Origin of the sequence: Mesorhizobium sp. BAC0120 (genome assembly GCF_033542235.1) — a bacterium.
Taxonomy (GTDB): Bacteria; Pseudomonadota; Alphaproteobacteria; order Rhizobiales; family Rhizobiaceae; genus JAWRCU01.
Genome location: NZ_JAWRCU010000014.1, coordinates 1 through 57,671, shown reverse-complemented (window position 1 = coordinate 57,671; position 57,671 = coordinate 1). Strand labels below are relative to the sequence as shown.

Sequence of the window (57,671 nt, the reverse complement as noted above, 5' to 3'; positions counted from 1 at the left end):
CGGCGGGTGATCACCGTCGCGGTGGCGATGGCGACCGCAATCAGCAGTGCTAGGCCGTCGCCGATCGGCGACACGTCGCCTTGGAAGGATTCCGACACCATGATCGCGACGCCGCAGATGACGGCCGCTATCGCCGCCCAGGTCGCCGGCCCGACGGACTCGCGAAACACCACCCAGGCGATCAGCGCTGCAATCAGCGGCACACCGGCCTGCATCAAAAGGATGTTGGCGACCGTCGTATAGGCCAGTGCGACGATGAATGACGTCGACGCAGTGGCGAAGCCCAGCGAAACCAGGATCCCTGGAATGCCCATGCCGGTGAAGAGCCCCACCATCCCGCGCCAGCCATTGCGCCACGCCATGAAGGCGATGAGGAAGGCCGCCGCCCAGACGGAGCGCCAGAACACGACAGTCCAGCTGTCGGGCGCCTCGATGAAGCGCGCGATGGTCCCGCCGAAGCTCCAGATTATCGCGGAAAGGCAGACGAGCACGATGCCGATCTTATCGGAGCGCTCGGAAGATGCAGCGGCCGCTGGCGACACTTCCTGTCTGGCGGTCGTCTCACTCATAATCCGGTGGCCGTCACGTCCCGATCGCCGCCGGGTGCCGGCGACTCTTTCAGTCTCGACTAATCAATGCCGCCTTTCCTGGCGTGATCCAGCCCCGCAATCCCGTTATGGCACATGGAAGCAAATAGCGAGTAGCGAGTAGGGGGCCCTATTCGCTATTCGCTACTCACTGTTCGCTCTCCTGCTCGGTTTCAGCGATACCGCCTCATGCCCGGCCAGAGCCAGGCACCCTCCCCGCCATAGAAGCCGCCGCGGTAAAATTCGTCGTCGCAAGCCGGCAGTTTGGGCCTGCGTCGCGCGATTTCGCTGTGCACAAGCGCCCAAACCATCAGGTGGTCCATCATGGCAGCACCTCCCGTGTTTTCGATTTCGCAAAGATAGCAAGCAACTTTCAGCCCTTGAACCGATCAAAAACGCGCCATATCGTTCAAAAATGAAAAACGCGGACTGGGAGGACTTGAAGCTCTTCATCCATGTGGCCCGGGGCGGAGGCCTATCTGCCGCGGCCGCGGAGCTCGGGCTCAGCCCGGCCACGATCGGGAGGCGCATGGTCGCGCTCGAGCGCGCGGTTGCCCGGCCTCTCTTCGTCAGGCGCCAGAGCGGCTACGATCTCACCGACGACGGCCGCACACTGCTTGGCAAGGTACTTGTCATGGAGGCCGGCGCGCGCCCGATCGAGGACTGGCTGGCGACAGGCGGACAGCGTTCGGCGGTTCGCATTTCGGCCGGCACATGGACGGCAAATTTCTTCGCAGAAAACTTCTCGCGCCTGTGGACGCCTGACGATCCCTTCCGGATCGCGTTCAAGACGACCGAGGCTCGGCTCGACATCGGCCACCGCGAGGTCGAGATCGGCATCCGCAACGGGCCGGCCGAAGGTGCCAACCTCGCCTCGCGCCGTACCGTGCCGGTCGCCTACGCGCCATTTCGGGCGCGCAACCAGGCCATGGCAGGACGGGACGACTGGGTGGCCATCGCGCCGCAGGACGCTATAACCAGATCGGCGCGATGGGTGAATTCGCGTTCGGACGTGACGATCAGCGCCTGGGCGAACACGCCGCGCACGCTTTACGACCTGATCCGCTCGGGAGTCGGAAAGAGCGTGCTGCCCTGCTTTGCCGGCGACCGGGATCCGCTGCTGGAGCGCGCCGGCGACGAGATCCCCGAGCTTCGCGAAGACCAGTGGCTGGTCATGCATAATGACGATCGCCATCGCCCCGACGTGCGGGCCGTGATCGACCGGATCGTCGCGCTCGTCACCGCGCATGCCGCGCTTTTTGCCGGCGAGAGGCCGATCGGCGAAGCGTGACACGAAGTTGGTATCCGACCGTCAACCACCCGTTAACTTGGAATACTTGCGATCGATAAACTTATTTAGGATTCAATAGCTTCGGAAGCGGCACCAGACCGGCGGGCAGCGCCGGCTCCGTTCCGCCGCTGCATAAAAAAGAAGATCGAGGAGGCTCGACTATGAAGGCAGCCTGGTATGAACGCAACGGCAAGGCGCGCGCGGTGCTGATGGTAGGCGAGATGGACGCGCCCGAGCCCGGCCCGGGAGAAGTGCGGGTCAAGGTGACGACATCCGGCGTGAATCCCTCGGATGTGAAGAGCCGACGCGGGCGCCCGCTGAACTGGCCGCGGATCATTCCGCACAGCGACGGCGCGGGCATAATCGAGTCCGTCGGCCAGGGCGTCGAGCACGGGCGGATCGGCGAGCGGGTCTGGCTCTGGAACGCGCAGTGGAAGCGGCCTTTCGGAACGGCCGCGGAATTCATCTGCCTGGCGGCAGACCAGGCGGTGACGCTGCCGGGTCGCGTGGATTCCCCCTCCGGGGCATGCCTCGGCATCCCGGCGCTGACCGCGCTGCAAGCGGTGCGTCTGCACGGTCCTATCGCCGGCAAGACGCTGCTTGTCACGGGCGCCGGCTCGGCAGTCGGCCACTATGTGACACAGATCGCCAAGCTGCGCGGCGCCCGCGTGATCGGCACGGCGTCGGCCGAGAAGGCCGACCATGCACGCAACGGCGGCGCCGACTTCGTCATCGATTACAAGAAGAAGGATGTCGCCAAGGTCGTAAAAGAGCTGACGCGCGACGAAGGGGTGGACGGCATCGTCGATATGGACTTCTCGACATCCGCGCATCTGATAGCCGAGAACGTCGTCAGGGCGCATGGCACCATCGTGTGCTACGGGTCGAACGTCGCCGGCGACATCCCGCTCTCGTTCCAGGCTATGCTGTGGAACAGCTATGCGCTCAAGCTGTTCCTGATCTACGAACTCAAGCCGGAGGATCGCCGCGCCGCGATCGAAGAGCTCACCGTCATGCTCAGGGACGGCAGCTTGAAGCACAGCATCGGCGCGCGCTTCCCGTTGCGCGACATCGCCGCCGCGCATGAAGCTGTCGAGGCCGGCAAGGTCGTCGGCAACGTCGTTCTGGATGTGGGTTAGAGCAACGGCTTCAGCAGCTCTGCCAGCCTGCCGGCATCGCCCTTGCCAAGCTTCGAGGCGAAGTTTTCGGCGACCGTCCTGCGATAGACACGCCACATACGCCTGATCAGCACCCTGCCGGCCTCCGTGATCTGCAGCACCTGTCCCCGACCATCCTCCGGATGCGGGATGCGCACGGCATAGCCCGCCCCTTCCAGGCGGTCGATCAGGCGCGAAACATTGTACTGCGGCAGGAGCATCTCCTTCTGAAGGTCGGCCGGACGCAGGCCCGCCTCCCCGGCCCGATGCAATTCGAGCAGTGCGTCATACCAGGCAAGCTGCGGCAGGCCGGCCGCCTTCAGTTCGCGCTCGACCACATCGAGGAGCCTGGTCGAGACTTTCAGGAGCCGCGCCCACGCGATGATCTCGAGTTCTTCGAGTTTTCTGTCTTCCGTCATGCTTTTGCCTCTACCATTTTCATGCAAGTGCATCAATCTTGACAATGCATGCAAGTGCATCTAATTTTTATGCGAATGCATTGATAGGAGATTCCCATGCGACATCGGCTTTGTGCGGAAAGCGACGTGCCGGAGAGCGGCAGCATCGTGCTGCCCTTCTTCGGGCGCGAGGTTCACGTCTACAGAAGCGGTGGCCGCATTCGGGTGGCGGCAAATGTCTGCGTACATTTCGGCGGGCCGCTGGAATGCAAGGACGGCTCGTTCGTCTGCCCCTGGCACGGCGCGAGCTACGATATGGACAGCGGCAGGGCGACAGGCGGCCCGGCGCGCAAGGATGCGCAGCTGATGTTCCTGTCGAGCCGGGTCGAGAACGGCGACGTCAACTATGTCTGGGGAGAGTGACATGCAGCCTTCGCTCACGCTTATCAGCCATCATCTCTGCCCCTATGTGCAGCGGGCCGCGATCGCGCTTGCCGAGAAGCAGGTCCCGTTCGAGCGGGTATGGATCGATCTCTCGGACAAGCCGAGCTGGTTCGGGAAAATATCACCGCTCGGCAAGGTGCCGGTGCTGGTCGTCAGGGATGCCAAGGGCCACGAGACCAGCATCTTCGAATCCGCCGTCATCCTGGAATATCTGGAGGAGACCACGGATTGTTCGCTGCATCCCGCCGAACCGCTCGAACGCGCCCGCCACCGCGGTTGGATCGAGTGCGGCTCGCAGGTGCTCAACGCGATCGGTCGCCTCTATTCGGCGACGGACGAGGCCGTATTCGAGAAGGAGCGCGTGGGAATCGACGCAATGTTTGCCAGGATCGAGGAGGAACTGACGGACGGCCCGTTCTTCTCCGGCAAGCGCTTCAGCCTCGTCGACGTCATCTTTGCGCCGGTGTTCCGATATTTTGACGCGTTCGACAGGCTAGGCCAGGTCGGAATGTTAGTCGGCAAACCGAAACTGACGGCATGGCGCAAGGCCCTTGCCGCGCGCCCCTCGGTGCGTTCGGCTGTCGTGGAGGATTTTCAAGAACGGCTGATGCGATTCCTGCAGGCGAAGGACGGCGTGCTGGTGAGAAGGCGGAAGGCAGCTTGAACTACTGAAAGTCGAAGGCGCTCAGCCCCGTCGCCATCTCGTCGAGGCCGAGCGGTCGGGTGAGAGGCGGCTCGGCGCGGGCAAGACAGCCGACGCGCTCGCAGACCCGGCAGGCCGGACCGACGGGCGTGGAGCCCGACGGGCCGCCCCCCGCCGATTGCCCCGAAGCGCTCATTCCGGCCGGCAAGGCAGCGCGATAGACGACCTCGTCCATGAAAGAGATGTCGCAGGCAAGCAGCATTGCCGTGCGCCGCGGCCGTTCGGCGAAGGCGCCTTGCGGGCCCTCGAGCGTCCGTGCAACACACAGGAATTCCGCGCCGTCCGGCATCTCGATGGCCTCCACAAGGATCTGCCCGGGCTGGGAGAAGGCGGCATGCAGCGGCAGCTTCGGGCAGCCGCCGCCGAAGCGGGCCTGTGGGAAGCCTTGCGCGCCGGCGCGGCGGAAGCGGTTGCCGGCGTTGTCGACCTCCAGCATGAAAAAAGGAATGCCGCTGCTGCCCGGCCGGCTGAGCATGGTGAGCCGGTTGGCCGCCTGCTCGAAAGAAACGCCGAAGCGCGAGCGCAGCACATCGATGTCGTAGCGCGAGCGAACCGCGGCCGCGAGGAACGGCTGGTAGGGCATCATCAGCGCATGCGCGGCGTAGCGGGCGAGCTCGAAACGGGCGAGCCGGCGAGCCTCGTCCGACGACAGCTTCAGCGCCTCGATCTCGGCGGCGATCGCGACCCGCATCCTGATCAGGCACGCCTCCATGGCGACCTCGCGCAGCTGGTCGAAAGGCGACAGGCGCTCGGAGACGAAGAGGCGCTGCGAGTGACGATCGTAGCGGCGGCGCCAGTTGGGCATGGTGGCGGCAGGGAGCACGCGAACCGTGATGCCGAACTCCCGCCTCAGCCAGGCCTTCAGCGCGCCGGACAGGTCGTCGCCGGGATCGAGCAGCGAGATGAAAGACTCCGCCTCATCCTCGAGCGAAGCGAAATGGTTCGGCCTTCGCTCGAAGGTCTCGCGCACCTCGTCGACCGGCAGTCGCGCGCCGGAGAGCGCGGTTGCGCGCCCCTCGCGGACGAGCAGGTCGGAGAGATCGGAAAGCCGGCCAGCCTGCTCGCGATAGGCCCGGTAGAGCTTGATGACTGCTGCTGCCGCGTTAGGCGCGGCTTCCGCGACTTCGATCAGTTCCTGGTCGCCCGGCAGTTCACCCAGGAGCAAAGGATCGGAGAAGACCTCCTTCAGCGCGGCGACGGAGCTTTGCGCCTCGCCCTGCAGCTCTTTTGGATCGATTTCGTATACGGCGGCCAGCTTCAGAATGAGTTGCACGGTCAGCGGCCGCTGATTGCGCTCGATCAGGTTGAGGTAGGACGGCGAGATGCCGAGCCCTTCGGCCATCGCCGTTTGGGTGAGGCCCTTGCCGTTGCGAATGCGGCGAATGCGAGGACCGGCGAAGATCTTCTGTTCGGGCATCCCAGCTCTTGTCCAAAGATTTACAAATCCCGCCGCTCGCGTGCCGCGGACAGATTTTGACAATTTTTACAGCTTTACCGGAGCGGAGCGTCAATCACAAGACAGAATTACCCTTATTTCCCAATAACTGGAGCGATTCCTCTGGCGGACACCGAGGTCCAATGTAAATGAAGTCATGAGCTTGCGGTTGTTCAAGCTCGGTCAGGAATATCACAGCCCAGTCGATCGCACGATCCAGAGGAGCAAATGACTGATTTTTACAACCTTGTCCCCTCCGCGCCCGAAGGCCGCTTCGACGGCATTGAGCGGCCCTATTCGCCGGAAGACGCAAAGCGGCTGCGCGGCTCGCTGCAGATCCGGCATACGCTTGCCGAGACCGGCGCCAATCGGCTGTGGAAGCTGATCCATGACGAGGAGTTCGTGAACGCGCTTGGCGCGATGACCGGTAACCAGGCCATGCAGATGGTGCGCGCGGGATTGAAGGCCATCTACCTCTCCGGCTGGCAGGTGGCTGCGGACTCCAACACGGCATCGGCCATGTACCCTGACCAGTCGCTCTATCCGGCCAATGCCGCGCCGGAGCTTTGCCGGCGCATCAACCGCACGCTCCAGCGCGCCGACCAGATCGAAGTTTCGGAAGGAAACGGGCTTTCGGTCGAAACCTGGTTCGCACCAATCGTGGCCGATGCGGAGGCCGGCTTCGGCGGGCCGCTCAACGCCTTCGAGATCATGAAGGCCTTCATCGAGGCGGGCGTGGCCGGCGTCCACTACGAGGACCAGCTCGCGTCTGAAAAAAAGTGCGGCCATCTGGGCGGCAAGGTGCTGATCCCGACCGCAGCGCATATCAGGAACCTGACCGCAGCACGGCTTGCCGCCGACGTGATGGGGGTGCCCACCCTTGTGGTCGCCCGCACGGACGCGGAAGCGGCGAAGCTGCTCACCTCAGACATAGACGAGCGCGACCGGCCCTTTGTCGATTACGAGGCGGACCGCACCCTCGAAGGCTTCTATCAGGTGCGCAACGGTCTCGAGCCTTGCATCGCGCGCGCAGTCGCTTACGCGCCTTATGCTGACCTGATCTGGTGCGAGACCTCCAGGCCCGACCTGCAACAAGCCAAGAAGTTCGCCGAGGGCGTGCGACGGCACCATCCGGACAAGCCGCTCGCCTACAACTGCTCGCCGTCCTTCAATTGGAAGAAAAACCTCGACGACGAGACGATCGCACGTTTCCAGCGCGAGCTCGGCGCGATGGGCTACAAGTTCCAGTTCATCACGTTGGCCGGCTTCCACCAGCTGAACCACGGCATGTTCGAGCTCGCCCGCGGCTATCGCGAGCGCCAAATGGCGGCCTATTCCGAGCTGCAAGCGGCGGAATTCGCATCGGAGGCGAACGGCTACACGGCGACCAAGCACCAGCGCGAGGTCGGCACCGGCTATTTCGATGCCGTGTCGATCGCGATCACCGGCGGCAAGTCATCGACAACGGCCATGCATGAATCGACCGAGCATGCCCAATTCCGGCCGGCGGCCGAGTGAGGAGTTGGCTCCGTGACCCAGACGCCAAGTAAGGAGAATGCCATGCCCCCCAGGACTCACGTCAAGGAACGAGCCGAGGAACAGGCCTCGGCGATGAGCCCGGAACAGCAAGCGGTGATCCGGATGGTCGCCAACGACCTGCACCGCCTCAACCAATCGGTCATGAAGGCCGTGGAAGCCGGCGTCTCGGTGGAACTCGTCCGCTCGGCGCGTCATCATGGCGGCCGCGGCAACTGGGGCGACCTGCTGATCCCGGTCGTGGTGGCGCAGACCGCGGCGGGTTAGAAGGGCGTGCGTTCAGTTGGATCTACATGCCGTTCCATTTCTTTCTTTGCTCATCCGACTATCCGAAAACAGTCGCTGACTTTCCGCTGGCGCGGTCCTTCGGTCCGATCCGATGCGCCAGCCTGCTGCAACCTGCGCGTACATGCATACATTCACAAAAACTTATAAACCACCTTGCGACGGGCCGCACCAAGCGGCCCGTTTCGGCTTGACATCGGCCGCAAACAGGCGACTATCCCTGCCCATCATAGGCAATTTCGTTCTTCAGGAACGGTTTCTCGAGCAATGTCGAAATGGAAACTCGAACCGGTTTCCGTCAGCACTCGATTTATGGTTGCTGACAAAGGGGAAGATGCGGCGACCGAAAATCTCTCTGCCGTGCTAGTCGTCGGCACGTCACAGATCACGCGGGTCGTCGTCTCCAAGATCGTCGAGCGGTGCGGGTTGAGGCCCGTCGCGGAATCACCTGAAACCGCCGGTCGCGTCCTCTCGGCACTTAAACCGGGAACCGTCATCCTGGACGGCGGCGCCGACAATTGCGATTGCGACCACCTCTTTGACAGCCTGTCGGTCCAGCGGCGAATATCCGGTCGCAATGTGCCGCGCGTGATCCTGTTGTCGATCCGAACCGTTGGCTCGGACGACCTTCGACATGCCAGCGTCATCGATGCCGTAGTCGCCAAGCCGATCACGCCGGAGACGCTGCAGCCGGTCGTCAGTCGACTGGTCGAAGCCGTCCGTGCCTGAGCACGGCGTTCGTATCTGGCATTCCCGTCCGGATTCCCTGTCTGTCGGAGTCTGCTGCCGCGCAGAGCCTTGGGACAAGTTGGCGGAGCCTGCATGAAGGCCCGGCTCGGCCCTCTTTGCTTCCGTCAGCGGCCATGGCTATAGTCGCGAAATCCGCAACTATCTCGGTGATTGATGCCAGTCCTAAAGAAGGAAGCCCGACCGTCAAATCGCGCGGGGCGCTCCCGCATGCCCCAATTCCTGAAGAACCGCCGTGGCGTAAGGAACTGGAAAGAAGCCGACGAATGGCTGGAATGGCGCGGCATCGAGGACATAGAGTGCATCACGCCCGACCAGGCTGGCGTTGCCCGCGGCAAGATGATGCCGTCGAAGAAATTTACCTCCAATACCTCGCTCGCGCTGCCGTCCGCCGTGTTCATGACGACCATCTCGGGCGGTTATCCCGAGGACGGCAACGGCTTCCAATACCCTGAGGACGACGGCGACCTGAAGCTGGTGCCGGACCTGTCCACCCTCTCCGTCGTGCCTTGGGAGGAGGACCCGACCGCACAGGTGATCTGCGATCTCGTGCACCAGGACGGCCGCGTCGTCGAGTTCACGCCGCGCAATGTGTTGAAGCGCGTCGTCGCGGCCTATGCAGAGGCTGGGCTGAGACCGGTGGTGGCACCGGAAATCGAGTTCTATCTCGTGCGGAAGAATCCAGACCCCGACTATCCGCTGGTGCCGCCGGTCGGGCGCTCCGGCCGGCCGATCGGCGGCGGCGCCGGCTATTCGATCGCCGGCGTCAACGAGTTCGACGAGCTGATCGACGACATCTACCATTTCTCTGAAGGGCAGGGCCTGGAGATCGACACGCTGATCCATGAAGAGGGCGCGGGCCAGCTGGAGATCAACCTTCGGCACGGCGATCCGATCGAGCTCGCCGACCAGGTGTTCATGTTCAAGCGCACCATTCGCGAAGCCGCGCTGAAACACGAGACCTATGCGACCTTCATGGCCAAACCCATCCAGGGCCAGCCCGGCTCGGCCATGCATATCCACCAGTCGGTGGTGGACAAGAAGACGGGCCGCAACGTCTTCTCCAACGAGGACGGATCGGAATCGGAGGCCTTCAAGCATTTCGTCGGCGGCATGCAGAAGCATATAGCAAACGCGCTGGTGATGCTGGCGCCATACGTCAACTCCTATCGCCGGCTCACCCAGGCGGCATCTGCGCCGGTCAACAACAAATGGGGCTACGACAATCGCACCACGGCGTTCCGCGTGCCGCGCTCGGATCCGGCCGCCCGGCGCGTCGAGAACCGTATCCCCTCCTCCGACGCCAATCCCTATCTGGCGCTTGCCGCCTCGCTCGCCTGCGGGCTCATGGGCATGCGCAACAAGATCCAGCCGGAGGCGCCGGTGATCACCACCGCCAACGAGGACGAGATCGACCTGCCCCGCGGCCTGCTGGAGGCCGTCGACCTGTTCGAAGCCGACGAGGAGCTGCACCAGGTGCTCGGCAAGCAGTTCTCCTCGACCTACGCCGCGATCAAACGGGCGGAATTCGAGACCTTCATGGAAGTGATCAGTCCGTGGGAGAGGGAGTTTTTGTTGCTGAATGTGTGAGCGAGTAAGGCAATAGGGCAATAGGGCAATAGGGGGGAGCAGAGCTCAAATGTCATCAGAGGTGCAGTCACACAGGGACTTGGTAGTTTGGCAGCAAGCCATCGACTTAGCTGTAGCGGTCTATCAAGTCACAAAGAACTGGCCAAAGGATGAACTATATGGACTGACGGCGCAGGCTCGAAGAGCTGCTACTTCCGTGGCAGCGAATATTGCTGAGGGCTACGGACGCGAGAATCGCGGTTCCTATCAGCAGTTTCTCCGCATCGCGCAGGGTTCGCTAAAGGAACTGGAGACCCACCTCACGATCGCTCAGCGAATCGGCATTGCCCGCGACGATGCCATTGCGCCAACTCTGGAACGCAGCGAAAGCGTGGGCAAGTTGCTCCGGCTGCTGATCCGTAAGCTGTCCGGTCAATAACCCTATTGCCCTATTGCCCTATTGCCTTATTGCCCTACTGCCCTGGTTCCGATGCTCTACCAATCCCCAATCTCCCCCGGCATCTCCTGGTATGAGGACACGGTCGGAGACCGTCCAACCTACCCGACGCTCGACGGCGATCGCAAAGCAGATGTCATCGTCATCGGCGGCGGGTTCACCGGCCTCTCGGCGGCAGCGCACCTGGCCAAGGCCGGCGCGAACGTTGTGCTCATCGAAGCATACCGGTTCGGCGACGGCGCATCGGGGCGCAATGGCGGCCAGCTCGGCACCGGTCAGCGCACGCCGCTCGACGAACTCGAAGCTTTGCTCGGCTGGACGAGGGCCAAAGCATTGTTCGACCTTGCCGAGGAGGCAAAGGCACATCTGCTCGAGTTCGCCGCGACGAACAGGATCGACATCGACTTCACGCCGGGTCAGCTCTCTGTCGCCCACAAGAAGCGTTATGTCGATGACTACAGGAATTATGCCGACTATATGCGCGAGCGAGCCGGCTACGAGCACATCTCCTTCATGGACGCGGCCGAGACCGCCCAACGAGTCGGCTCGTCAGCATATTTCGGCGGGACACGCGACACCGGCACCGGCCACATCCATCCGCTCAAGTTGGTGATCGGAACGGCGCGCGTGGCCGCGGAGGCGCGCGCACAGCTTTTCGAGAACACCAAGGCGACCGGCATCCGAGCGAATGGCGGCAAGGTCGAGGTGACAACGCCGAAAGGAACGATCAGGGCCGACAAGGGGCTCATCACCGTCGATGCCTACGGCAACGGGCTGGAGCCGGTGAGCGCAGCGCATATCATGCCGATCGGCTCCTTCATTGGAGCGACCGTGCCGCTCGGTGCGCAAAGCCCCGTGCTGCCCGGCGGGGAGTCGGTCGACGATTCACGCTTCGTCGTGCGCTATTTCCGCAAGTCGAACGACGGGCGGCTGCTGTTCGGCGGGCGCGAGATCTATGCGGTCAAGGATCCGAAGGACATCCACCTCCACATCCGCCGGCAGATCGCCGAGGTCTATCCGGCATTGAAGGACATCGAGATCACACATGGCTGGGGCGGCTATGTCGGCATCACCATGCCGCGCCGGCCCTTCGTGCGCGAGGTGATGCCCAATGTGATCGCGACCGGCGGCTATTCCGGGCACGGCGTCATGCTGTCGAACTTCATGGGCAAGCTCTATGCCGAAACCGTCGCCGGAAACCGCGACCGGCTCAAGCTTTTCGAGGAGCTGAAAATTCCCGCCTTTCCCGGCGGCCGTCTCTTGCGCCAGCCGCTGATGTTTCTCGCCCTCAACTGGTATGCGCTGAGGGACCGGATCTAGTCAGCCTGTCAGTTGAATCAGCCGAAAGTCGCATGCCAGTGCTGCGGTCGCCCGATGCGCGGTGTGATACGTTTCACGTGTCACGCGATATCGGGGGGATCCTCATGAAAGCCGAACTCAAGGCGGGACTTCGCCATACACTCAGCCTGCGCATCGACGAATCTCTCACCGTCCCGCAGGTATCTTCCGCCTTCGCGGGTTTCGAAGAGATGCCGCCTGTTTTCGCGACGGCCTTCATGGTCGGCTTCATCGAATGGGCATGCATCGAAGCGCTTCGGCCATTCCTCGATCTCAACGAAAGGACCGTTGGCACTCACGTCGACGTGAGCCATGTCGCGGCGACACCTGTGGGCATGACCGCCACTGCCGAAATCGAGTTGATCGCGGTTGAGGGCCGCAAGCTGCGCTTCAAAGTAAGATGCAGCGACGAAGCGGGCCTCATCGGCGAGGGCTTCCACGAACGGGCGGTCATCGACAGGGGGAAGTTCATGCAGCGCCTTTCCGAGAAAGCTGCAAGGGCCAGCATATCTGTGAGCTGAACCGGCCTGGCCGGTTCGGCTTCGCCTTTCCGCCCCTCGCGCTTTCCGCGAGCGGCCGCAAATCGCGAGTTCTGCATCCATCCTCGTCCTGCCGCTTGCGGAGCGGGCGGCGGCGGTCCATGCTTATATTAGAATTATCGCAAACAAGCCTGGTTTGCCGCTGCCCTTGAGATCTTGATCGATGAATTGCGCAAGCTGCGGTTTCCAGATTGAGGCCGGTTTCGCGTTCTGCCCGAAATGCGGCGCGAAGCAGCCTCGGGCATGCCAGGGCTGCGGCTATCTCTGTGCGCCGGAATTCTCCTTCTGTCCAAAATGCGGGGCGGGCCTGGGCAACGCGTCCATAGCGGACGCAAGCAGTGACATGCCGACCGGCCGCCGCGCAGCAATCGGCGACCGCTCTGGCGCTGATCGCATAGCGGTGGACGAGCGGATTCCAGGGCCTGGGCGTCCACCACCCGACCTGGAGGCCGACCGCCGAACCGTCACGATCCTTTTCGCGGACCTTACCGGCTTTACCTCACTCAGCGAGCAGCTCGACCCGGAAGTCATGCAATCGCTGCAGAACGAGTTGTTCGAGGAGCTGACTGCGGCGGTGCAAAATGCCGGCGGCTTCGTCGACAAGTTCATCGGAGATGCGCTGCTTGCTTTGTTCGGCGCACCCGTCGCGCATGAGGACGATCCGGAGCGGGCGCTCCGCGGCGCCCTCGACATGATCGAGCGCATGGCCCGCATCGGCAAGCGCTCGAAGGCTTTCGCCGGCTTGCCGCTGGAGCTGCATATCGGCATCAACACCGGGCCAGTGGTGACGGGCGCATTCGGTGTCGGCAGCGCCAAATCCTATTCCGTGACCGGCGATACCGTGAACACGGCGCAGCGCCTGCAATCGCTCGCCGCACCAGGCGAGGTGCTGGTCGGCCCCTTGACCTACAGGCTCACTCGCCATGCCTTCTCCTATGAATCGCTGGGCGACGTCGCACTGCGCGGCAAGTCCGGCAGTGTCATGGTGCACAGGCTCGTGGAGCAACTCGATGCACCGCGCGCGGCGCGCGGCTTGGAGGCGCTTGGGCTCAGCGCACCGCTGATCGGGCGCGCCGCCGAGCTCGGGCGAATGCTGGCGTGCCTGGATAGGGCCTGCAACGGCTCGGCCCAGCTCGTGCGGCTGGTCGGCGAGGCCGGCATTGGCAAGTCGCGGCTGGTCAGGGAATTCATCGCCCGTGTGCGCGACGACGAGCGGTTCGGGAATGTCGCCGTGCGGCAGACCGCCTGCTCGCCGCGCGGCGAGCAGTCCTACGGCGCGCTCGCGGCGGTGGTTCGCAGCGCCGGCGGCATGATGCAGAACGATCCCCCGGACGAAATCCGGGCAAAGCTCGGCTTGCTGCTCGGCGAGCTGGGGCTTCATGGGGAAGAGGCCGAGCGGCTCAAGCCACTGCTCTTCCACGTGCTCGGGGTCAGCGATCCCGATGCGACCTTGCGGCATGTCGAGCCCGAGCAGCTGAGGCGGCAGATTCTCTACGCAATCCGCACCATCATGGAGCGGCGGCTGGCGCTTTCACCTCTCCTGATCGTCGTCGAAGACCTGCACTGGGCAGATGCCGTATCGCTCGAGGCGCTGCGATTCGTTGTGGATCGGCTCGAGCGCACACGGCTCATGCTCGTAGTCACGCACCGACCGGCGCCGGAAAACGACCAGCTCGACTCCACCAAGGTCAGCCACACGGCTCTGCGGCTCTGGCCTTTGAGTGACCCTGAGGGCCAAGACCTGCTTGCGGCGCTGTTCGGCATTCCTTTGTCCAAGTCCTCAGGCCGTCTCGCGAACCGGATCCTGAGCAGGGCGGGCGGCAACCCGCTCTTCATCGAAGAAATCGTGCGTGGGCTGATCGATAGCGGCGTGCTCAGGCGCGACGGCGCGAAATGGCAGATCGCGTCCGACGAGGCTGGCGCCGGCATCCCGGCCAGCATCCAGGCGATGTTGCTCGCCCGCATCGACCGGCTACCGCAGGACGTGCGCAGGCTGGCGCAAGAGGCCGCCGTGATCGGTCCACGTTTCGACGGGGCCCTGCTGCAGATGATTACCGCCGACCCGGCGAGGCTGCAGACCGGTCTGGAGCTGCTCTGCGATTTCGAGCTCATCGAAGAGGTCTCCGGCGCCGGCTCGATTGCCTCGCAAAGCTACCGCTTCACGCAGACCCTGCTGCAGGACGTGATCTATCAGAACCTGCTCTTGCAGCGGCGCACAGAGATGCATGGCAGGATTGGCAAGGCGCTGGAGGACCTTTCAGGCGATGACCCGGAAAAACTCGAGGATCTGACGTTGCTCGGGCACCATTTCAGCCTGAGCGCAGCCGAGGAGAAGGGAGCGCGCTACCTGATGAAGGCGGGCGACCGGGCCCACATCATCTATGCCAATGAAGACGCGCTTCGCCTCTACCAGCAAGCGCTGGCGACGCTCGCTCGATCGGGGCAATCCCAGATGGCGCTCCTCCTCAACGAGTGCATTGCCGACCTCAGCGGGCCGAGCGGGAGGCGCGAGGCAGCGCAAGAGCATTACCGGACGGCGCTCGATGCCTACCAAACCGCCGGGGACCGGATCGGAGCGGCACGCATTCTGCGCAAGACCGGACGGCTGCTGTGGGACTGGGGCAGGCGCGAACAGGCAGAGGCGAGCTACGCGCAGGCCGCCACGCTGCTCTCGGAAACGGATGCACCGGTCGAGCAGGCGCATTTATGGCAAGAGCGGGGCCGGCTGGCATTCCGCACCGGAGATCATGCCCGTGCGGTGAAGTGGGCGGACGATGCCCTTGCCGCCGCGAGGTGCGTGCCGCCTGACGCCGACGACGCCAGCCGACGCGAGGCCGCACTAGCGACCGCCGAAGCGCTCAACACCAAGGGCGTCGCTCTCGCACGGGCCGGCAGGAGCCAGGAGGCGGTGCGCGAGGTGGAGCGTAGCGTCGAAGTCGCCGAAGCCGCCGGACTGATGAGCGCCGCTTGCCGTGGCTATACCAATCTCGGCGTGCTCTATACGCTGATCAATCCGCAGCGAGCCATAGACGTATGCCGGCGCGGGCTCGATGTGGCGCGCCGGATCGGCGATCTCGGCTTCCAGGCGCGGTTGCTCGCCAACCTCGCGGTTGCCTGCTGCACCTTCACCGACAGGTGTCCCGAGGAAGGCGTGCCCGCTGCCGAGGAGGCGATTGAAATCGACCGCGCGCTTGACCAGCGCGAGCATCTGTCGGTGCCGTTGATCGTGCTCGGGCAAATCCACCAGTGCAACGGAAAGCCGGAGTTGGCAGCGAAGCTCTACGGCGAAGCGCTGCAAATCGCCCGAGAAACAAGTGAACCACAGCTTCTCTTTCCGTGCTATGATGGCCTAGCGACACTCAATCTCGACCTCGACAACCTGGCTGAGGCCGATCGTTATTTTGCGCTGGCACAGGATGTCTGCGCCCAGCACGGGCTCGACCCCGACGCACTTATCGTCCTGCCTTTTCTTGACTGACCGGGAGGAGATTCGGAATGTCCGAGGATATCGATATTGGACCGCTGCAGCCGGGCGACCGGGCACCGAATGTCGTGCTCGACGCAATCACGCGCGACGGCAAGATCGCCATCGACGACTTTCGCGGTCAGAAGGCCTTGCTGATCGGGCTGTTTCGCGGCCTGCACTGCCCGTTCTGCCGCCGCCACATCACGGCATTGTCAAAATTGGCGCCCTCGCTGCGCGAGAAAGGCGTGGAGAGCCTAACGGTCGTCAACACACCGATTGAACGGGCGCGGCTCTATTTCCGTTACCATCCGATGCCGGCGTTGCTTGCGGCTGCCGATCCAGAGCGTGCTGCGCATCGGGCATTCGGCCTGCCCAATTTGCAGGTCACCGAGAATGAGACTGCTTGGCCATACAAGGTCAGCTCGGAAGTCGTGACCTCTATGCGCCTCGATATTCCAGGGGAATTGCCCGAGCCCATGGACCCATTTTCAGCCATGGAATACCTCAACAGGAAGGACGACTACGAAATCAGAGAGGCGGATCAGGAGATGATTGCGACTGGAGTCGCCCAGATGACAGGTCAGTTTCTCCTCGACAGAGAAGGTATTGTGCGTTGGACCTTCAACGAGACCGCCGAAGGCGGACACAACATGTTCGGCGCGCCGAATTCGCAAGAATTGATGTCGGCGGCCTCGCAACTTGCGCATTAGGCCGCTCCTGCGGCGATATCCAGAGGACGTTCAGATGCCGGAGCGTATCGATATTGGACCACTGCAGCCGGGCGAGCGGGCGCCCAACGTTGTGCTCGACGCAATCACACGCGACGGCAAGATCGCCATCGACGATTTTCGCGGCCAGAAACCGCTGCTCGTCGGGCTCTTCCGCGGCCTGCACTGCCCGTTCTGCCGGCGCCATATAGCCGCGCTCTCGCAGCTAACGCCAGCGTTGCGCGAACGGGGCATTGAGAATCTGACCGTGGTCAACACGCCCATCGAACGGGCGCGGCTCTATTTTCGCTACCATCCGATGCCTGACCTGATTGCCGCTTCGGACCCGGAGCGCGTTTCACATCAGGCGTTTGGCTTGCCCAATCTCGAATTCACCGAGAGCGAGACCGCCTGGCCATACAAGGTGTCCATGGCCGACGCGGCCGCATTCCGGGTCGACCTCCCAGGCGAGTTGCCCGGCCCCATGGGCTCCTTTGAGGCCGGGGAGTTTCTCGACAAGAAGGACAAATATGAATTCACGGAGGCTGACCAGCAGATGGAAACCACCGGCAAGGGACAGCTTGTCGGTCATTTCCTCCTCGACCGCGAGGGCATCGTGCGCTGGACGTTCACTGAAGTTGCCGAGGGCGGCCGTTACATGTTTGGGACGCCGACCTCGGACGAATTGATGTCGGTCGCCTCGCGCGTGGCATAGCGAGCTGATTGGTCGAGCAGAGGGAACGAAGTTTACACGCTGCTCCCACGGCGGGAAGGGCGTGTCGCCTGCGCTAGAGCAGGGCGAATTCAGTCGAGTCATTCATCCCATTTCGGCTGAATGATCTTTCCGAAAACTCGGTAACTTTTTCGGGATCATGCCCTAAATTCGTGTTCGGTTCGATCATGGGAGACCGTCATGCATGACTGGAAACTGCCGTGGAGCGGCGGGTGCCGGTGTGGTCGCATCCGTTTCGAGGTCACGAAGCCGCCATTGATGGCCGCCGCCTGTCATTGCCGCGGCTGCCAAAAAATGAGCTCGAGCGCCTTCTCTCTGTCGCTGACGATGCCGAGCGACGGCTTCGCTGTTACCGACGGCGAGCCTGTGATCGGCGGACTGCATGGCCCGACGCACCATTATTTCTGCTGGTACTGCAAAACCTGGATGTTCACCCGGCCGGAAGGCTTCGATTTCGTCAATCTGAGGCCGTCAATGCTGGACGAGCACGGCTGGTTTGCGCCCTTCATCGAGGTCTGGACGGCGGAAAAGCTGCCCTGGGCCGCGACCGGCGCGGTACATAGCTTCGAGACCGAGCCGGAATTCTCCAGCTACCAGGGACTTATGCAGGAATATGCCGAGAGTGGCGCGCGTCCGGCCTGACCAAGGCCGAAGCGTGGGCTCCGGACGCTGGCGGCCTTCCAAAATCGTTTCGCCAGCGTATGGTGTCGCCAATTCTTGAGGCGGTCGAATCGCCGTGCGAGTTTTCGAACAGAGCAGATCCGCAGTGGCGAAACGAGCCGGACAATCACTTGATGAGCGGCGCAGGAACCGGCTCAGGGCGCTGATTGCCTCGACCGAGAACGAGGGCGCGCGGCTGCAGTTCTGGGCGCGCAACGGGGCGCTCGCGGCGATCGCACTGGTAATCATCCTCGTCTTCAAGTGGGACGCGCAGATGCTCTATGTGCTGTCTGCGCTCGCCGTTTTCTTCCTGACCGGGCTCTTCTCCTACCGGCTGGCGATCGCAGGAAAGCGCAAGATGCCGATCGGCCTGATCCTCGGCGTCTTAGACATCGTGCTGCTCACCTTCCTGATGGTTGCGCCCAGCCCCTTCGCGGAATTCGAACCGCCGGCGGCGATTGCCTTGCGCGAAGGCGGGTTCAAATATCTGCTCATCTTCATCTGCCTCGGCGCGCTCAGCCTTTCGGTGCGCTACGCAGTCTATCTCGGCACGGCTGCCGCAATCTCCTGGGGGCTGGCTGTGCTGTGGGTGGCGGAGCGACCACAATCCATCGTGCCGAACCTGTTCCACCAGCATTTCGACCCCAAGGAGTGGATGCGGCTCTATCTCGACCCGAACTTCGTCAACGTCACGGAGCAGGTGGTCAACGTCGCGCTCATCCTGATCGTAGCGGGAATCATAGGTACCGTCGTGCTGAGGGCCCGCAACCTGGCCGACGAGTACACCAAGGCGGAACGGGCGAGGTACAATCTCTCACGGCATTTCTCGCCCAATGTCGTCGATGTCCTTGCCGCCGCCGACGAACCGTTCGGGCCGATCCGCCGGCAAGACCTCGCCGTGATTTTTGCCGATATCATCGGCTTTACGGCCTACACGGAGGACCATCCGGCCGAGCAGGTGTTCCAGTTGCTGCGCGAGTTCCACCGGCGCATGGAAGCCGTGGTCTTCGACCATAAGGGAACTGTCGACAATTATATCGGCGACTGCATTATGGCGACCTTCGGCGTGCCGAACCCGGCCCCGGATGATGCGGCGCGGGCGCTGAGAGCTACGCGCGCGATGATCTTGGCGCTCGACGAATGGAACGACGAGCGAGCAGCAGCAGGCGCCGAGCCGATCGACATACGCGTGGGCTGCCAGTTCGGGCCAGTTGTGATCGGCGCGATCGGCAGTGAGCGCAACCTTTCCTTCGCCGCCGTCGGCGACACCTGCAACGTAGCGAGCCGGCTGCAGAATCTCTGCCGCGAGCTCGATGCCGAGATCTGCGTCGGTGCTGCCGTGATAGAGGCGGCTATCGCTGCGGGCGACCATCAAGCTTCCGCCGGTTTCATCAATCACGGCGCGGTGGCCGTACGCGGGCGCGACGCGCTGGTCGACGTGTGGTATCGGCCAAAGAGGGAGAGGATGGCGGCGTAGCATAGAGTTTTGTGCAAGCCGTTTGACGCTGGCTGCGTCGACCTAAAAGCAGAAGGCTCTAAGACGCACTCAAGTCTTCTTGGAAAGACTAGCCGGGCCCCATGACACTGCCCAGGGATTCGCCCGAGATGTCGCGGCTCGCCTTCTCGAGCTCCTCGGCATAGCGCCGCATCAGATGACTTTCGGTGAGGAGGCCGACGACCCGCCGCTCGGTCAAATCCGCGACGACGGCGAGCTCCTCGCTGCCCGCTCGAGCAAAGGCATCGGCCGCGGATTTGACGTTCATGCTCGGTACCAGCACCGTGTCCTGGTATTTCGCGAAAGAGCCTACGCTCGCCGTTCCGGATGCCTCGTCCGGGCGTTCGGCATAAAGGTCCGCGACGATCAGCATTCCGACATAGCGCTTGTGCTCGTCTACCGCGACGACCCGCTGGGTCGAGCCGAGCGGAAACTCCTTCTCGAAGGCTTCGAGCGTCATCTCGGCGTCCACCGTGCGGATATCGCTGCGCATCATCGTCCCGACCGTGAGACTGCGCATCCAGCCGATGTCGTGGGCGCTGCGGATCGTCTCGCCCCTCAGATGGAACCGCCACGTCGAGAACGAGTAGCCGAAGGCCTCGCGCACCAGCACAGTCGAGACGATTGCCGCAGCCAGAACCACGCCGGTCAGCGTCAAGTCGCCGCTCGATTCCAGCGCCAGGAACGTCATCGTCAGCGGCCCGCCGACAATGCCGACGGCCACCGACGTCATCCCGACCACCGCTGCCATGGTCGGATCGATCGTCAGGCTGGGCGCCGCGACTGCCGTGGCCACGGCAAAGATCTTGCCGAACAGAGCGCCGAGGAACAGGGAGGCGAAGAAAAGCCCGCCGCGAAAGCCGGACCCGATCGAGACGGCCGAAGCAAGCAGCTTCAGAAGGAAGAGCTCGGCGATGACGGTAAACCCATAATTCATGGCGAGCTCGCGGTGCAGCGCGCCATGCCCGCTCGAAAGTACCTGCGGCGTCACGAGCGCCAGAATGCCGACGACGCATCCGCCCATCAGAGGCCGCAGCGAGGCGTCTATGGATATTCGCTTGAACAGCTCCTCCGTCAGCGTCACCAGCCGCATCATCACGATCGAAACGCCGCCGGCCGCCAATCCTAGCAGGATGAACGGCAGATAATGTGTTGGGGGTATCGGCGAGGGGGCGCCGACTTCGATCGGGAATTGGATGGCGCCGAGCAGGGTGGCGGTCAGCGACGCGCAAAGCGCTGCCGCCAGCACCGGCGCGACGTTGGCGACCGAATAAACGCCGATGACCAGCTCGAACCCGTAGAAGGCACCCGTCAGGGGCGCCCCGAAGGCTGCGCCGATGGCGCCGGCAGAGCCACAGCCCACCAGGAGCCTCACGTCCGACCTGCGCAGGCCCAATGTTCGCGCGGCCCATGACGCGATGCCGGACCCGACCTGAGTGTAACCCGCCTCAAGGCCGACCGAAGCTCCAAACCCGCTCGATACGATTGTCTGCAGCCCAACGATGAAGGTGTCCGTCAGCGACATCCTGCCGCCGTGCAGCGCGTTCGCTTCGATCGGGTCGATAGGCGCTCGAAACCGGTACCGACGCAGATAGAGGATGCTGAGGCCCATCAGCGCCCCTCCGACCGCCGGCACGAGCGCCTGCGTCGGATGCGAGAGAGAGAACATTGCGGAAAGCCGCGCCCCGGTCGGCAAGTCGAACAGCAGCCAGTGCATTGCCTGAACAAGCCAGCTCATGCCGGTGACAAGCGCGCCGGCAATCACCCCGACTGCACAGGCAATGATGACGATCATGGTCGCGCGGGCCTGACGCAGCCTGTACGCCGACTGCGCGATCTGACGAAGATTGCCGGCATCGAGGGCCTGGGGAAGAACGTTCATGAGAGGACAAGCTGCCGCATCACCCGAAAGCATCCCAATAGCGACAAATGGATGACGGCTGCTTTCTTTTCTACACGCATCCGTCAAAGGCCGCACCTTGCCTGCGCCCTTCGAATTCCTGCCTTCAGATACAGCGACCGCCGTCGACTTCCAGCGCCACGCCGGTAATGAACTCGGCCTCGTCGGAGGCGAGCCAGAGCGCTGCATTGGCAATGTCGAGGGGCGTCGAGAGACGGCCAAGCGGCACGGAGGCGCGGAACAGGGCACGCCTCTCGGGCGTGTCCTCGCCCATGAAGAGTTCCAGCATGCCGGTTTCGCCGGCGACCGGACAGAGGCAGTTCACGCGGATCTTTTTCGGCGCGAGCTCCACCGCCATCGACTTGGTCGCGGTGATCACCCAGCCTTTCGAGGCGTTGTACCAGGTAAGGCCGGGCCGCGGCCTCAGCCCTGCAGTCGAGGCGGTGTTGATGATCACGCCGCCGCCCTGTTTTTCCATGAGCGGAACGACAGCAAGCGTGGAATGGTAGATCGCCTTCATATTGACGGCCGTGATCAGATCGAACGTCTGCTCATCGACCTTCAGCATGTCGCCATTGCGGTGGGTGAAGCCCGCATTGTTGACCATGACGTCGATGCGGCCGAATTTTGCGAGCGCGGCGCCAACCATTTCGTCGGTGCCGGATTTCTTCGACACGTCAGCAGTGACCGGCACAGCCGTTTCGCCGATATTGCGAGCGACGCGCTCAGCACCCTCGCCATTGAGGTCTGCGACGACGACCTGCGCCCCCTCCTCGGCAAAACGCCGCGCCATGCCCTCGCCGAAGCCGGACGCGGCACCGGTGATGATTGCAACCTTGTCCTTGAGGCGGGTCATCGTGAACCTCCACTTTGATTGGCGAGTTGGGCGCCCTACGTTGCCCCCCTCTGTCCTGCCGGACATCTCCCCCACAAGGGGGGAGATTGGCCTTCATTTTTGACGGCGCTTGTTCTGCGGCGGCGATTAGCGAAATCAAAGCGGCCGTCCGATCTCCCCCCTTGTGGGGGAGATGTCCGGCAGGACACAGGGGGGCGCGAAAGAGCGCAGCCATCGACAAAACTGCAGTCATATCAACTACCCATGGTTGAACACGACCGTCTTGGTGGCCGACATGTCATAGAGAGCCTCGAAGCCCTTCTCGCGGCCGTGGCCGGATTTGCCGAAGCCGCCGAAGGGAAGCTCGACGCCGCCGCCCGCCCCATAGGCGTTGACGAAGACCTGGCCGGCACGGACCCGCTTGGCGACGCGGTGCTGACGCGCGCCGTCCCTGGTCCAGACCCCGGCGATCAAGCCATAGTCGGTCGAATTCGCGAGCTCGATCGCCTGCTCTTCGGTCTCGAAGGCAAGGAGCGCAAGCACCGGTCCGAACACCTCGTCCTGAGCCAGATGCGATTCCGGATTCACCTCGCCGAACAGGACCGGCGCGAAATAGTGGCCGCTGGCCGGCGCCTCGGAATGAATCGCTCCGCGCGCGAGCACTTTTGTTCCGGCTCGTTCGGCCTCGGCGACCATCTGAGCCACGCGCACCTTCTGCCTGGCACTGATCAAGGCGCCGAGATCGAGGTCAGCGTCATGAGGCCCGGCGACGAGCTTCTCGAACCGCTCTGCGAGCCGGGCAGCGACCTCTTCATAGGCGGGTCGTTCGATCAGGATGCGGCTGCCGGCCGAGCAGGTCTGGCCACCGTTCTGGATGATGGCGTTGACGAGCACGGGCACAGCCTTCTCAATGTCGGCATCGGCAAAGACGATCTGCGGTGATTTCCCACCAAGCTCCATGGTGACGCCGCGGTTATTGACCGCCGCCGCCTGCTGGATCGCCGTACCGGTCGGCGGAGAGCCGGTGAAAGTGACGTAGTCGATGCCGGGATGACCGGCGAGCGCAGCGCCGGCCTCGCGCCCCGTGCCGGTGACGACGTTGAACACGCCCTCGGGAAAGCCTGCCTCCAGCGCGAGTTCCGCCATTCGGATCGCGGTGAGCGAAGCGTCCTCGGCAGGCTTCACGACCAGCGTGTTGCCCATCGAGAGCCCCGCGCCGACGACGCGTGAGAGGATCTGGAGCGGATAGTTCCAGGGGATGATGCCTGCAACCACACCATGCGGCTCCCGGAGCGTCAGCGCCGTGTAGCCGTCGAGGAATGGGATCGTGTCGCCGTGAATCTTGTCGGCCGCGCCGCCGTAGAACTCGAAGTAGCGCAGCGAGGCGTTGACGTCGGCTCGGCCTTGCCGCACCGGCTTGCCCGTGTCGCGGGATTCCAGGGCTGCAAGCTCGCTCGCGTTCTTCTCGACAAGCAGGCCGAGCCTCGTGAGGCGGCGGCCGCGCTCCAAAGCCGGCATACGCGCCCAGCTCGCGGTCGCGAAAGCGGTTCGGGCGGCGGCCACGGCGCGGTCGATGTCGGCCTTGCCCGAGGCTGGGATCGACGCAAAGCTCCGCCCATCTGACGGGCAAACGACATCGATGCGTTCGCCCGAAAGCGAATCCGCCGCCTTGCCGTCAACCAGCTGCATGAATGCACGGCCTTCCGCGACAGTGGTCGACAGATGTGCTCCCATTGCCTAACTCTCCTCTGGATTCCGTCGGCCCGGTGACTATGTTGCAAATGCGAAGGGACGCCAGTGGCGGATTCCTGCCGACAAATCCCTTGCCGGTTGCCCATGTCAAGCTTCGGGGTGCGGCAGCTTGGCGCTGGCACTTGGCGCTGGCAACCTTAAATCGATTAGAATATAGAGGGCCGGCCATCTGACCGGCAGCATTACGGACCAGCCATGACAAGCCAGATCATTCCAGTCGCTCCATTCGACTTCATCATCTTCGGCGGCACCGGCGATCTGTCCGAACGCAAGCTGTTGCCGGCGCTCTACCACCGCCAGCGCGACCATCAGTTCTCGGAGCCCACGCGAATTATCGGTGCCTCGCGCAGCAAGATGAGCGACGAAGATTTCCGCGCCTTTGCGCGCAAATCGATCACGGAGCACGTCAAGGCCGAGTATATCGACAAGGCAGAGCTCGAGAAGTTCCTGAGCCGCCTGAGCTATGTGCCGGTCGATGCCAAGAGCGGCGACGGCTTTGACAAGCTCAAGAAGGCGCTCGGCGAAAGCGACACGATCCGCGTCTTCTACCTGGCTGTGGCGCCGGGCATATTCGGCGACATTTCGCATAAGGTCAAAGAGCACAAGCTGATCACGGCCAACTCCCGCATTGTCGTGGAGAAGCCGATCGGGCGCGATCTCGAGTCGGCAAAGGTGCTCAACGACATCATCGCCGAGGACTTCGGCGAGGATCAGATTTTCCGCATCGACCATTATCTCGGCAAGGAGACGGTGCAGAACCTGATGGCGCTGCGTTTCGCAAACGCGCTCTACGAGCCGCTGTGGAACTATGCCCACGTCGACCATGTGCAGATCACGGTAGCCGAGACGGTCGGGCTCGAGGATCGGGTCACCTATTACGACACGGCCGGCGCGCTCCGCGACATGGTGCAGAACCACATGCTGCAGCTAGTCTGCCTCGTGGCGATGGAGGCGCCTGCTTCCATGGACGCCAATGCCGTGCGCGACGAGAAGCTGAAAGTGCTGAACTCGCTGAAGCGTATCAACGGGCTCGAAGCTCCCAAGTCGACGGTGCGCGGACAATATCGTGCGGGCGCCTCTTCAGGCGGTCCGGTGAAAGGCTATCTGGAGGAGCTCGGTTCCAATAACGGGAGCAACACCGAGACATTCGTCGCCATCAAGGCCGAGATTGCCAACTGGCGCTGGGCGGGCGTGCCGTTTTATTTGAGGACCGGGAAGCGGCTCGCCGCGCGAGTTTCCGAGATCGTCATCGAGTTCAAGCCGATCCCTCATTCGATCTTCAACGACATGGCCGGCCCGATCCAGCCAAACCAGCTGGTGATCAGGCTGCAGCCCGACGAGGGAGTGAAGCAGTTCATCATGATCAAGGATCCAGGGCCGGGTGGCATGCGGCTGAGACAGATCCCGCTCGACATGAGCTTCGCGACATCGTTCAACGAGCGGGCCCCCGATGCCTATGAGCGGCTGATCATGGACGTGGTGCGCGGCAACCAGACGCTATTCATGCGCCGTGACGAGGTTGAGGCCGCCTGGCGCTGGGTCGACCCGATCCTCCGCGCCTGGGAAGACGGCCGCCAGGAAGCGCAGGGCTACACGTCCGGGACCTGGGGACCATCGGCCTCGATCGCGCTCATCGAACGCGACGGACGCACATGGCACGAGAGCGTTTAGAGGAGATGCAGACATCCGCTCAATGGCGTGAGTTCGCCTCGCGCGGCGAGCTTGCCGCGATATTCGCCGCAGATGTCGCCAAGGCGCTGACGCAGGCAATCGAACAGCGCGGGACGGCCTTCCTGGCCGTTTCGGGCGGAACAACGCCGGCCGGCTTTTTCCGTGCTTTGTCGAACGAGGACGTCGACTGGAAGAAGGTCGTCGTCACGCTGATCGACGAGCGCTTTGTGCCCGAAACTTCCGAGCGCTCCAATGCAGCGCTCGTGGCCTCGTCGCTGCTGCAGAACCGGGCGAAGCAGGCGCGCTTCGTCGGACTCTATCAGCCTGCCGAGACGGTCGAGGCGGCTGCCGAACAAGCGTCCAATGCGCTGGCCGCCCTGCCCTGGCCGCTCGATATCGCGATCCTCGGCATGGGAGTGGACGGGCATACGGCTTCGTTCTTTCCTGACGCCGTCAGCCTCGACGCGCTGCTTTCGCCAGACGAGGCCGGCTTCGTTCTGCCGGTCCATTCTTTGAGCGCCGGCGAGCGCCGGCTGACCATGCCGCTGTCGCGCATCGGCGCAGCGGGATGGATTGTCGTTCACATCGAAGGTGCCGAAAAGAGAGCCGTGCTCGAAGCCGCGCTCCAGCCCGAAGTGGCACGGCCCATCAGCGCAGTGTTCCGGCAAGGGAGGAAGCGGCCGGTCGATATTTATTGGGCTCCGTGAAAGGGGATTGCCATGGCGGCAAAACGAGAGATCGAGGCGATCACCGAACGGATTCGCGAGCGCTCCAGGGTATCGCGCGACACCTATCTCGAGAGGCTTGACGCAGCCGCCGGCAATACCGCCAGTCGAGCAGTGCTCTCCTGCGGCAACCTCGCGCACGGCTTTGCCGCTTGCGCGCGCTCCGACAAGTCAGCGCTCGCTGGCGACCGCGTGCCGAATCTCGGCATCATCACCTCCTACAACGACATGCTGTCGGCGCATCAGCCGTTCGAAACGTTCCCGACGCTGATCAAGGAAGCGGCGCGCGAGGCGGGCGGCGTCGCGCAGGTCGCCGGCGGGGTACCGGCCATGTGCGACGGGGTCACGCAAGGCCAGCCGGGGATGGAGCTTTCGCTCTTCTCGCGCGACGTCATCGCGCTCTCGGCGGCTGTCGGGCTCTCGCACAACATGTTCGATGCAGCCGTATTCCTCGGCGTCTGCGACAAGATCGTGCCGGGCCTGGTGATCGCAGCGCTAAGCTTCGGCCACCTGCCGGCTGTGTTCATCCCGGCCGGACCGATGACTTCGGGCTTGCCGAACGACGAAAAGGCCAAGGTCCGACAGCTCTATGCAGAGGGCAAGGTGGGCCGCGCCGAGCTGCTGGCGGCGGAATCGAAGTCCTATCACGGCCCGGGCACCTGCACCTTCTACGGCACCGCGAACTCCAATCAGATGCTGATGGAGATCATGGGCCTGCACACGCCGGGCGCATCCTTCGTCAATCCGAACACACCTCTGCGCGACGCGCTGACCAGGGAAGCGACGAAGCGGGCGCTCTCGATCAGCAGCCTCGGCAACGACTACACGCCTGTCGGGCGAATGATCGACGAGCGCTCGATCGTCAATGGCGTGGTCGGGCTGCATGCGACCGGGGGCTCGACCAACCACACGATCCACCTGATCGCGATGGCTGCCGCGGCAGGCATCGCGCTCACCTGGCAGGACATTTCCGACCTGTCGGAGGTCGTGCCGCTGCTTGCCCGTGTTTATCCGAACGGGCTTGCCGACGTGAACCATTTCCACGCGGCGGGGGGTATGGGCTTCCTGATCCGGGAGCTGCTCGACGGCGGGTTGCTGCACGAGGACGTTCGGACGGTATGGGGCGAAGGGCTGCGCCCCTATGCAATCGAGGCGAAACTCGGCCCCGACGGAAATGTTGTGCGCGAAGCCGCACCCGCCGTCAGCGGCGACGAGAAGGTGCTGGCGCCTTATCCCAAGGCATTCCAGCCGACCGGTGGACTGAAGGTGCTCACCGGCAATCTCGGCCATGCGATCATCAAGACGTCCGCTGTGAAGCCCGAACGGCGGGTGATCGAGGCGCCGGCACTGGTATTCGACAGCCAGCAGGCGCTGAACGATGCCTTCAAGGCCGGCGATCTCGACCGCGACTTCGTCGCCGTCATCCGCTTCCAGGGCCCCAAGGCGAACGGCATGCCGGAGCTGCACAAGCTCACCACCGTGCTCGGCGTCCTGCAGGACCGCGGCCACAAGGTAGCTCTGGTGACGGACGGACGCATGTCCGGCGCCTCCGGAAAGGTGCCGGCGGCGATTCATGTCACGCCCGAGGCGCTTGCGGGCGGAGCGATCGGCAAGGTGCGCGACGGCGACATGGTCAGGCTCGATGCCGAGAACGGCACGCTCGAGGTGATCGTGCCGACCGAGCAGCTTGCGGCGCGCAAAGTGCCGGCAATCGACCTCACCGGCAATGAGTACGGCTTCGGCCGTGAGCTGTTCGCCGGCTTCCGCCAGCTCGCGACGCGCGCGGACCAAGGGGCAGCGGCGTTTGGGATTGCTTGAAAGTAAGGCAAAATTACCTTACATTGTGGATGATCCCGAGAGAGATCGTCCATGACAATCCTCACTGTCACATCCAAGGGCCAAGTGACTCTCCGCAAGGATGTTTTAAAGCACCTCGGGGTAAAGCCGGGCGACAAGATCAGGGTGGATCTCGCCCCCGATGGGGAGGCCACTTTGAAGGCAGTAAAGCCAGGTGGCGGACTCGAACGGTTTTTTGGAAGTCTGCACGATCCAAACGGGCCTTCACTGACCCTGGAAGAGATCGATGAGATCATAGCTGATGCATGGGCCGGAAAGCGGTGAGGATCACGCCGGACACAAACGTTCTTGTCCGCATTGCTACTGCAGATAACGAATTTCAAACTCAGACTGCATACGCTGTTTTGAATGCCGCAGGCTTAATCGCCCTGCCGGTGGCAACGCTGTGTGAATTGGTGTGGGTTCTTCAGAAGGGCTACAAAAAGCCGGCGCTTGCGATTGCCAGGTCGCTGCGGGACCTCCTCGATTCAGAAAAAGTCGAGACGAACAGGCTTGCTATCGAAGCCGGCCTATCATTGCTCTTGGCAGGTGGCGACTTTGCCGACGGCGCAATCGCATATGAAGGCAGGCAGCTGGGGGGCGATGTGTTCGTTACCTTCGACAAGCGGGCTGCGCAGCTGATCTCCAAAGAAGGAAGCCAGGCTGAACTGCTTCCATCTGGCCACTAGAGCGTTCTGCTTTTGAGTCGAGGCAGGACTTTCACAGTTACCCCGTGAAACGGGGCGTTGCAGTTGATAGCGACGAAGGTAGTTTTTTGACCGTCGGCGCGGCCCCTCATCGCCCTGCCGGGCACTTCTCCCCGTAGAACGGGGAGAAGGACGCCGGCCGTTTTTGAAGGCGCTTCTTCTGCAACGCGGGCGATTGGCGAAATCAAAGCGGAAGTCGTGCTTCTCCCCGCTGGCGGGGAGAAGGTGGCGGCAGCCGGATGAGGGGCGGCGCCAACGGTCAAACCTTAAAGCCGTTGTCAATCCCCTCCCACCTACCCATCCTTTCTCGCGACATCCTCGAAGAAATCCTCCGGCCCCTCCATCTCGACGATGCGCCGTTTGTCGATCAGCCAGAAGCGGGTACCCACGGCGCGCACGAAGCTGCGGTCATGCGAGACCAGCAGGCAGCTCGCTTCATGCTCCATCAGCTCCGATTCGAGCGCTTCCTGCCCCTCGATGTCGAGATGATTGGTCGGCTCGTCGAGCAGGTAGAAGTTCGGCGTGGTGAGCCGCAGCGCCAGCATGCCGAGCCGCGCCTTTTGCCCGCCGGACAACCTGCCGATCGGGCTCGACTGCATGTCGATACTCATTCCCGCACCGGCCAGCAGGCTGCGGGCACGCTGCTCGCCGAGCTCGAAGCGCCTCGAGATCAGGGCCAGCGGCGTATCGCTGTCCGGCAGATCGGCCAGGCCTTGATCGCCGTAGCCGAGCACCAGCGAAGGCGTGGCCTTGACGGCGCGGTCCGCGGTGTCGGGCTCGGCAATTGCCTGCCTGAGCATACCGATCAAACGCGTCTTGCCGACGCCGTTGCGACCAAGCAGGACAACCCGGTCGCCCTGGCGGATCCATAGCCTGCCTGTCCTGAACAGCAGCACGCCATCGGGCGACGTCACCGCGGCATCATCGAGCGTGATCAGCGCCTTGGCGTGAGTACCGCGGTTGGCGAGCCTGATCACGCCCGCCGATCGTTCCTGATGCACCGGACGCGCCGCATCCTCGATGCGCTCGGCCCGTTGCCTGAGCTGCTTGGTCTTCACGGTCAACAGATCGCTGCCCGAATTGATGCCGATATTGTTGAGCTTGGCAGCCTGCCGGCGTAGCTGCTCGGCCGTCTTCATGTCCTTCTGGTAACGGCGCTCGTCGGAAGCGTCGATCTCGTCGAGTGCCATCCGTGCCCGCGAATACGGCAGCGAAAAGAAACGAGATGCTTCCGGTCGCAGGAAGACCGTCCGGTTCGTCACCGCGTCGAGGAACGCGCGATCGTGGCTGGAGACGATCACGGGCATGTCGCGGGGCAATGCGTTCAGCCAATGCTCGAGTTGGCTGATGCGGGCCAGGTCGAGATGATTGGTCGGCTCGTCGAGCAGAAGCACGTCCGGCTCGCCCACCCATGTGCGGGCAAGCATGGCGAGCCTCTGCCAGCCGCCGCTCAAAGCAGACAGCTTCCGTTCGTGCAGCGCTTCCGGCACTTCCAGCTCACCCAGCACGACATCGACACGCCAGGCTTCGCTTTCGATCAGGTCCGCAGGCAATGCCCGGCAAACCACTTCACGAAATGTCAGCTCGGCGAGATCGGCCGGCACGTCCTGCTCGACATGGCCGATGCGCAGACCGCGCGCCCGTATGATGTCGCCGGTCGTCGGCTCGAATGATCCGGCGATACAGCGCAATAGCGTGGATTTGCCGCGACCGTTGGCGGCGACGATGCCGAGCCGATCCCCGGCTGCGACTGTCAGATTGAGGTTGGAAAAGAGAGGCGCACGGAGCGTGACGCCGAGCGAACGCAGATTGATCAGGGCCATTGTCGTCTCTGGTCTGTCCGGCCAGTCCCCACATCAGATCGAGATCGTGTTCTGGGGCGGCTTCAGTGGATTGTTGCGAGGCCGGCATGAGTTCAAGGCTCACGCACGGCATCACCACGAAGGGCAGACCGAAAAGAGATGCGCTTTCTGGCGATCGTCTGTGGTCAGCCCTGCAAACGCATTTGCAGGGCATGGACGGGGCCGCGCTGGCGATGGTGATCGAACCTAGTCACGCAGCCCTCCTTTCTTGCTTGACGAGCCTGATCTTCCATAGCGGCAGCCTCGTCCGTTGGCAATGCCAGAGCGGCTTACGCCGCTCCAGCGCCTTGTTTATGCATCGGATCTGGCCGACAACCGCTGGACACTATTCGCTGACGCGGTCCTGCGGTTCGGTCCCGATGCTCTACTGGATCTTCACTTCGCTTCGCTCGCCGGCCTTCACGGTTGCCGAACCCTCCTTCGTGCCGCCATTGTCCGGCAGAGTCACGAGGATGGCATAGTCGCCGGGCGGCAGAGTCGTCTGGAGCGTGTCGGCATAGGCCGATCCGAACGGCTTGCGATTGCCACCGATGTCCTTCTTTGCTGCGAAAATCTCGATCTGGTAGGCGCCGGGAGCATTCACCGCCAGCACGCCCGCATCGAGGCTGACATCGACGTTCTTCGCCTCGCCGGCCGCGAGGCTGAAAGGCGCCTCGGCCACGGCCTCGTCCATCCTGGCAATCACCACGTAGTCGCCGGGCGGAAGGTCGTATTTGCTGTCGGCGCCGTATTCGGTGCCCAAATCCTCGCGGCTGCCGTCGATCTTCTTCTTTGCCTTGACGACCTGGAAGGCGAGGCCTCCGGCATCGACCTTATCCCCTCCGGCAGTGTAATACGCATTTGCCACGACGTGGCCGACACCGACGATGATATCCTTCTCGATTGTCTGCCCGGCGGCGAGCTGTATGGTCTCGCTGACTTCGCCTCCGCCGATCTTCACCGTCACCTTCGCTTCGCCGGCAGGGAGCACGATCTTGGTATCGCCATAGGTCGTGACCGGTCGTTCGCCGCGGGGATAGCCGATCACGACAGTTGCTCCGTTGGCTGTTTCGGCGCCTTCGCTCGGCCGCGGATGGATGATGAGGGTACCGGCGTTGAGAACGAAACTCGGCGCAGCGACCTTGTCGCCCTCGATCTTCACCGGGAGCTCCAGGGACGCCTCGCCGAGACCTGCCCTGACGACATAATCGCCGGGCTCGAGATTGCCCTTGTATGCACCGTATTCGGTCGTGACGCGTTCGCCTTCGCCGCCGGCGGCATCGGCCTTACGGACCTCGTAGGAAAGGCCGATGTCATCGACAGCCGGCCCGCCTTCGGCGAGCGTCGTCACCGGCATGAAGTTGAATTCCGGCCTGGCCGGCTCGGGCGCAGGGGCCGCCGCTGGCTCGGGCGCCGGAGCCGGTGCGGCGACCGTTTGCGCCAAAGCATCCCTAAGCCCGGCCGCATCGTTGGCCTGGAAATATTTGCCGCCGGTGTTCTCGGCGAGACAGGCGACTTCCCGCCCCTCTTCCGCCGTGAGGCCGAAGCCGACGACATGCGCGGTAAAGTCCACGCCGGACTGCTTCAGCTCCTTCCCGAGCGCACAAGGATCGGCATTGCAGGTCTCCAACCCATCCGTGATCAGGATCACGGTGGCCTTGTCCTCGGTGTATTTCAGTGCCTCCGCCGCCTGCTTGACGGCCGCGGTAAGAGGCGTCTTGCCAAGGAATTTCAGATTGTCGGCGGCGATGTTGATGGCGCCTGCGGTGTTGGCGGCGGGCGGGACGATCAGCTCGATATCGTCGCAGCTGCCCTTCTCGCGATGACCGTAGGCCATGAAGCCAAGCTCGAGATCCGGCGGCAGCGTCGGCAGCACCGAATGCAGGGTTTCGCGGGCGATCATGAGCTTCGGCTTGCCGTCGATCTGGCCCCACATCGAGCCGGATGCATCGAGAATGACGATCGCTCGGTCGGCCGCTGCCGCCGAGAGGCTCAAAGAGAGAAGGAAGAATACGCCCCAGAGAAGCCGCCCAAACGCCATTGTCCACACCCTCCGTTGCCTGGCGCCGCGGACGCTAGTGGGGAGCCGGCAACTAGGCAAGACCAATGGGGTGACCCGACAGAGTTCTCCCCATTCGCTGCGAGGCAACCCGACGACAGCGGGCGGTCATCTCGCGCCGGCCGGACTCAGTACGTCGTTCGCCGTTCTTCGCTCGGCGGGCGGCCGAATTGCAGCCGGTAGCTCTGCGCAAAATAGGAGTGCGACGTAAAGCCGGTGGCGATCGCCACGTCGAGAATCGGCATGTTGGTCTGGCGCAGCAGCTCGCGGGCGCGCTCCAGCCTCAGCCGCATGTAGTAGCGGCCAGGCGTCATGTTCAGATGGCGCAGGAACAGTCGCTCCACCTGCCGAACCGAGAGACCGGCCGACTTGGCAAGCTCGACCGCCGAATAGGGCTCGTCGAGATTGTCGGCCATCAGCTCGACGATCTTCTTCAGCTTCTCCGACTTGCCGGTGAGATCGCGCTCGGGCCCGACGCGCTGGCGATCGCCGGCCGAGCGAATGCGCTCGTGCTGGAACTGGTTGGCGACCGAGTTGGCGAGGTTGGGGCCGAAATCGGTGCGGACGATCTCAAGCATGAGGTCGATCGAGGTCGTGCCGCCGGCGCAAGTGTAGCGCTTGCGATCGATCTCATAGACATTGCCGGTGCACTCGATCTCGGGAAAGCGCTCCATGAAGCCAGCGCGGTTTTCCCAGTGGATGGTGCAGCGATAGCCGTCGAGCTGGCCGGCCTCGGCAAGGAGGTAGGACCCCACCGAGAGCGCACCGAGCTTGCCGCCGCGCCGGCCCCAGCTCCTCAGTGCGGAAAGCACCTTGCTCTTGCCGGGAAATTCAGTGGTGAGACCGACGCTGACGAACAGGATGTCGACCGGCGGGATATCGGCGACGCTATAGTCGATCTTGAGCGGCAACCCGTTGGAGGCCATCACCGCGTCGCCATCGGCCGATACGGTGGTCCAGCCATAGAAGTCGCGGCCGAGCAGCCGGTTCGCCGATCGGAACGTGTCGATCGCGGCCGCGAGCGAGAACATGGAGAACTTGTCGACCAGCAGAAATGCGAACTGCCGGCCGCCCAGGCTCGGGTCGGGCGTGATCGGAACCTCTACTGGAGCGGGAAGCGTGCGCAAGTTTGGCGGAGCCGCTCCTTCGGCTAAGCGGGAATTCGTGGGCTGACCCACGAATACCTGCATGGATTCGCTTGGTTGCCGCAGCTTCGTATAGCCAAACCGTGGGACACTTTTTCGGAACCTGCCTAGAAGCCGGGCCGCTTGCGGCCGGCCGCAAGATAGGCGGAAGTGACCGTGTTGGCCATCAGCATGGCGATCGTCATCGGACCGACGCCGCCCGGCACCGGCGTGATCGCGCCTGCAACCTTGACCGCCTCGTCAAAGGCGACGTCGCCCGCCAGCCGCGTCTTGCCCTCCCCCTTCTCAGGGGCCGGAATGCGGTTGATGCCGACGTCGATGACGGTGGCGCCGGGCTTCACCCAATCGCCCCTCACCATCTCCGGACGTCCGACGGCGGCGACGAGGATATCGGCCGTGCGCGCCAAGGCCGGCAGATCCTTGGTGCGGCTATGGGCGATGGTGACGGTGCAGTTGGCGGCGAGCAGGAGGTTCGCCATCGGCTTGCCGACGATGTTGGAGCGTCCGACGACGACAGCGCTCAGGCCGGACAGATCCTTGCCGCGGACCCGCTCGATGAGCAGCATCGAACCCGCCGGCGTACAAGGCACGAAGGCGGTGGCGAGCTCGCCCGTGCCAAGCTTGCCGACATTGATGAAATGGAATCCGTCGACATCCTTCTCGGGCGCGATCGCCTGAATGACGCGGCCGGAATCGATGTGCTTCGGCAGCGGCAGCTGAACCAGGATGCCGTTGATTGCGGGGTCGGCATTCAGCTCCGCGACAATGCGGAGCAACTCGGCCTCGGTGGTCTCAGCCGGCAGCGTGTGCTGGAGCGAATGGAAGCCACACTCCTTGGCCTTCTTCGATTTCGCGGCGACATAGACCTGGCTTGCCGGGTCCTCGCCGACAATCACGACAGCCAGGCCGGGAGGCCTGCTGCCTGATCCAACCAGCTCGGCCGTGAGTGCCTTCACGCGGGCGACGACTTCCTCGCCCACGGCCTTGCCATCGATGATTTGCGTCATTGCGAGCTCTCGACAGTCATTGCATTCAGGCGCGGCATATTCACGAAAAACTGCCGGCGCAATCCCGACATTGCGCCGTCTCGTGCCGTAAACTCGAAAGAACGTGAACCGGCAGACCGGGGACAGCTGACTTCTTCCGTCTGTGCCAACTCTGAAACGCTTGCGCTTTCTGCGGTGGGCACCGCGGACAGTTTACTTTTTTCCGCTTTCGCCAGCATTGAACGGCCTGCGCCTTTCTGCGGGAAAAAGTAAGCTGTCCCTTGCACTTTCCCGGCGGCGAGCACGTTCATCGGTAAGGTCGCGGATCGCCTCCCGAAATTCACGCAGGCTCTCACGCACCTCCTCTATCGTCGACATTTGCTCGGGAGAAGATGCGGCCTGCGGCTCCAGCGCGTGCGGCTCCGGCCGTGTGGCATCATGCAGGTAGGGCTCCCGGTAAGGTGCCGTAGCAGCGGGCTGCTGATAGCCGTAAGGATCCGCCCCTGTGGGCTGCGGCTGCCACGCATGGAAGCTCGGCTGCGCGGGCTGAGCCCGTCCATGGGGACGTTGCGCATGCCCTGCGAGCGGGCTCCCAGCGACATCAATCTCGCCCGCAATCCGTGGCTCGGCCCGAATTTCGTCACGCCCGGAGCGGCCCACCATTGGGTCGGGATTGCGACTCATCCGCCCGCCTCCGTTTCCCTGCCGTGGTGTCCGCGCAGATGGGCGCTCTTGCCGTTTCTCACGCAGGCTCCAGAGAATGCCTCGGCCTGCGCCGAGCGCCACGCCAGCCATGAAGCCGAGCACGGCACCGACAATGGCGATCGAAGCACGTGACGGGCCGGTCGGATCGAGCGGCGGGTAGGCTTGCGAGACCACGCTGATATTGGCGGTGTTGATGTCGCGCTGCTCGCCGGCTTCCTTGGCGCGCAACAGGAAATTCTCATAGACCGCGCGTTTGGCAGCGACCTCGCGCTCGAGCTCCCTCAGCGTGATCATGTCGCCGTTGACATCGCCGGAACGCAACTTGAGCTGGGCGAGGCGCGCCGCGAGATCCTGCTCCTGCTGAATGGCGCGTTTCAGGTCCGTCTGGGCGGAGGCAACGATGCGCTTCAGCTCGTTGGCGATCTGCTCGCGCGCGCCCTGAAGCTGCGCCTCCATCGCGACATATTGCGGATGGCGCGGGCCGAGCCGCACAGAAAGCTGATCGGCCTGCTGTTTGATCGCCGCATATTGCGCGCGCAGCTCCGACATCACCGGAGAGGTCAGCTCCTCCGGAATGCCGCCACCGATCACGGCATCGAGCTTGATGGAGCGTGCCGACTGGGCACGGGCGTTGAGCTCGATCGTGCGGGCACGCGCAACCGAAAGCTGGTCGTTGAGCTTGACCAGCTCGTCATCGCTGATCAGCCGGCCCTGCGCACCGACCAGGTCATGCTCGGCCCGGAACTTCTCGGCTGCACGCTCAGCCTCTTCCACACCGGTCCGCAACTCGGCGAGGCGGGCGTTGAGCTCGTCGGCGGCGCGGCCGGCCGTGTCCGACTGCAGGTTGCCGGTCGTCTGAACGAAGACGTCGGCGACGGTATTGGCGATGCGGGCCGACTTCTCGGGATCCTCGGTCTTCGCGCCGATCGTCACGATGAAGGTCTTGCCGCTCCTTTCGACCGTAAGGCTTTCGGCGAGATTGCCGACGGCATGCACGCGACGCAGGTCGCCGCCACCAGCCTTGCCGGGAGCAAGCAGAGCACGCAGGCTGGCGAAGATATTGCCGACACCGCCCTGGCCCTGACCATTGAACTCCGGATCCTCATCGAGCTTCAGCTTGTCGACGACCTTGTTGAGGACAGGGCTCGAGGTGAGCACGCGAACCTGGTTCTCGACCAGTGAGAGCAACGCGTCCGAGGTGAGACCAGTCTGTGTGAGGTCGCGGTCGGAGACCTTCAGGTCGCGAGGGTCGACGAGAAGCTCGGTAGCCGCCTCGTATTTCTTCGGCGTCGAAACTGCGACCGCGACGCCGATCACCCCGCCGACGATCGTGGCGGCAAGGATCAGCGTTTTTGAGTTGGCAATGCCGCCGATGACCCGCATGGGATCGACGAGGGGCCGCCAGCGCGCATCGTCCGGCTCGCCAATCGCTGTTGCATGGTCGGTGATCTGATCGGGAGTAAATTCGGCGGGGTCGACGGGCGCCCGGTGAGGCAAGGCTTCTCGCCGCATTTCCGGGAAAATTGTCGTCGCGGATGCCTCGGGAGGCCGCTTCGTTCCCGGACGCCCGGCCGCGTCGAATTTTTCGAAAATCTGTTTCAGCGACAAGAGATAGCGCAAACCCCAGCGCGATCCGTTCGGCCTCTCAGGCTCTTGCCGGTCAACGGCAGGCTCGGGTCGGAAGCCTTCCATGGCTGCGAGCGCAGACAAGAGCGGGCTGGGCGTCGACTCGCGACGCGCGCGGGCGAGCCTATGCCGCATGGCCGCCTCGGTGCCGCCGACGCGCGCGGCAGAGGCCGGCGTCCCCATCGAGAGCATCGACCGCTTCTTCCAGTCCTTGGCGCTGCTTTCGTCGTCAGTCATGCGGCCGCGGGAATTTCGAGGAAAATCTGGGAAGTTCGGAAACCAAAATTCGTTAAGCCAAGCTAAACATCCGTGGGAAACAAATCGTTAATCGAACGCCCACACGGCGCGTTAAGCTTTGTGGCGTAAGCACGTTGGGGCATGTCCGAGATCAGCGACAGTTTCCGCCCGGTGCGGCTCGCGAGGCTGCGGGATCTTCTCGCGACCCGGCGCGGGCTGCTGAAGGACTATTTCTCGGCGATCAGCGGCTCGGCCGGCCGGCTTGTATTCTCGCTTGCCTACTTCATCGCGCTCGCCAACGCTCTTTCGATCCCGGATTTCGGCCTGTTCGCGACAGCATCGGCAGCAGGCGTCATGCTGTCGCGGCTGCTCGCCTTCGGCTTCGTTTCCTCGGTCTATCGGATCGCGGCCGTGAAGCCTCGGCTGGTCGGTATCTTCACGGCAGGGTTCCTGCTGCTCTCGCTGATATCGTTGCCGGTGCTCGCGGCTGCATCATGGATCACATTCGCCCTGTTCTTCTCAGGCACAATGGGAGCAGAGGCTTTCGCAATCGTAATCGCCGCCGAAGCGCTGCTGTGGCGGCCGACCGAGCTCGTCATCATCGTCAACAACGGCCTCGGCAGGTTCGGCCGCGCCGCGCTGCTTACGATCATAGGCACCGCAGTCCGCGCCGTTGCGGCAGTGATATTCATAGCGCTGCCCCATGCCGGGCTCATTGGCTGGAGCTGGGCCTATCTGGCGGCAAACGCATGCTCGCTCCTGATCGGCGTGTTGTTCTTCTATCCGCGGCAGCCGCTGGCGCTGAAGGCGCAGCTCTATTTCAAGCGGCTCCCCGACGCGCTCTACGTCTCCGGCGCGGAAGTGCTGTTCTACCTGCAGATGGAGCTCGACAAGCTGCTGGTGCTTTCGATCGGCGGCGCCAGGCTTGCGGGCATGTACGCCATCATTATGCGGCTCGTCGATCTCACCGCGATACCGATCCGCGTCTTTTCGATGATGCTGGTGCAGAAGATGATGCGCGCGCCCGACCTGCTGGCGCGGCTGACCATGCGGGTGGGCATAGAAGGCGCGATCCTGGCGGTGTCGACGCTGGCGCTGCTCGCCATCGGCACCCTGCTCCACTTCTTCCCGACGGCGCTCGGCAGGAATGTCGCGGAAGCCGCGCCGCTGGTCGTGCTGGCGCTGCTCGTTCCCGGATTGCGTAACCTGGTCGAATATCAGGCCGAATTGCTGTTCGGCCGCGGACAAATGCTGATCCGCGCCATGAATCTCGGCTTGCTCGCCGGCGTGAAGGCAGTGCTGCTCACCTGGCTGCTGGCCAGGGTCACCGACACAGCCGATCTGGTGCTGTCGCTCAACTGGGTGTTCGCGGCGATTTATCTTGCCTCGGCGCTGCTGACCTACAGCGCGCTCAGGCTGCCGTCGAAGTCAATCTGAACTCGTGGTTTGCGACCTGATCTTTCCGCAAGTCTGCAGCTTTTTGCTGCGCTGACCTCGGTATGGCGTGATGGCTCAGTGGTGAAAATCCGACACCCGAAGACACCGGCAGCATCAAGTGGGAAGTTCGCGTTCGCGCCGTCAATCTGAACCGGCAGGACGCGCCATGAGCGGTCGTTGGCTGCGAGCACTGCAACGTCTCGGAGCCGGCGTGAACAATCCGTCCGCTCCAAGCATTCCAAGATTTTCGCCAGATTTCCCCAAAGGGCAATATCAGCTGAATGCCGCAGTGCCTAGGCTGGAAGCAGTTCGACTGCGTTGCACGTGCCCACGCAACTTTTGTCAGAGGGTTCGAGATGACCAGAATGAGCTGGATTGGCGCTACAGCATTCGCATTTGCGGTATGTTCGCTGCCGGGGATGAGCCTTGCCGGCAACCTTGTCGGTCAGGTCCAGTTGGGCGGAAAGCCAGCTTCGGGTGTGAAGGTAACGCTGTGGCGCACTGACGGCAACAAGGTGCCTGCTCAGCTCATGGAGGCATCAACCGGCAGCACCGGTATCTTCAAGATGACGGATTTTCCGGAGACGACCGGAGATGGAATTTATTACCTGACGACACGATCGGGTCCTGGCGATGCGGTCGCCCTGCTCTCCATTCTCGGTGAGAAGACACCGCCAACGGTCGTGGTCAATGAACTGACCACGGTCGCCTCGGTATTCACCAATGCTCAGTTTATCGACGGTACCGCGCTTAGCGGCAACAAGGTGGGTCTTCGGATTGCGGCGGGCAACGTACCAAACCTCGTCGATCCCGCGACCGGAGCATGGGGCAAGGTGCTCTTGGATCCGCTCAACAGTTCCCAGACGACGACGCTTGCAAAACTGAACACCTTGGGAGATCTGATCACCGCCTTTTCGACCTCGGCCAATGATGCCTGGCGGGCCGATTTTCTGAAAGCTGCGACAGAAGACGGCGCCGCAGCGCCGACGGACACGTTGCAGGCCATGGCCGACATTGCCCGCCGGTCTTGGGTCAACACGACGGCGCTCTTCGACTTGTTCGACAAGGCCTACCCGGAGCCCAAGCCGGGCGCCCGCCGGCCAGCGCCCTTCTTGCCCTATCTTTTCGAGGCACCGCCAGACTTGGCGCTGTCGCTCTGGTTCGACGGCGGTGGCGCGCTCGCCGCGGGCAAGCTGTCGATCGATGCCGACGGCAACGTCTGGAGCGGCGTCAACTGGATGCCCGGCTCGCAGTCCGGCGTAGCCGCCAACATCGGCGGCGGTACTGCGAAGTACGCCCCCGACGGCACCGCGCTGTCGCCCGCCATCACCGGATTCACCGGCATGGGGCTCGATGGCGTCGGCTGGGGCACCGGGGTATCCAAGGACAAGGTGTGGATCGGTGGTCTCAACGGGACGATCCTCGTCATGGACCTCGATGGGAAACCCATCGGCCAGGAAAGTGAACTTCCGATGGCCGGCCAGCTCGGCGGCGTCATGGGGAGCGGCTTCGCCGAGAACGGCGACGTATGGATGGCCGACGGCACACGGAACCGACTACTGCAGTTCCCCGGCGGTCGCGTGGCCGACGGGCGCATTGTCGAGGTACCCGGTCTGAAATCCCCGTTCGGCGTCGCGATCGATAGCCAGAATCGGGTGTGGGTCAGCAACTCCCAGTCCAACACGGTCGTCCGGTTCCCCGCCGATGATCCGTCAAAGGTCGAGACGTTCACGGTCGGCGGCGGCGTCCGCGGCGTGGCACTCGATTCGAAGGGCAACCTGTGGGCGGCGAGCAACGAGTCGCCGGAATTCCCTCCGGTAAAAATCCCCGACGGCGTCCCAATCATGGTGCAGTTCGCGATCGCATTGAAGCACATGCTGACCGTGCTCGAAGAGAACCCGAAGTTGAAAACCGGAGTGGTCAACATGATCGCGCCCGACGGCACCCAAGCTGCCCCGAAAGGCTACGGTGACGGCGTCGTGAGCGTACCGTGGGGTGTCTCGATCGACGGTGCCGACAATGTCTGGTTCGGCAATTTCTGGGGCCGCGGCGTGGGCGTGATGGCCGGCGTCGATCCAAAGGGTCACGCGGCGGGAACGAAGACCGGCGATGTCATCCATATATTCCAGAGTGGCGGCATCCAGATGATTACCGATGTCGGCATCGACCCGGCCGGCAACGTTTGGGCAGCGAACAACTGGAATGACCTGGACGCGGTAGTTGCCAAGGACCCGGCCGATCCCATCTCTACCAAAGGTGGCGGACAGGGCGTCGTGGTCATCTACGGAGTCGCCGCTCCCGTGAGGACGCCCCTCATCGGTGCGGTGCGCAAGCCGTAGGCATCGGCACACCGAGCCGTTTTCCTCATCCGGATACGGCCCGGCATCATCTGCGGCACGAACGTTCTAACCTTAGCTTTCAGAGAAGAAGCTATTTAGTAGTTGCTAATTCGCAACGTCGCGCAACCAAATTGTAGCTGTGTTCCTGATGTCGTTGTTCAGACTTTTGTCGACTGCTATCTTCCGCCCTGGAAACCAACGAGCGAGGACAACGTCAGTGTGGACCCCGTTGATCCATGTGCCGGTTCTGACCGCCGCGTTACTGATTGCCATCCCGACAGCATATGCCCAGGAGGGGGATGCCTTGCGCGAGGCTGCGCAAAACCCCATCGCCGATCTCATCAGCGTGCCATTTCAGAACAACACGAACTTTGGCATTGGCGACACTGGCAATGTTCAGAATGTGCTCAACATCCAGCCGGTCTTTCCGGTTCATCTCAATGAGGATTGGAACCTGATCATCCGCCCGATCCTTCCGGTCATCTATCAGGAGCCCTTCCTCAATCCGGGGCCGGAGCTCCAGGCGCTCGAACAGACTGCGGGCAGTGATTTTGGCCGTGATATCTTCGGCTTGGGAGACCTCACCCCGGAGCTGTTTTTCTCGCCGAGCAAGCCCATACAATTGGCTCCAGATGTGGGCCTCGTCTGGGGCGTCGGGCCTGTCTTTCAATTTCCAACCGCTACGAGCGATGTGCTCGGGACGGGAAAGTGGTCGGCCGGTCCGGCGTTCGTCACCTTCCTGTCTGTCAAGCCGCTGCATATAACAACCGGCTTCCTGGCCCTTAACGTGTGGTCCTTCGCTGGCGATGGCGACCGTCCCGATGTCAATGAACTGACTTTCCAGCCGTTCCTCAATTACAACCTCTCCAAGGGCTGGTATCTGACGTCGGCCCCCCTCATGACGGCCGATTGGGAAGCGGATAGCGACAATCGCTGGACCGTTCCCCTTGGCGGAGGCATCGGACGAGTGTTCGAGATTGGCCACCAGGCCGTCAACGCACAGCTTTCGGCCTACTACAATGTCGTCAAGCCTGACCTTACCGGCGCCGACTGGCAGCTGCGCGCCGAGATGACATTCCTGTTTCCAGAGCATTGAGCGGCAGGGGCGTAACCGGTTGAGGCAGTTTCACTTGAACTGCCCACCCGCGAAGCCCGCTCACTTTTGTGATTGGCAGTCTGGCCCATTATCTCCACTCGGCTGAGGACTTACAGACCTAGATTGGTCGAATCCGTAACCGTGTAGGAAGAAGGCTGGGCACCCCAATGGACGAACTTTCCTTCCCCCATCCGGTCCTGGAGCTAATTCTCGGGACCATTGTCATGATTGTGATCATTTTCGTTCACGGCCTGGGCCTTCGCACAATCAATCAAAAATTCAGCAAAGCCTGGGTTCAGGTGAACGACGCAACGCCGCATTGGCGACTGAACGTGCTTCTCGCCTTCACCATCGCTGGCTTCGCTGCCTTGCATTTCACTGAGACGCTCCTCTGGGCCATTCCCATATATTCAATGGGACTCGTCCCATCGATGCGCGACAGCTACTATTATGTTCTTGAAAGCTACACCACGCTCGGCGAAGGCGCGGTCAGCTTGCCCGATCGATGGCGTCTGATCGGACCGATCATAGCGATGTCGGGCTTGTTCACATTCGGCTGGACGGTGAGTGTTCTCGTGAACATCATGACCGAATTTGGCAAGCTCGACAGGCTTCGGGCCAAGCGGCGGAGAAACGTCTAGCAGGCTGCCATCGAAGTCGGTCTGAGGTCGTTAGTTTGCTGCATGACCTTATCGAAAAGTCTGCGCATGCTATCGTGCAGCTTTCAGCCCATCCGCAATTTTTTCGGCCATCATGATGGTCGGAACGTTCGTGTTGGCGCAAGGGATCGTCGGCATGAGCGAAGCGTCGCCGATGAAAAGCCCATCCATGCCTCGCACTTTGCCGATGCTGTCGGTCACGGCCAGCCGGTCGCCTTCCGCGCCCATGCGGCATGTTCCCGAGGGATGCCAGACGCCACCCACGGTCTCGGCGATGTAGGCTTCCAGCTCCTGCCGGTGCGCGGCGAGGCGCACCGGGTCATTGAAATTCGACAGCATGTAAGGAAAGGCTTTCTCCCTCAGCGATCCGATCGCATCGAGACCGATTGCGCCGATGCCGGTGATCAGTGCACCCAGCCTGGTGCGCTTTGAGAACCGCTTGCCGATTTCCGACATGCCGCCGGCGTAAAGTCCGGACACCACGGACGCCAGACTCGGGTCGGAGGCAAGCGCCACGGCGCGTTCGAACGCATCGGCGAGCCGCGTCAGGTCTCGGCGGTCCGAAAGCATGCGGAAGTCCACGCGCGGCGGGCCGTCCGGGGCGGCCGGATCGAGCAGCAGCTGACCGCGCGAATAAGACTTGTTCACCCAGAAGAAGACGGAGCCGAGCTGGCGGCCGACGGGATGCCACGCCGCGCGGGTCACGAAGTTCATGTGCATGTCGCCCGAGGGGCATCCTTCGAGGCCGGACGAGAAGCGATAACCGATCGGAATATGGTAGTCCGGGACACCTCGTTGGCGCGCCGTCGGCTTCAGATGCGGCACGAGGCCGGCGGATGGGTGCTCCATGAGATTCTGCCCGACGCCGGGCAGATTGTGCAGCGCCTGGATACCGCAGTCGGCAAGGTGTGCGGCGGGGCCGAGCCCGGAGCGCATCAGGAGCGCGGGCGTGGCGAGCGCGCCGGAACACAGCAGGATGCGGGTTGCCCTCAACTCCTCCCTCGTCTCGCCCCGCAGCGCCACCACCCCGTGCGCCGTGTGGCCGGATATCAGGATGCGGGAAACCGTCGTTTCGGTGCGGATGTCGAGGTTCGGCCTGCGGCGCACTTCAGGCGTCAGGTAAGCCCACGCCGTGCTGACTCTTCGACACTGCTCATCCATATTGACGGCCATCTCGAAGATGCCGTCCTCCCATCTGCCGTTCTGGTCCGGCAGAAAGGGGATGCCGCGCGCCTCGCAGACCGCCAGCATCGCGCGGGTGAAGGGCGTCCATATCTTGTCGCCGCGGCGGCGGATCGGGAACGGGCCGTTTTTCCCGTGGAACTCGTCGTCTATGTCGAGATCGCGTTCGAGTTTCTTGAAATAGGGAAGGCAGGCTTCCCAGGACCAGCCCTCGACGCCCATCTCGCCCCATTCATCATAGTCGTGCGGCGAGCCCCTGTTGGCTCCGATGCCGTTGATGGCCGAACCGCCGCCCAGAACCCGGGCCTGCTCATATCGGCTGGCCTTGCCCTCCGACCGGTTGGAGCCGGTGTAAGGCAGGGAGGCCTTCAGCCCGGCCCAGGTATAACGCGGATTGGAATAGGCGATCCCGGGATAAGGACTGGCGAGATCGGGAAAATCTTCCGGCCTCGCTGCGTCGATCCCCGCTTCGAGCAGAATGACCCGGACAGCGGGGTCCTCGGACAGGCGCGCAGCGAGTACGCAGCCGGATGAGCCGCCGCCGACGATGATGTAATCCGCCACAATCGGCGCCCCTGCGCTCATGCCCCGATCTCCTGCCCCGGATGGTTTTTGTCAGCGTGCTTTGTAAGCGATGCAGTCGACTTCGACCTTGCAGTCGACGACCATCGGCGACTCCACGCAACAGCGGGCCGGAGGATGATCGCCGAAGAATTTCTCGAAGACGGCGTTGAAGCTCCAGAAGTCGCGCGCGTCATCGAGCCAGACGCCCACACGCACGATATCGGATGGTTCGTATCCCGCATCCTTCACGATCGTGAGCATGTTCTCGATGGCGATGCGTGCCTGTTCAACGATGCCGTGGCCAACGATCTCGCCGTCACGCATCGGCGTTTGGCCCGAGACATGGAGCCAGCCGCCGGCTTCCACCGCCTTCGCAAAGGGCAGCTTGCGCCCGCCGGATCCGCGACCTTCGCCCACGCCATGCCTCACGATCGTCATATGCATTCCTTTCGATGATGGCGACGCATGGCGACGCCGAGTTTCAGTCGTCGCTACACGTTGTTCAGCGCGTTATGTCGATGGTCATGGTCTTCAGGTCGCACATTTCCATCAGCGTGTGACGGCCGCCGGTGCGGCCAAGCCCGCTCTGGGTGCCTGCGGCGCCGCCTGCCGGGATGTGCGGCTCCCAATAGCAGCTCATCTCGTTCACGTTGACGATCCCCACGCGCAGCCGCTCGGTGAAGAAAAAGGCCTTCCTGATCGTATTCGTGAAGACGGCGGCCGAAAGCCCGTACGGGCTCGATGCGGCCAGTTCCAGTGCCTCCTCGTCGGTCTCGAATGTGAGGACGGGAGCAACCGGCCCGAACGATTCCTCCGTGTTGAGGAGGCTCTCCGGTGCCAGGCCGGTAACAACCGTCGGTTCGAAATAGAGATTGGTCGGCAGGCCGGTCGCAACCTTTCCGCCCATAACGACGTCCGCCTTGCGGGCGACGGCGTCCTCCATGTGGCTGAGCATCTTGTCGAGCGCGACGGCGTTGTTGATCGGGCCCATGGTCGTGGCGGGATCGAAGGGATCGCCCATGCGCACCTTTCCCGCTGCATTGACCAACCCTTCGACAAAGCGATCGTGGACGGACTTGTGCACCAGTATGCGCTCCGTGGCGGTGCATATCTGGCCGGCATTGCGGAAGCAGCCGGCCCCGATCTGCGCGGCCGCCATCTCGACGTCCGCATCGGGAAGAACGATGGTCGGGCCATTGCCGCCCATTTCGAGAAGCAGCGGCTTGCCCGCGCCCCGCCGCGCGATCGTCGCGCCGGTTGCCGAGCTACCGGTGAAGCCAATCGCATGCGTGCCGGGATGCACGACGGCCTCGTCGCCGACCTCCACGCCGTCGCCCAGCACCAGATTGATGACGCCGTCCGGCAGGCCGGCCTCGATCAAGCATTCCATGAGCGCGACCGCAATCAGCGATGTCGTGGGCGCCGGCACCCAGACGACGGTGTTGCCGGTCGCAACGGCCGGCCCGAGATAATACATGCAGGGAAGCCCCAGCGGGAAATTCCACGGCGTGATGATGGCGAACACGCCCTTGGGCTGGAGAAAGCTGAAGGCGCGCTTGTTGGCGTCCGCCACAGGAAAGGCTGCCGTTTCCAGCCATTTCATCTGCTCGGCTGCGTTGCGGAATCCGAGCGCTGCACCGCCCACCTCAGCCTTCGCCTCCGAATGGAACGGCTTGCCCTGCTCTAGGCACAGCAGCCGCGCGAGCTCTTCCGTCCTGCGATCGATTTCGTCGGCGATCTTCATGCAAAGCGCGGCTCGCTCGAACACCCCCATCTTGCCGAATTTGGCACGAGCCGCCTCGGCTGCTGCTACGGCGCGTCCGATGTCGGCGCGCGTGGAGAGCGCGATGTAACCCAGCGACTGGCCGGACGAGGGGCTGTCTATCTTCAGGAACTTGCCGGTCCTGCCCGCCTCCCACTCCGCTCCGATACGGTTCATGCCGATGCGCGCGCCGGCCTCCGGCTCCGTCACGATCGGCATGCCGCGCAGGTTGGGACCGTCGATCGACGATCTGAAATGAACAGTCATAGCGTACTCCTTCGGCCGTATTCGGCTTGAATCTTGAGAACGGTTTCGCGGCTCCGCTCGACGGCCGCTGCGAACAAACGGGCCCCCGCGCTCGGCGACGCCTCGGACGGGGTTCCGATCACGCCGTTCTCGCGAATGGCCTCGAACGGCCGCCACACCGTCACTGCCGGGCCCGCATAGAGGTGAGGGTCGGGCCATGAGGGAGGAGTCGTCCCCTCGGGTATGAGCGCGGTGCGAACGCGCTCGGGCAGGACGTGCATCATCAGCGATGTTTCGAGCGCGCATGCATGGCCCGTTCCGCCCGCCGCATCCGGCAGTATTTCGGCCGCGACGTCCGCGATGAGGTCGAAATAGGAAAAGCCGGCCGACACCACGCCGCGCTGTCCGAGGGTCGTGACCGCGACCTGGATCGCGGCCCTGTTGCCGCCATGCCCGTTGATGATCACCGGCAGGAACCCGTCCTCCCACAGGCAGGCGCAGAGATCGACCAGCACCGCGATGAAGGTTTGCGGGCTGAGGCTCATCGTTCCCGGAAACGCGCGATGGTGATGAGACGAGCCGTAAGCGAAAGGCTCGCACACCCTTATGCCCGGCTGGCCTTCGGCCGCGGCGAATGCGACCGCGGTGGCAAGCCAGATGTCCAGCCCCATTGGCAGATGCGGACCGTGCTGCTCCACCGCTCCGGTCGGCAGGAGCGCGACGGGGCGTGACGGCCCCGTTGACGCGAGCGCGCCGGCCTCAGGCGAGGTCATCGACGCGAAAGCGCACGCGCCGCCAGGCTCTGGCATGACGCGGCTCATCGCGCGGCCGCCACGAGGCGCGCCTTGGCATAGGCCATCGCCGAATCGGCCATCAGTGCCGCCATGATGATTGCACCCTTGTAGAGTTCGAGGCTGGACGGGTCCGTTCCGAAGATGCGAAGCGCCGTAGTAAGAAGGCTCACGATCAACGCGCCGACGACAGTCCCCCAGACCGTTCCACGCCCGCCGAAGATGCTTGTGCCGCCGAGCACCGCCGCCGCGATCGCGTCGAGCAGCAGCGGGGTGCCGCCGATATTGGGCGTGACGACCGGAACGCGGCTGATCATGATGAAGGCGGTCAGGAAGACGAAAAGGCCGGAGGCCGCATAGACAAGAATGGTCTGCCGCTTGACGGGAATCCCGGCAAGTTCGGCCGCAGCTGGATCCGATCCCAACGCATAGGTCCTGAGGCCGAAGCGAGTACGACGCATCAGTACTCCGGCCGCGATCGCGATCAGTGCCGTCGCGAAGATCACGTTGGGCGCGCCGAACGAGCGCTCGACACCGATAAGGCGCAGCCACGGCTCCTTCAGCATCAGGACGCCCTTGGAGGCCACGGCGAGCGTCGCTCCCTGCAACGCCACCATTGTCGCAAGCGTCGTTACGAAGGGCGGAATTTTGAGAAGCGCGATGACGGCTCCGTTTGCCATGCCGATGAGCAGCATCACGGCAAGCCCGATCGCGAGCGCTCCGGACAGGCCCGTGCCGGCGTCGATGAGACTGGCGACGAGAACCGCGCAAAATGCGACGCCGACGCCTGCCGAAAGATCGATGCCACCCGTCAACAGCACAATGAGCGCGCCGAGTGCCAGCACGGCGATGGGCGTGGCCTGTGACACGATGTTGAGAAGGCTCTGCGTCGACACCACCCGTGGATCGACAAGTGCGAAGACGGCCGTCAGGACTGCGAGCAGAATGAGCGGCGACAGCGCGAGGACATGTTGTAGAAGCCGGTTACGTGCGGCGGTCATGACACTGCGGCTCCCACGGTTGAGGGTTTCCGGCGCTCAGCGAAGGCGAGCGCCATCACGTCGTGCTCGCTCGCCCCACGTTGCAATTCCCCGACCGTATGGCCCGCCTGCATGACGACGATGCGGTCGGCCACGCCGAGCACTTCAGGTAGCTCGCTGGAGACCATGAGGATTGCTGCGCCCTGCTGCTTCAGCCGCGCGATCAGGTGATGCAGTTCAGACTTGGCTCCGACATCGACGCCGCGCGTCGGCTCATCGAGCAGGATCACCTTTGGCTTCGTCGCAAGCCATTTGCCGATGACCACCTTCTGCTGGTTGCCGCCCGAAAGCTGGATCGTCATCTTTTCTGGTTGCGCCGGACGCACGCCGAGCGAACCGATCAACTCGCGCGCCAGCGAAGCGATCCGGCGCGGGGACAGGATGCCGAGGCGGTTATTGCCGCGGATCCAGGCAAGCGAAAGATTGTCCCGGATGGACATCGTGCCGACGAAACCTTCAAGGTGCCGGTCTTCCGGGATGTAGACGATGCCGGCGCGGTTGGCCGCTTTGATGTCGCCTCCCGCCTGGCGCTCGCCGAATATCCTGATCTCCCCGCTCTCGGGCTTCTCCAGCCCGGCGATCAGCCGCAACACCTCGGATCTTCCGCTGCCCATCAGGCCGGCTAGCGCGACGATCTCGCCGGTGCGGACCGAAAGCGACGCGGATTTCAATAGCTTGCCGTTGGCGATGGCTTCCACCTCGATCGCCTTCTCGCCGGCCTCGGCCTCGAGATAGGGGAAGATGTCGCCGACATCCCGACCGACCATCATGGAAACGATTTCGGCTTCGGTCGTTTCGGCGATACGGCGATCGCCGACGAACTTCCCGTCCCGCAGCACGACCACGCGATCGCACTGGTTGAAGATTTCCTCCATCTTGTGTGAGATGTAGAGAATGGCCGCGCCCCGCGCCTTCAACTTCTCCATCAAACCGTAGAGTTGGTCGCGCTCACGGTTTGAGAGCGCGCTCGTCGGCTCGTCCATTACCATAAACCAGGCGTCGGCGAGCACGGCGCGAGCGATCTCGACCATCTGCTGCCTTCCGACCGAGAGCGTCCGAACTTCGGCGTCGACATCGATGTCGAGTGACAGCTCATCCATGATCGCTTGCGCTTCGCGGCGCATCCGGCTCCGGTCGAGGAAGCCGAAGGCGTTGCGCGGCTCACGCCCGACGAAGAGGTTCTCGGTAACGGTCAGGTCGGGCGACAGGCTGAAGTGCTGGTGGATGACGCTGATGCCCTTCGCATCGTTTGGAGATTGAAAGTCGACGGCCTCTCCATCGATGATGATCCGCCCTTCGTCGGGACGATAGACACCGGAGATGCACTTGACGAGCGTGGATTTTCCGGCGCCGTTTTCACCAGCAAGCGCGACCACCTCGCCGGAAGAGACGGTGAATGAAACGCCGTCGAGAGCCTTCACGCCTGGAAACACCTTGCCGATCCCGGAAAGGGTTATGCTGTGAGCGGCGGAAACGGCTGCCGCGGCCTCGGGGGCTGCGACCGCCGGAGCTTTCGGGCGCATCGATTTGAGCAGGGCGGCCACGCTCTCCGGCTGGCTTGCAAGTACCGCGACCAGGATCAGGGCGCCGGTGACGTAGTAGATATAGATTTGCGGCACCTGGAGGAAGGAAAGGCCCGTGTTGATCACGCCGAGGAGGATGGCGCCGATTGCCGTTCCCCATATCGAGCCCTGTCCGCCAGAAAGCTTTGTGCCGCCGACGATTGCCGCGGTGATGGCAGTGAATTCGAGTCCGGTTCCGGCAAGCGGCTGGGCGGAGCCGAGGCGGCCGATGGTCAGGATCGCGCCAAGACCGGCGGTTGCGCCGACGATCAGATAGACGGATATGCGCACGAGGCTTACCGGCACCAGGGAAGCGCGGGCGGCTTCCGCATTGCCGCCGACGGCGTAGACCCAGCGGCCGTAGACGGTGCGCTGGAGAACAAACCACCACAGGCCCAGCACGATCGCAGCGATGATGACCGAGACCGGGAGAAGGCCAAAGGTCTCGCGCCCCGCATAGAGGATGACAGGGTCAGAGATCGCGATGCTCGACGCACTCGACAGACTGAGCGAAAGGCCACGCCCGAACGCCATGGTCGCAAGCGTCACGATGAAAGGCGAAATCCCGGCAAGGCCTATCAGCAGGCCGTTCAGGAGCCCGATGGCACCTCCGCTTACTATGGCTGTGGCAACCGTCGCTGCGGCCGAACCGGTGGCGGTATAGACGAGGCCAGCGGCAACCCCGGCGAAGGCCAGCGTGCTGCCGACGGAAATGTCTATGCCGCGCGCTATGATGACGGCGGTCATGGCAAAGGCGACAAGCGCAATGACGGCGCTCTGCTGCGCGATGCTGACGAAATTGCTCGCGGTCAGGAAGCGCGGGTCGACGAAGCTGAAGATCGCGACCGCAACGGCAAGCACGATGATCAGCACGAATTCATTGCGTCGCAGAAGGTCGGACATCGGGACGCGGGCCATTGTGTCATCCCCTAAAACACGGAAAGCCGTCGGCCGGGGTGGCCGCCTGCTTTGGCAGGCCGAAGAGCCACCGGCGCGCCTGCTGCGCCGGTGGCCTCGACACCTGTTACTTGCCGACCGTCATCGCGGAAGCCGGGACTTTGGGGCCGAGCTGCTCGGTGTAGTTCTTGGCTTCAATCGCCTGCTTTTCGGTATTGATGTAGTCGAACTTCAGGCCGCCGGCCTTCAGCTTCTCGGCCGTGGCGTCCGAGGTGACGAAGTAGGTCGGCATGTAGAGGTCCTTCGGCAGCTCCTCGCCCTTCGCGAGTCGGGCGGCAACCGCGATGTTCCAGTAGCCGACGCGATAGGCGCCGGTCAGGACGTCCATGACCATCTTGCCGCTGTCGATCAGTTCTTTCATTTCGGCGTCGCCGTCATATCCGCCGTAGATCAGCTCCGAGCCCATCGAGGTCGCGACCGAATCCGCCGCCAGACAGAGGCTGTCGGAGATGCAGGCGATGGCCTTCAGGTCCGGATAGGTGGTGAGCCAGGTCTGCGCCGCGTTGGTCGCCTTGGAGGCATCCCAGCCGGTAGGCTCCGTGCCGACAATCTTGATATCGGGGAACTCCTTGGTGATCGTATCGACGAAGCCCTTCTCGCGCGTGTCGGAAACGAAATTGCCGCGCGAACCGACCAGCAGGGCGATCTCGCCCTTGCCGCCCAGCGACGTGCCAATGGCGCGGGCCACCATCGACATGTTGTCATAGTCGGGGTAGAGCGTGGAGTAGTTGCCGTCGGCTTCCACCTTGTTGCCCATCGTAATGACCGGAATGCCCGCGTTTATGGCCTTCTTGATCACCGGGACCACCGCGTTTTTGTCGAGCGGGTCGATAAGAATCGCGCTGACACCCTGGTTTATGAAATTCTCGATGATGCCGACCTGCTTCTCGACACTGCCTTCGGCGCTCTGCCAGGTGGACTTCACCCCATAGTCGGAAGCGGCGACGTCGCCGGCTTCCTTCATGCGCACGAAGAAGGAATTCTGCAGATCGATGGCGGCAAGGCCCAGCACCTTCTCCTGAGCGATCGACGGAGTCGCGACCGCAAGAGCGATCACGGCGAGGGAAGCTTTCAGAACGGTTTTCATGCTTGGTTCTCCTCTAAACACAGCCAGTTTGGTCCGTGGCGGACCTTCGTTCGCCTCTTCTCATAGTCACCGGCTGGATTTTGCCGGCATTGCGGCCAGCCCTTTCGGTGACATTTCCTCCGGCGTCGGCGAGCACCGGCATTCTCTCGGCTGCCCTCCTCAGACAGCCAATCCGTCGACCCCGGCGCCGCACACCAGGCCGGCGATCCGCTCGCCCGGCCTGGGGACGACGGCGCCGGCCATCAGTGCGGCAAGCGAGGCAGCACCGCTCAGATCGGCGGCGATACCAAACTCGAACCACAGAAGCTCTGCCGCCTTCCGCATCGCCTCGTCCTCGATCAGAACGATCTCATCGACGTGCCTGCGGGCGACTTCGTAGATGCTTTCATCCGTGCGGCCGCATGCCATGGTCGCGACGCGCGTCGTGACCTCAGTCAGACGGACCACGCCGCCCGCAGCGAAACAGGCATGCAAGGTGGGCGAGCCGACGGGTTCGACCCCGACGATCCGGGCCTTTGGATTGACCGTCTTGATCACCTGCGACATGCCGGCGATCAGCCCGCCTCCGCCGATCGCCACGATGTAGAGGTCCGCTTCCGGAACCTGCTCCAGCATCTCGATGGCGACCGTCCCCTGTCCCGAGACGATGGCTTGGTCGGCAAAAGGGTGCATGTAGAAGGCGCCCTTTTCGGACGCATAGGCGGTCGCCGCCTCATGCGCCTCGTCCCAGACAGACCCGGCGAAGCGGACCTCCGCACCCCATTTGCGAAGCTTCTCGGCCTTGATCGGGCTGGCGTTGGTCGGAAGGAAGATGGTGGCAGGAACGCCCGACTGGCGCGCCACGTAGGCGCTGGCGAGCCCATGGTTCCCGCCCGACGCGGCGACGAGGCCATGCGCGATCCGCTCTGCAGCGAGCGACTTGACGCGATTAACGGCCCCGCGAATCTTGAAGGAACCGCTGACCTGAAGGCATTCGAGCTTCAGGTGGACCGGATTGCGCAACTCAAAGCCGGCGCAATGATCGAGTGTCAGAACCGGCGTCCTGCGCACGAAAGGCGCGATTCGCTCGGCCGCCGCCTTGATGTCCTCATAGCTCATCGGCAACCGCCTCGTGGGCCAGCGCTTCTGGATATTCGTTCGCGAGGACGAAGCAGCAATTGCCGGGCCGAACACGACCGGGCTGGCGCTTGGCGAAAACGACGCCATCGATCGGATGGCGGAGCACCACCGGCTCGCGGGCCGGCGAGCGGAGAAAATGGATGCGGCCTGCCACATCGCCCTTTCGAACGACGCTTCCGAGTTCGGTGATGGGTTCGAACACGCCATCATCATCGGCAAGAAGATAAGCGTCGCTGCCGGGCACCTTGAGCACGCGCGCGTTCGCGCCGGCCGGTATGTCGGGATCGCCGGCCAGCACGCCGGCGTGCTTCAGCACGTTGCGGATACCGCGCCGGCAGATCGCAAGTGCCTCCTGGCTGACGAGGCCGCCGCCGGCCATCTCGCTGCCGATCACGACAAGGCCCTGATGATTGGCTGATGAAGTCGACGTGCGCGTCTCGCCCAGATTGTCCACCATCACCACTGTCGGTGCTCCGAATGCGAGCGTGGCGGCGATATTGCGGCGATGGCCGTCCGTCGTCGGCGACGGCTCTATGATCGCACTCGGCAGGATCATGAGCGACGATCCTCCCGAATGAAGGTCGAGAAAGTAATCGGCCATCGGAAAAAGGACGTCGTGGAGATAGGCAGCGATCTGCTCAGTCAGCGTGCCGTTGAAGTCGCCCGGGAAGCTGCGATTGAAGTTGAGCCCATCGACGGGCGAGGTTCGCGTGCCTGCTTCCACCGCACGAACGTTGATTGCCGGCACGGCGATGATGCGGCCTGAAACCTCCTGCGGGTCGATATCGCGCAGAAGCTCGCCAAGCGCGATCGGCCCCTCATACTCGTCGCCGTGATTGCCGGCTTCGATCAGCACGGTCGGGCCCGACCCGTTCTTGATCACTGCCAAGGGAACCTGAACGGCTCCCCAGGCATCGTCGTGCGGGGACTGTGGCACGCAGAAATAGCCGATCTGCTTTCCCGGTCGATCGAAATCGACCGACGTAAAAATGCTGTTGCGGCGCGGCGTGATCGCACTGCGCCCCAAAACTTCAGACCCGACAACCTGCAAGTTCGTCATGCCACTCACGCTGTTTCAGCTTGTTGGGTCGATCATGACGGTTTTATATATGGTGTCAAGTTTGAATATGAAACTGCTGGAACCTGCGAATTCGCTTCTCTATGGTCGTGCGGCGACGGGGATTGATTCATGAGCGGCAAGGAAAACGAAAACGGAAAGCCCTCCTATTCGGCACCCGCCCTCACCAAAGGCCTCGAGGTACTCGAGCTGCTGGCGGGTGCGCGTTCCGCCCTGACGATGAAGGAAATCGCGGACGGGCTTGGCCGTTCGAAGAACGAGATTTTTCGAATGCTCGTTGCGCTGCAAGAGCGCGGGTATCTGGAACGCGATCCCGAAACCGATGCATTCTCGCTGACGGACAAGCTCTTCAAGCTCGGCCTTCACACGCCGTCCGCGCAGGACCTCGTCACCGCCGCAATGCCGGAACTCTACGCAGTCGCCGAGGAAAGCGGGCAATCGCCGCACCTCGTCGTCATCAATCACGGCCTGACAGTGGTAACCGCGGCGGTACCCGGCGGCGATGACATGTCCTTCACACTCAAGCTTGGCTACGGCAGGCTGGCGACCGACTCGACATCCGGGCAGGTCATATTGGCATTCCAGCCGCCATCGGCCGCTGACAAGATTATCCGTGAGTGCGAAAAGACGTCAGATACGCCGATCGACCGCACTGCCCTCGAAGCGCAGCTGGGCATGATCCGCTCGCGCGGCTACGAACTGCGGGAGAGCCGCGACTTCGTCGGCATCACCGACATCTGCTGCCCGATCTTCGGCATGGACGGCAAAACCATCGCGTCGATCATCATCGCCTATGTCAACCGCCATACCCGCGAGAGCCGCCACGAGGCGACATTGAGCATCCTGCGGGCGGCCTGCAGTCGCATTTCCGGCAAGCTCTCGCCGCATCTGCGGCGCCAGTAGCCCCGCACCAAGCCCTTCCTTTCCGAAGTCAAAGCCCTTGCCGACGCCTGCGCGGATACGCGCCTGTTCTGTTGCGTAATCCGCCCGGGTTCAACGATCCCGCAACCGCCCCGCTGGTGGCTCTCGGATCGCACGAGGTGATCGTCGGCCGTGGCACGGCCATCGTCCCGAACCCTCGTCCTGAAATCTCTCCGCGACGAAAATTGACTTCCGCCGCGAGGCATCGTCAAAACCGGTTCGATTCATAACAACAGCGTCTGGAGTACCTGAATTGACGAGCAAGATTGATCCTTCATCCTTGGACCGGGCGTTGCGTGCCCTGCCTGAAAAGTTCAAGGGTCCGGGTGGAGTCGCTGGTGTCATGGAGAACGGCGAGGTTCTGGCTCGGCAGGCATGGGGATATTCCGACATGGCAAGCGGGCAGGCCATGACGACGGCCACGCGGATGCCGATCTGCTCCATCAGCAAGCAATTCACCTGTGGCGTTCTTTTGGACCTGGTGGGCGATCCTGCCCGTCTCGATGACAAACTCCCCGATTTTCTGCCCCGCCTCGAGGGCCGGCTGCCGCGTGTCGCCGATCTCTGCAACATGCAGTCAGGCCTGCGCGACTACTGGGCGCTGACGGTCGTGCAGGGTGCGCATCCCGAGGGCGTATTCCGCCGTGAAGACGCCAAGCCGCTTCTGGCCCGCATGCGTACAACCCATTTCGAGCCAGGCAGTAGCTATTCCTACTCCAACGGCAATTTCCGCATCCTGTCGGATCTGCTGGAAGACCATGCCGGCCGCTCGCTTGCCGAGCTTTATGCCGGTCGGCTGTTCGGGCCCGCCGGCATGGAGACAGCGCTTTTGACCGCTGACACCAGCAAGCCCCTGGATGGCGTGACGGGCTACGAAGGCAACCACCAGGTGGGTTTTTTCCCCGCCACAAACCGCGTCTACTGGACGGGCGACGCGGGGATATCGGCGTCGCTGGACGACATGATGGCATGGGAGCGCTACATAGACGCCACGCGTGACGACGCGGGCGGCCTCTATCGGCGACTAGCACAGCCGCAGACGTTCAGCGACGGGGCTCCCGCCCGCTATGGCTACGGATTGTCGCATGAGTTGGTCGACGGCGTCGCCGTGACCGGTCACGGCGGGGCGTTGCGCGGCTTTCGCCTGCAGCGCATGCATGCAGCGTCGAGACGGCTGTCGGTGGTCGTGCTGCTCAACCATGAGGCTGATGCGCATGAGGCGGCACGCATGCTGCTGCGCGCCGCCCTTGGCCACGACGAGCCGCCAGCCTCTGCAGCCCCCGCCGACCCGACCTGGAACGGACGCTATCTGGACCGGGCCAACGGCCTTCTGCTTACCATCGAAGCGGGCGCCGGAGCGCTTGATGCACACTACGCCACGTCTTCCGAGCGGCTGCTCCTCCAGGCGAAGGACATTGCCGGTTCGCCCTCGATGACCTTGGCACGCGACGGAGACGCGATCCGGTTAAACCGCCCCGGCGAAAACCTCAGCGCGACGGCCGTCCGCGTCGTGGGCGAAGCCTCCTTAGGGTTGGAAGGACAGTATTTTTCCGACGAGTTGGAAGCTTCGCTGGAGATCGGGATGGCCGGAACCGCCTTGTTCGGACGCTTTGAAGGCCTGCTTGGCCGTGGCCCCATGCACGCCGTCTACCCGGTGGGGCGTGATGTCTTCGTTCTATCCTGCCAACGATCAATGGATGCTCCGGCCCCGGGGGATTGGACCATACAGGTCGAGCGGGACGTGGCTGGAAAGGTTCGCGGCCTTGTCGCCGGGTGCTGGCTGGCCCGCAAAATCGTCTACAAGAAGGTGGCTTGAAGGCTCTCGTGCGGCTCATAGCGCTCTAGCTGAATGAGCCGCGCTGTTATCGCGGCCGGCCGGAAAGGTCAGAGGATGCCCCAGGGAGACAATGATAGGTGTCCGCTGCGGTGCCATCAGCGTTCATTGCTGAGACGGCGAAATAGCATGAGCTCTCAAACTGACCCATTCCAGTCGGCCGAACGACTGCTGCGCGCCGGCATCTCGGTCATAGAGCCGACCTTTGTCTCTGCCCAAGCAGACATCCCGCGCAACTAAGCTGGAGGTCATGGTCGCGTCACATATCCTGACCTCTGTTCTGCGGTGTTATTAGGTCGTCGGCCGTGAAGAATTGCCAAGTCGCTGATTTGCAGTGGGAATTTGGGGCAGTCGAAGCTGCCGATTTTGCCGGAAAATAAGTCTTCGGCTGGGGATTCCTTGCAAAATGGATTTGTGATTCCGTT

At 63.2% G+C, this 57,671-nt stretch carries 48 protein-coding genes (1 of these 48 running past the window's edge); 27 read left to right on the top strand and 21 right to left on the bottom strand.

Going from position 1 to position 57,671, the window contains the following annotated elements; all coding sequences use genetic code 11:
- Positions 1 to 569, bottom strand: partial view of a DMT family transporter gene (locus tag SAZ10_RS25560; protein WP_318612227.1) — the 5' portion only. It extends 391 nt beyond the left edge of the window; 569 of the gene's 960 nt are visible here — the first part of the coding sequence; its start codon is at positions 567 to 569; its stop codon lies off the left edge, out of view.
- A 191-nt stretch (positions 570 to 760) separates the two neighbouring features.
- Positions 761 to 913 carry a hypothetical protein gene (locus tag SAZ10_RS25555; RefSeq protein WP_318612226.1) on the bottom strand — a complete coding sequence of 51 codons (153 nt, stop codon included), beginning with the start codon at positions 911 to 913 and terminating at the stop codon, positions 761 to 763.
- Positions 914 to 1,002: 89 nt separating this feature from the next.
- On the opposite strand from SAZ10_RS25555, the gene SAZ10_RS25550 reads away from it, so the two are divergent.
- Together SAZ10_RS25550 and SAZ10_RS25545 are read left to right on the top strand one after the other, a co-directional pair.
- Positions 1,003 to 1,878, top strand: coding sequence for a LysR family transcriptional regulator (locus SAZ10_RS25550; RefSeq protein WP_318612225.1), 876 nt, complete (start codon positions 1,003 to 1,005; stop codon positions 1,876 to 1,878).
- Between the two features lie 161 nt (positions 1,879 to 2,039).
- Complete coding sequence (locus tag SAZ10_RS25545) at positions 2,040 to 3,017, top strand: NADPH:quinone reductase (RefSeq protein WP_318612224.1); 978 nt, start codon at positions 2,040 to 2,042, stop codon at positions 3,015 to 3,017.
- On the opposite strand, the gene SAZ10_RS25540 is transcribed toward SAZ10_RS25545, so the two are convergent.
- A complete protein-coding gene (locus tag SAZ10_RS25540) occupies positions 3,014 to 3,454 on the bottom strand; it encodes a MarR family winged helix-turn-helix transcriptional regulator (RefSeq protein ID WP_318612223.1) in 441 nt (146 codons plus the stop codon). The genes SAZ10_RS25545 and SAZ10_RS25540 overlap by 4 nt on opposite strands.
- Positions 3,455 to 3,550: 96 nt before the next feature.
- On the opposite strand from SAZ10_RS25540, the gene SAZ10_RS25535 reads away from it, so the two are divergent.
- Both SAZ10_RS25535 and SAZ10_RS25530 read left to right on the top strand, forming a co-directional pair.
- Positions 3,551 to 3,856: a Rieske (2Fe-2S) protein gene (locus tag SAZ10_RS25535; RefSeq protein ID WP_318612222.1), complete on the top strand. Its 306-nt coding sequence runs from the start codon at positions 3,551 to 3,553 to the stop codon at positions 3,854 to 3,856.
- Between the two features lies 1 nt (position 3,857).
- On the top strand, positions 3,858 to 4,541 hold the full coding sequence (locus SAZ10_RS25530; protein ID WP_318612221.1) for a glutathione S-transferase family protein: 684 nt from the start codon (positions 3,858 to 3,860) through the stop codon (positions 4,539 to 4,541).
- A gap of 1 nt (position 4,542) precedes the next feature.
- Here the strand turns inward: SAZ10_RS25530 and SAZ10_RS25525 are convergent, their stop codons facing one another.
- Positions 4,543 to 5,997, bottom strand: coding sequence for an XRE family transcriptional regulator (locus SAZ10_RS25525; RefSeq protein WP_318612220.1), 1,455 nt, complete (start codon positions 5,995 to 5,997; stop codon positions 4,543 to 4,545).
- A gap of 246 nt (positions 5,998 to 6,243) precedes the next feature.
- Between SAZ10_RS25525 and aceA the strand changes: the two genes are divergently transcribed.
- The 12 genes from aceA to SAZ10_RS25465 all read left to right on the top strand — a co-directional run bounded on the left by aceA (position 6,244) and on the right by SAZ10_RS25465 (position 19,529).
- A complete protein-coding gene (gene aceA, locus SAZ10_RS25520; protein ID WP_318612219.1) occupies positions 6,244 to 7,533 on the top strand; it encodes an isocitrate lyase in 1,290 nt (429 codons plus the stop codon).
- A 42-nt stretch (positions 7,534 to 7,575) separates the two neighbouring features.
- Positions 7,576 to 7,818 (top strand): hypothetical protein, encoded by a 243-nt coding sequence (locus tag SAZ10_RS25515; RefSeq protein ID WP_318612218.1) that lies wholly within the window; start codon positions 7,576 to 7,578, stop codon positions 7,816 to 7,818.
- A 330-nt stretch (positions 7,819 to 8,148) separates the two neighbouring features.
- The gene (locus SAZ10_RS25510) at positions 8,149 to 8,565 is read left to right on the top strand and encodes a response regulator (protein ID WP_318612217.1); all 417 of its coding nucleotides are present in this window, start codon (positions 8,149 to 8,151) and stop codon (positions 8,563 to 8,565) included.
- Between the two features lie 228 nt (positions 8,566 to 8,793).
- Entirely contained in the window at positions 8,794 to 10,173 is a 1,380-nt protein-coding gene (locus SAZ10_RS25505) for a glutamine synthetase family protein (RefSeq protein WP_318612216.1), read from the top strand.
- A 49-nt stretch (positions 10,174 to 10,222) separates the two neighbouring features.
- Positions 10,223 to 10,591 (top strand): four helix bundle protein, encoded by a 369-nt coding sequence (locus SAZ10_RS25500; RefSeq protein ID WP_318612215.1) that lies wholly within the window; start codon positions 10,223 to 10,225, stop codon positions 10,589 to 10,591.
- A 51-nt stretch (positions 10,592 to 10,642) separates the two neighbouring features.
- Positions 10,643 to 11,929, top strand: a complete 1,287-nt coding sequence (locus SAZ10_RS25495) for an FAD-binding oxidoreductase (RefSeq protein WP_318612214.1) — start codon at positions 10,643 to 10,645, stop codon at positions 11,927 to 11,929.
- A 104-nt stretch (positions 11,930 to 12,033) separates the two neighbouring features.
- On the top strand, positions 12,034 to 12,468 hold the full coding sequence (locus SAZ10_RS25490; protein ID WP_318612213.1) for a thioesterase family protein: 435 nt from the start codon (positions 12,034 to 12,036) through the stop codon (positions 12,466 to 12,468).
- A gap of 181 nt (positions 12,469 to 12,649) precedes the next feature.
- Positions 12,650 to 15,964, top strand: a complete 3,315-nt coding sequence (locus SAZ10_RS25485) for an adenylate/guanylate cyclase domain-containing protein (protein ID WP_318612212.1) — start codon at positions 12,650 to 12,652, stop codon at positions 15,962 to 15,964.
- A gap of 17 nt (positions 15,965 to 15,981) precedes the next feature.
- Positions 15,982 to 16,662, top strand: coding sequence for a peroxiredoxin-like family protein (locus SAZ10_RS25480; RefSeq protein WP_318612211.1), 681 nt, complete (start codon positions 15,982 to 15,984; stop codon positions 16,660 to 16,662).
- A 34-nt stretch (positions 16,663 to 16,696) separates the two neighbouring features.
- Complete coding sequence (locus SAZ10_RS25475; protein WP_318612210.1) at positions 16,697 to 17,374, top strand: peroxiredoxin-like family protein; 678 nt, start codon at positions 16,697 to 16,699, stop codon at positions 17,372 to 17,374.
- Between the two features lie 198 nt (positions 17,375 to 17,572).
- Positions 17,573 to 18,034 (top strand): GFA family protein, encoded by a 462-nt coding sequence (locus SAZ10_RS25470; protein WP_318612209.1) that lies wholly within the window; start codon positions 17,573 to 17,575, stop codon positions 18,032 to 18,034.
- A gap of 124 nt (positions 18,035 to 18,158) precedes the next feature.
- Entirely contained in the window at positions 18,159 to 19,529 is a 1,371-nt protein-coding gene (locus SAZ10_RS25465) for an adenylate/guanylate cyclase domain-containing protein (RefSeq protein WP_318612208.1), read from the top strand.
- Positions 19,530 to 19,617: 88 nt separating this feature from the next.
- Here SAZ10_RS25465 and SAZ10_RS25460 read toward each other — a convergent pair whose 3' ends face one another.
- The 3 genes from SAZ10_RS25460 to SAZ10_RS25450 form a co-directional block, all read right to left on the bottom strand.
- Positions 19,618 to 21,429: a chloride channel protein gene (locus tag SAZ10_RS25460; protein WP_412535298.1), complete on the bottom strand. Its 1,812-nt coding sequence runs from the start codon at positions 21,427 to 21,429 to the stop codon at positions 19,618 to 19,620.
- 124 nt (positions 21,430 to 21,553) lie between these two features.
- Positions 21,554 to 22,303 (bottom strand): SDR family oxidoreductase, encoded by a 750-nt coding sequence (locus SAZ10_RS25455; protein WP_318612207.1) that lies wholly within the window; start codon positions 22,301 to 22,303, stop codon positions 21,554 to 21,556.
- A gap of 237 nt (positions 22,304 to 22,540) precedes the next feature.
- Positions 22,541 to 24,016 carry an aldehyde dehydrogenase family protein gene (locus SAZ10_RS25450; RefSeq protein WP_318612206.1) on the bottom strand — a complete coding sequence of 492 codons (1,476 nt, stop codon included), beginning with the start codon at positions 24,014 to 24,016 and terminating at the stop codon, positions 22,541 to 22,543.
- 213 nt (positions 24,017 to 24,229) lie between these two features.
- On the opposite strand from SAZ10_RS25450, the gene zwf reads away from it, so the two are divergent.
- Genes zwf through SAZ10_RS25425 form a run of 5 tightly spaced genes read left to right on the top strand, consistent with a single transcriptional unit; the run spans position 24,230 to position 28,955 of the window.
- Positions 24,230 to 25,705: a glucose-6-phosphate dehydrogenase gene (zwf, locus tag SAZ10_RS25445; protein ID WP_318612205.1), complete on the top strand. Its 1,476-nt coding sequence runs from the start codon at positions 24,230 to 24,232 to the stop codon at positions 25,703 to 25,705.
- 5 nt (positions 25,706 to 25,710) lie between these two features.
- Positions 25,711 to 26,412 carry a 6-phosphogluconolactonase gene (pgl, locus tag SAZ10_RS25440; RefSeq protein ID WP_318612204.1) on the top strand — a complete coding sequence of 234 codons (702 nt, stop codon included), beginning with the start codon at positions 25,711 to 25,713 and terminating at the stop codon, positions 26,410 to 26,412.
- Positions 26,413 to 26,424: 12 nt separating this feature from the next.
- Positions 26,425 to 28,248: a phosphogluconate dehydratase gene (gene edd, locus SAZ10_RS25435; protein ID WP_318612203.1), complete on the top strand. Its 1,824-nt coding sequence runs from the start codon at positions 26,425 to 26,427 to the stop codon at positions 28,246 to 28,248.
- A gap of 51 nt (positions 28,249 to 28,299) precedes the next feature.
- A complete protein-coding gene (locus tag SAZ10_RS25430; protein ID WP_318612202.1) occupies positions 28,300 to 28,551 on the top strand; it encodes an AbrB/MazE/SpoVT family DNA-binding domain-containing protein in 252 nt (83 codons plus the stop codon).
- The gene (locus SAZ10_RS25425) at positions 28,548 to 28,955 is read left to right on the top strand and encodes a type II toxin-antitoxin system VapC family toxin (protein WP_318612201.1); all 408 of its coding nucleotides are present in this window, start codon (positions 28,548 to 28,550) and stop codon (positions 28,953 to 28,955) included. The genes SAZ10_RS25430 and SAZ10_RS25425 overlap by 4 nt, the downstream gene beginning before the upstream one ends.
- Positions 28,956 to 29,266: 311 nt before the next feature.
- On the opposite strand, the gene SAZ10_RS25420 is transcribed toward SAZ10_RS25425, so the two are convergent.
- The 5 genes from SAZ10_RS25420 to SAZ10_RS25400 all read right to left on the bottom strand — a co-directional run bounded on the left by SAZ10_RS25420 (position 29,267) and on the right by SAZ10_RS25400 (position 37,572).
- Positions 29,267 to 30,796: an ABC-F family ATP-binding cassette domain-containing protein gene (locus SAZ10_RS25420; protein WP_318612200.1), complete on the bottom strand. Its 1,530-nt coding sequence runs from the start codon at positions 30,794 to 30,796 to the stop codon at positions 29,267 to 29,269.
- Between the two features lie 403 nt (positions 30,797 to 31,199).
- Entirely contained in the window at positions 31,200 to 32,855 is a 1,656-nt protein-coding gene (locus SAZ10_RS25415; RefSeq protein WP_318612199.1) for a vWA domain-containing protein, read from the bottom strand.
- Positions 32,856 to 33,001: 146 nt separating this feature from the next.
- Positions 33,002 to 34,063 (bottom strand): GlxA family transcriptional regulator, encoded by a 1,062-nt coding sequence (locus SAZ10_RS25410; protein ID WP_412535297.1) that lies wholly within the window; start codon positions 34,061 to 34,063, stop codon positions 33,002 to 33,004.
- 62 nt (positions 34,064 to 34,125) lie between these two features.
- Positions 34,126 to 35,025, bottom strand: a complete 900-nt coding sequence (folD, locus tag SAZ10_RS25405; protein ID WP_318612197.1) for a bifunctional methylenetetrahydrofolate dehydrogenase/methenyltetrahydrofolate cyclohydrolase FolD — start codon at positions 35,023 to 35,025, stop codon at positions 34,126 to 34,128.
- A gap of 192 nt (positions 35,026 to 35,217) precedes the next feature.
- On the bottom strand, positions 35,218 to 37,572 hold the full coding sequence (locus SAZ10_RS25400; RefSeq protein WP_318612196.1) for a GumC family protein: 2,355 nt from the start codon (positions 37,570 to 37,572) through the stop codon (positions 35,218 to 35,220).
- A gap of 141 nt (positions 37,573 to 37,713) precedes the next feature.
- Here SAZ10_RS25400 and SAZ10_RS25395 point away from each other — a divergent pair, with 141 nt between their 5' ends.
- From SAZ10_RS25395 to SAZ10_RS25380, 4 genes are all read left to right on the top strand, one after another.
- Positions 37,714 to 39,009, top strand: coding sequence for a lipopolysaccharide biosynthesis protein (locus tag SAZ10_RS25395; protein ID WP_318612195.1), 1,296 nt, complete (start codon positions 37,714 to 37,716; stop codon positions 39,007 to 39,009).
- 365 nt (positions 39,010 to 39,374) lie between these two features.
- Positions 39,375 to 41,348 (top strand): hypothetical protein, encoded by a 1,974-nt coding sequence (locus SAZ10_RS25390; RefSeq protein ID WP_318612194.1) that lies wholly within the window; start codon positions 39,375 to 39,377, stop codon positions 41,346 to 41,348.
- A gap of 139 nt (positions 41,349 to 41,487) precedes the next feature.
- Entirely contained in the window at positions 41,488 to 42,444 is a 957-nt protein-coding gene (locus SAZ10_RS25385) for a hypothetical protein (protein ID WP_318612193.1), read from the top strand.
- 167 nt (positions 42,445 to 42,611) lie between these two features.
- Positions 42,612 to 43,085 (top strand): ion channel, encoded by a 474-nt coding sequence (locus SAZ10_RS25380; protein ID WP_318612192.1) that lies wholly within the window; start codon positions 42,612 to 42,614, stop codon positions 43,083 to 43,085.
- A gap of 69 nt (positions 43,086 to 43,154) precedes the next feature.
- Here SAZ10_RS25380 and SAZ10_RS25375 read toward each other — a convergent pair whose 3' ends face one another.
- The 9 genes from SAZ10_RS25375 to SAZ10_RS25335 all read right to left on the bottom strand — a co-directional run bounded on the left by SAZ10_RS25375 (position 43,155) and on the right by SAZ10_RS25335 (position 54,473).
- Entirely contained in the window at positions 43,155 to 44,870 is a 1,716-nt protein-coding gene (locus SAZ10_RS25375) for a GMC family oxidoreductase (RefSeq protein WP_318612191.1), read from the bottom strand.
- A 30-nt stretch (positions 44,871 to 44,900) separates the two neighbouring features.
- Positions 44,901 to 45,287, bottom strand: a complete 387-nt coding sequence (locus SAZ10_RS25370; RefSeq protein WP_318612190.1) for a RidA family protein — start codon at positions 45,285 to 45,287, stop codon at positions 44,901 to 44,903.
- Positions 45,288 to 45,351: 64 nt separating this feature from the next.
- Positions 45,352 to 46,878: an aldehyde dehydrogenase family protein gene (locus SAZ10_RS25365; protein ID WP_318612189.1), complete on the bottom strand. Its 1,527-nt coding sequence runs from the start codon at positions 46,876 to 46,878 to the stop codon at positions 45,352 to 45,354.
- The gene (locus SAZ10_RS25360) at positions 46,875 to 47,678 is read right to left on the bottom strand and encodes a creatininase family protein (RefSeq protein ID WP_318612188.1); all 804 of its coding nucleotides are present in this window, start codon (positions 47,676 to 47,678) and stop codon (positions 46,875 to 46,877) included. The genes SAZ10_RS25365 and SAZ10_RS25360 overlap by 4 nt, the downstream gene beginning before the upstream one ends.
- The gene (locus tag SAZ10_RS25355) at positions 47,675 to 48,649 is read right to left on the bottom strand and encodes an ABC transporter permease (RefSeq protein ID WP_318612187.1); all 975 of its coding nucleotides are present in this window, start codon (positions 48,647 to 48,649) and stop codon (positions 47,675 to 47,677) included. Before SAZ10_RS25355 ends, SAZ10_RS25360 begins: the two co-directional genes overlap by 4 nt.
- Positions 48,646 to 51,168, bottom strand: a complete 2,523-nt coding sequence (locus SAZ10_RS25350; protein ID WP_318612186.1) for an ATP-binding cassette domain-containing protein — start codon at positions 51,166 to 51,168, stop codon at positions 48,646 to 48,648. The genes SAZ10_RS25355 and SAZ10_RS25350 overlap by 4 nt, the downstream gene beginning before the upstream one ends.
- A gap of 106 nt (positions 51,169 to 51,274) precedes the next feature.
- Positions 51,275 to 52,294 (bottom strand): sugar ABC transporter substrate-binding protein, encoded by a 1,020-nt coding sequence (locus SAZ10_RS25345; protein ID WP_318612185.1) that lies wholly within the window; start codon positions 52,292 to 52,294, stop codon positions 51,275 to 51,277.
- 159 nt (positions 52,295 to 52,453) lie between these two features.
- Positions 52,454 to 53,392, bottom strand: coding sequence for a threonine/serine dehydratase (locus tag SAZ10_RS25340; RefSeq protein ID WP_318612184.1), 939 nt, complete (start codon positions 53,390 to 53,392; stop codon positions 52,454 to 52,456).
- The gene (locus SAZ10_RS25335) at positions 53,382 to 54,473 is read right to left on the bottom strand and encodes a succinylglutamate desuccinylase/aspartoacylase family protein (RefSeq protein ID WP_318612183.1); all 1,092 of its coding nucleotides are present in this window, start codon (positions 54,471 to 54,473) and stop codon (positions 53,382 to 53,384) included. The genes SAZ10_RS25340 and SAZ10_RS25335 overlap by 11 nt, the downstream gene beginning before the upstream one ends.
- Positions 54,474 to 54,602: 129 nt before the next feature.
- On the opposite strand from SAZ10_RS25335, the gene SAZ10_RS25330 reads away from it, so the two are divergent.
- The gene (locus SAZ10_RS25330; RefSeq protein WP_318612182.1) at positions 54,603 to 55,394 is read left to right on the top strand and encodes an IclR family transcriptional regulator; all 792 of its coding nucleotides are present in this window, start codon (positions 54,603 to 54,605) and stop codon (positions 55,392 to 55,394) included.
- Between the two features lie 271 nt (positions 55,395 to 55,665).
- Complete coding sequence (locus SAZ10_RS25325) at positions 55,666 to 57,228, top strand: D-aminopeptidase (RefSeq protein WP_318612181.1); 1,563 nt, start codon at positions 55,666 to 55,668, stop codon at positions 57,226 to 57,228.
- Positions 57,229 to 57,671: the final 443 nt, after the last annotated feature.

Coding starts and splice junctions, on each gene's coding strand:
- SAZ10_RS25365 (WP_318612189.1), bottom strand. CDS start 46,878: ATGACTGTTCATTTCAGATCGTCGATCGACGGTCCCAACCTGCGCGGC.
- SAZ10_RS25555 (WP_318612226.1), bottom strand. CDS start 913: ATGATGGACCACCTGATGGTTTGGGCGCTTGTGCACAGCGAAATCGCG.
- aceA (WP_318612219.1), top strand. CDS start 6,244: ATGACTGATTTTTACAACCTTGTCCCCTCCGCGCCCGAAGGCCGCTTC.
- SAZ10_RS25490 (WP_318612213.1), top strand. CDS start 12,034: ATGAAAGCCGAACTCAAGGCGGGACTTCGCCATACACTCAGCCTGCGC.
- SAZ10_RS25370 (WP_318612190.1), bottom strand. CDS start 45,287: ATGACGATCGTGAGGCATGGCGTGGGCGAAGGTCGCGGATCCGGCGGG.
- SAZ10_RS25495 (WP_318612214.1), top strand. CDS start 10,643: ATGCTCTACCAATCCCCAATCTCCCCCGGCATCTCCTGGTATGAGGAC.
- SAZ10_RS25515 (WP_318612218.1), top strand. CDS start 7,576: ATGCCCCCCAGGACTCACGTCAAGGAACGAGCCGAGGAACAGGCCTCG.
- SAZ10_RS25335 (WP_318612183.1), bottom strand. CDS start 54,473: ATGACGAACTTGCAGGTTGTCGGGTCTGAAGTTTTGGGGCGCAGTGCG.
- SAZ10_RS25545 (WP_318612224.1), top strand. CDS start 2,040: ATGAAGGCAGCCTGGTATGAACGCAACGGCAAGGCGCGCGCGGTGCTG.
- SAZ10_RS25345 (WP_318612185.1), bottom strand. CDS start 52,294: ATGAAAACCGTTCTGAAAGCTTCCCTCGCCGTGATCGCTCTTGCGGTC.
- SAZ10_RS25415 (WP_318612199.1), bottom strand. CDS start 32,855: ATGGCGTTTGGGCGGCTTCTCTGGGGCGTATTCTTCCTTCTCTCTTTG.
- folD (WP_318612197.1), bottom strand. CDS start 35,025: ATGACGCAAATCATCGATGGCAAGGCCGTGGGCGAGGAAGTCGTCGCC.
- SAZ10_RS25420 (WP_318612200.1), bottom strand. CDS start 30,796: ATGGCCCTGATCAATCTGCGTTCGCTCGGCGTCACGCTCCGTGCGCCT.
- SAZ10_RS25470 (WP_318612209.1), top strand. CDS start 17,573: ATGCATGACTGGAAACTGCCGTGGAGCGGCGGGTGCCGGTGTGGTCGC.
- SAZ10_RS25480 (WP_318612211.1), top strand. CDS start 15,982: ATGTCCGAGGATATCGATATTGGACCGCTGCAGCCGGGCGACCGGGCA.
- SAZ10_RS25485 (WP_318612212.1), top strand. CDS start 12,650: ATGAATTGCGCAAGCTGCGGTTTCCAGATTGAGGCCGGTTTCGCGTTC.
- SAZ10_RS25380 (WP_318612192.1), top strand. CDS start 42,612: ATGGACGAACTTTCCTTCCCCCATCCGGTCCTGGAGCTAATTCTCGGG.
- SAZ10_RS25530 (WP_318612221.1), top strand. CDS start 3,858: ATGCAGCCTTCGCTCACGCTTATCAGCCATCATCTCTGCCCCTATGTG.
- edd (WP_318612203.1), top strand. CDS start 26,425: ATGGCGGCAAAACGAGAGATCGAGGCGATCACCGAACGGATTCGCGAG.
- SAZ10_RS25500 (WP_318612215.1), top strand. CDS start 10,223: ATGTCATCAGAGGTGCAGTCACACAGGGACTTGGTAGTTTGGCAGCAA.
- SAZ10_RS25395 (WP_318612195.1), top strand. CDS start 37,714: ATGTCCGAGATCAGCGACAGTTTCCGCCCGGTGCGGCTCGCGAGGCTG.
- SAZ10_RS25540 (WP_318612223.1), bottom strand. CDS start 3,454: ATGACGGAAGACAGAAAACTCGAAGAACTCGAGATCATCGCGTGGGCG.
- SAZ10_RS25355 (WP_318612187.1), bottom strand. CDS start 48,649: ATGACCGCCGCACGTAACCGGCTTCTACAACATGTCCTCGCGCTGTCG.
- SAZ10_RS25410 (WP_412535297.1), bottom strand. CDS start 34,063: ATGCAGGTATTCGTGGGTCAGCCCACGAATTCCCGCTTAGCCGAAGGA.
- SAZ10_RS25450 (WP_318612206.1), bottom strand. CDS start 24,016: ATGGGAGCACATCTGTCGACCACTGTCGCGGAAGGCCGTGCATTCATG.
- SAZ10_RS25510 (WP_318612217.1), top strand. CDS start 8,149: ATGGTTGCTGACAAAGGGGAAGATGCGGCGACCGAAAATCTCTCTGCC.
- SAZ10_RS25375 (WP_318612191.1), bottom strand. CDS start 44,870: ATGAGCGCAGGGGCGCCGATTGTGGCGGATTACATCATCGTCGGCGGC.
- SAZ10_RS25505 (WP_318612216.1), top strand. CDS start 8,794: ATGCCCCAATTCCTGAAGAACCGCCGTGGCGTAAGGAACTGGAAAGAA.
- SAZ10_RS25455 (WP_318612207.1), bottom strand. CDS start 22,303: ATGACCCGCCTCAAGGACAAGGTTGCAATCATCACCGGTGCCGCGTCC.
- SAZ10_RS25525 (WP_318612220.1), bottom strand. CDS start 5,997: ATGCCCGAACAGAAGATCTTCGCCGGTCCTCGCATTCGCCGCATTCGC.
- SAZ10_RS25550 (WP_318612225.1), top strand. CDS start 1,003: ATGAAAAACGCGGACTGGGAGGACTTGAAGCTCTTCATCCATGTGGCC.
- pgl (WP_318612204.1), top strand. CDS start 25,711: ATGCAGACATCCGCTCAATGGCGTGAGTTCGCCTCGCGCGGCGAGCTT.
- SAZ10_RS25475 (WP_318612210.1), top strand. CDS start 16,697: ATGCCGGAGCGTATCGATATTGGACCACTGCAGCCGGGCGAGCGGGCG.
- SAZ10_RS25390 (WP_318612194.1), top strand. CDS start 39,375: ATGAGCTGGATTGGCGCTACAGCATTCGCATTTGCGGTATGTTCGCTG.
- SAZ10_RS25350 (WP_318612186.1), bottom strand. CDS start 51,168: ATGGCCCGCGTCCCGATGTCCGACCTTCTGCGACGCAATGAATTCGTG.
- SAZ10_RS25400 (WP_318612196.1), bottom strand. CDS start 37,572: ATGACTGACGACGAAAGCAGCGCCAAGGACTGGAAGAAGCGGTCGATG.
- SAZ10_RS25340 (WP_318612184.1), bottom strand. CDS start 53,392: ATGAGCTATGAGGACATCAAGGCGGCGGCCGAGCGAATCGCGCCTTTC.
- zwf (WP_318612205.1), top strand. CDS start 24,230: ATGACAAGCCAGATCATTCCAGTCGCTCCATTCGACTTCATCATCTTC.
- SAZ10_RS25460 (WP_412535298.1), bottom strand. CDS start 21,429: ATGAACGTTCTTCCCCAGGCCCTCGATGCCGGCAATCTTCGTCAGATC.
- SAZ10_RS25360 (WP_318612188.1), bottom strand. CDS start 47,678: ATGAGCCGCGTCATGCCAGAGCCTGGCGGCGCGTGCGCTTTCGCGTCG.
- SAZ10_RS25430 (WP_318612202.1), top strand. CDS start 28,300: ATGACAATCCTCACTGTCACATCCAAGGGCCAAGTGACTCTCCGCAAG.
- SAZ10_RS25330 (WP_318612182.1), top strand. CDS start 54,603: ATGAGCGGCAAGGAAAACGAAAACGGAAAGCCCTCCTATTCGGCACCC.
- SAZ10_RS25535 (WP_318612222.1), top strand. CDS start 3,551: ATGCGACATCGGCTTTGTGCGGAAAGCGACGTGCCGGAGAGCGGCAGC.